At 60.4% G+C, this 50,524-nt stretch carries 23 protein-coding genes and 2 pseudogenes; 14 read left to right on the top strand and 11 right to left on the bottom strand.

Annotation, left to right across the window (positions count from 1 at the left end; all coding sequences use genetic code 11):
- Positions 1-488 (top strand): glycerate kinase (locus RCJ92_RS05560; protein WP_446753978.1); only part of this gene is annotated, 488 nt, incomplete at its 5' end.
- Between the two features lie 54 nt (positions 489-542).
- The gene (allB, locus tag RCJ92_RS05555) at positions 543-1,922 is read left to right on the top strand and encodes an allantoinase AllB (protein WP_446753977.1); all 1,380 of its coding nucleotides are present in this window, start codon (positions 543-545) and stop codon (positions 1,920-1,922) included.
- Positions 1,923-2,223: 301 nt separating this feature from the next.
- Here allB and RCJ92_RS05550 read toward each other — a convergent pair.
- Positions 2,224-2,950, bottom strand: a pseudogene (locus tag RCJ92_RS05550) (transposase); the annotation flags it as partial.
- A gap of 344 nt (positions 2,951-3,294) precedes the next feature.
- Between RCJ92_RS05550 and RCJ92_RS05545 the strand changes: the two are divergent.
- From RCJ92_RS05545 to RCJ92_RS05515, 7 genes are all read left to right on the top strand, one after another.
- On the top strand, positions 3,295-10,053 hold the full coding sequence (locus tag RCJ92_RS05545) for a DUF4011 domain-containing protein (RefSeq protein ID WP_446753976.1): 6,759 nt from the start codon (positions 3,295-3,297) through the stop codon (positions 10,051-10,053).
- A gap of 83 nt (positions 10,054-10,136) precedes the next feature.
- The gene (locus RCJ92_RS05540) at positions 10,137-12,902 is read left to right on the top strand and encodes a helicase-related protein (protein ID WP_446753975.1); all 2,766 of its coding nucleotides are present in this window, start codon (positions 10,137-10,139) and stop codon (positions 12,900-12,902) included.
- A complete protein-coding gene (locus RCJ92_RS05535) occupies positions 12,902-17,590 on the top strand; it encodes a DNA methyltransferase (RefSeq protein ID WP_446753974.1) in 4,689 nt (1,562 codons plus the stop codon). The genes RCJ92_RS05540 and RCJ92_RS05535 overlap by 1 nt, the downstream gene beginning before the upstream one ends.
- The gene (locus tag RCJ92_RS05530) at positions 17,587-24,282 is read left to right on the top strand and encodes a DEAD/DEAH box helicase (RefSeq protein WP_446753973.1); all 6,696 of its coding nucleotides are present in this window, start codon (positions 17,587-17,589) and stop codon (positions 24,280-24,282) included. The genes RCJ92_RS05535 and RCJ92_RS05530 overlap by 4 nt, the downstream gene beginning before the upstream one ends.
- Before the next feature lie 2 nt (positions 24,283-24,284).
- Positions 24,285-26,570: a 3'-5' exonuclease gene (locus RCJ92_RS05525; RefSeq protein WP_446753972.1), complete on the top strand. Its 2,286-nt coding sequence runs from the start codon at positions 24,285-24,287 to the stop codon at positions 26,568-26,570.
- 50 nt (positions 26,571-26,620) lie between these two features.
- Positions 26,621-29,710 carry a hypothetical protein gene (locus tag RCJ92_RS05520; RefSeq protein ID WP_446753971.1) on the top strand — a complete coding sequence of 1,030 codons (3,090 nt, stop codon included), beginning with the start codon at positions 26,621-26,623 and terminating at the stop codon, positions 29,708-29,710.
- The gene (locus tag RCJ92_RS05515; protein WP_446753970.1) at positions 29,707-35,076 is read left to right on the top strand and encodes a DEAD/DEAH box helicase; all 5,370 of its coding nucleotides are present in this window, start codon (positions 29,707-29,709) and stop codon (positions 35,074-35,076) included. The genes RCJ92_RS05520 and RCJ92_RS05515 overlap by 4 nt, the downstream gene beginning before the upstream one ends.
- A gap of 203 nt (positions 35,077-35,279) precedes the next feature.
- Here the strand turns inward: RCJ92_RS05515 and RCJ92_RS05510 are convergent.
- The 3 genes and pseudogenes from RCJ92_RS05510 to RCJ92_RS05500 all read right to left on the bottom strand — a co-directional run.
- Positions 35,280-35,968, bottom strand: a pseudogene (locus RCJ92_RS05510) (IS3 family transposase); the annotation flags it as partial.
- A 200-nt stretch (positions 35,969-36,168) separates the two neighbouring features.
- On the bottom strand, positions 36,169-36,567 hold the full coding sequence (locus RCJ92_RS05505) for a hypothetical protein (RefSeq protein WP_343830272.1): 399 nt from the start codon (positions 36,565-36,567) through the stop codon (positions 36,169-36,171).
- 15 nt (positions 36,568-36,582) lie between these two features.
- Complete coding sequence (locus tag RCJ92_RS05500; RefSeq protein ID WP_446753969.1) at positions 36,583-37,158, bottom strand: CGNR zinc finger domain-containing protein; 576 nt, start codon at positions 37,156-37,158, stop codon at positions 36,583-36,585.
- A 141-nt stretch (positions 37,159-37,299) separates the two neighbouring features.
- Here RCJ92_RS05500 and RCJ92_RS05495 point away from each other — a divergent pair, with 141 nt between their 5' ends.
- Positions 37,300-38,322 carry an LLM class flavin-dependent oxidoreductase gene (locus RCJ92_RS05495; RefSeq protein WP_446753968.1) on the top strand — a complete coding sequence of 341 codons (1,023 nt, stop codon included), beginning with the start codon at positions 37,300-37,302 and terminating at the stop codon, positions 38,320-38,322.
- 28 nt (positions 38,323-38,350) lie between these two features.
- Here RCJ92_RS05495 and RCJ92_RS05490 read toward each other — a convergent pair whose 3' ends face one another.
- On the bottom strand, positions 38,351-40,072 hold the full coding sequence (locus tag RCJ92_RS05490) for a thiamine pyrophosphate-dependent enzyme (RefSeq protein WP_446753967.1): 1,722 nt from the start codon (positions 40,070-40,072) through the stop codon (positions 38,351-38,353).
- Between the two features lie 218 nt (positions 40,073-40,290).
- Here RCJ92_RS05490 and RCJ92_RS05485 point away from each other — a divergent pair, with 218 nt between their 5' ends.
- Together RCJ92_RS05485 and RCJ92_RS05480 are read left to right on the top strand one after the other, a co-directional pair.
- Positions 40,291-40,950 carry a hypothetical protein gene (locus RCJ92_RS05485; protein WP_446753966.1) on the top strand — a complete coding sequence of 220 codons (660 nt, stop codon included), beginning with the start codon at positions 40,291-40,293 and terminating at the stop codon, positions 40,948-40,950.
- Positions 40,937-41,665 (top strand): glycosyltransferase family A protein, encoded by a 729-nt coding sequence (locus tag RCJ92_RS05480; protein ID WP_343830282.1) that lies wholly within the window; start codon positions 40,937-40,939, stop codon positions 41,663-41,665. Before RCJ92_RS05485 ends, RCJ92_RS05480 begins: the two co-directional genes overlap by 14 nt.
- Positions 41,666-42,185: 520 nt before the next feature.
- Here the strand turns inward: RCJ92_RS05480 and RCJ92_RS05475 are convergent.
- Complete coding sequence (locus RCJ92_RS05475; RefSeq protein ID WP_446753965.1) at positions 42,186-43,547, bottom strand: cytochrome P450; 1,362 nt, start codon at positions 43,545-43,547, stop codon at positions 42,186-42,188.
- Between the two features lie 53 nt (positions 43,548-43,600).
- Positions 43,601-44,200, bottom strand: coding sequence for an NADPH-dependent FMN reductase (locus RCJ92_RS05470; RefSeq protein ID WP_446753964.1), 600 nt, complete (start codon positions 44,198-44,200; stop codon positions 43,601-43,603).
- 217 nt (positions 44,201-44,417) lie between these two features.
- Here RCJ92_RS05470 and RCJ92_RS05465 point away from each other — a divergent pair, with 217 nt between their 5' ends.
- On the top strand, positions 44,418-44,846 hold the full coding sequence (locus tag RCJ92_RS05465; RefSeq protein ID WP_343830289.1) for a DUF3817 domain-containing protein: 429 nt from the start codon (positions 44,418-44,420) through the stop codon (positions 44,844-44,846).
- A 104-nt stretch (positions 44,847-44,950) separates the two neighbouring features.
- On the opposite strand, the gene RCJ92_RS05460 is transcribed toward RCJ92_RS05465, so the two are convergent.
- The 3 genes from RCJ92_RS05460 to RCJ92_RS05450 all read right to left on the bottom strand — a co-directional run bounded on the left by RCJ92_RS05460 (position 44,951) and on the right by RCJ92_RS05450 (position 48,686).
- A complete protein-coding gene (locus tag RCJ92_RS05460; protein ID WP_446753963.1) occupies positions 44,951-45,694 on the bottom strand; it encodes an SDR family NAD(P)-dependent oxidoreductase in 744 nt (247 codons plus the stop codon).
- 447 nt (positions 45,695-46,141) lie between these two features.
- A complete protein-coding gene (locus RCJ92_RS05455) occupies positions 46,142-47,566 on the bottom strand; it encodes an LCP family protein (RefSeq protein WP_446753962.1) in 1,425 nt (474 codons plus the stop codon).
- 178 nt (positions 47,567-47,744) lie between these two features.
- Complete coding sequence (locus RCJ92_RS05450) at positions 47,745-48,686, bottom strand: LysR family transcriptional regulator (RefSeq protein WP_446753961.1); 942 nt, start codon at positions 48,684-48,686, stop codon at positions 47,745-47,747.
- Positions 48,687-48,980: 294 nt separating this feature from the next.
- Here RCJ92_RS05450 and ftsW point away from each other — a divergent pair, with 294 nt between their 5' ends.
- Complete coding sequence (ftsW, locus tag RCJ92_RS05445; RefSeq protein ID WP_343830297.1) at positions 48,981-50,150, top strand: putative lipid II flippase FtsW; 1,170 nt, start codon at positions 48,981-48,983, stop codon at positions 50,148-50,150.
- Here the strand turns inward: ftsW and RCJ92_RS05440 are convergent.
- Positions 50,147-50,524, bottom strand: a 378-nt coding sequence (locus RCJ92_RS05440; protein WP_446753960.1) for a helix-turn-helix domain-containing protein, incomplete at its 5' end; no start/stop codon positions are given. The two genes, ftsW and RCJ92_RS05440, sit on opposite strands and share 4 nt — an antisense overlap.

Here is a 50,524-nt window from a genome sequence, read left to right as displayed (position 1 = left end):
CGCTGACCCACTTCGCCGACCTGCTCGAGGCCGAACTGGGCACCACGTACCGCCAGCAGCCCGGCGCCGGGGCGGCCGGGGGCATGGGCTACGCGGCCATCGCGCTGCTGGGGGCCGAACGCCGCCGCGGCATCGACGTGGTGCTTGAGCTGACCGGGCTGGACCAGGCCCTGGCCGGCGCGGACGCGGTCATCACCGGCGAAGGCAGCCTGGACAGCCAGTCCCTGGAGGGCAAGACCCCCATCGGGGTGGCCCAGGCCGCCGCCGCGCACCGCATCCCGGTCTACGCCGTGTGCGGGCGCACCACGCTGGACCCCGAACAGCTGGCCAACGCCGGCATCCGCCACACCGTGGCGCTGGTGGACCTGGTGAAGGATCCGGGCGAGGCCATGACCCGCTCGGCCGAACTGGTCACCGAGGCCGGCACCCGGCTGGCCAAGACCATCGCGCAAGAGCATGCCGCGAGCAGCACCGCGGGCCGCCGGTAGGCAACCGGCACCCACACCCAAGGAATCACACATCAGGAATCAGGAGCACGAACTGTGAGCACCGAAACCACCCAGGCCGCCACCGGCACCGAGACGACCACCGAGTTCGACTTGGTGTTGCGCGGCGAACGCATCCTGACCACGGCCGGAATCACCGCCCGCGAAGTGGGCGTGAAGGACGGGAAGGTCGTGGCCATCGAACCGCTGGGCAACAACCTGCGCGGCGAACGGGTCATCGAGGTCGGCGCCGATGAGGTGCTGCTGCCGGGCCTGGTGGACACCCACGTCCACGTCAACGAGCCGGGCCGCACCGAATGGGAAGGCTTCGAATCGGCCACCAAGGCCGCCGCCGCCGGCGGGGTGACCACCATCGTGGATATGCCGCTGAACTCCATCCCGCCCACCGTGAACCTTCAGGCGCTGGAAATCAAGCGCGAGGCCGCCAGCACCAAGGCGTACGTCAACGTCGGGTTCTGGGGCGGGGCCATCCCGGGGAACAAGAAGGACCTGCGCGAACTGCACGACGCCGGGGTGTTCGGCTTCAAGTGCTTCCTGCTGCACTCCGGCGTGGACGAGTTCCCCTCCCTCACCGTTGAGGAGATGGAGGAGGACATGGAGGAGCTGAAGTCCTTCGACTCGCTGATGATCGTGCACGCCGAGGACTCCCACGCCATCGACCGCGCCCCGGACGCCGAGGGCGACCAGTACGAGCGGTTCCTCAAGTCCCGCCCGCGCGGCGCGGAGAACGTGGCCATCGCCCAGGTGATCGAGCGCGCCCGCTGGACCGGGGCCCGCGCCCACGTGCTGCACCTGTCCAGCTCTGACGCGCTGGCCATGATCAAGAGCGCCAAGGCGGACGGCGTGAAGCTGACCGTGGAAACCTGCCCGCACTACCTGACCCTGCTGGCCGAGGAAATCCCCAACGGAGCCACCGCCTACAAGTGCTGCCCGCCGATCCGTGAGGCCTCCAACCGCGAACTGCTGTGGAAGGGCCTGGAGGAGGGGGTCATCGACTGCATCGTCTCGGACCACTCGCCCTCCACCATCGACCTGAAGGATGTGGAAAACGGGGACTTCGGCGTCGCCTGGGGCGGGGTCGCCTCCCTGCAGCTGGGCCTGCCGCTGATCTGGTCCGAGGCCAAGCAGCGCGGCATCGGCCTGGAACAGGTCATTTCGTGGATGTCCACCAAGCCGGCCGAACTGGCCGGGCTGAAGAACAAGGGCGCCATCGCCCTGGGCAACGACGCCGACTTCGCGCTCTTCGCCCCGGATGAGGCGTTCGTGGTGGACGTGAAGAAGCTGCACCACAAGAACCCGATCTGCCCCTACGAGGGCAAGACCCTGGCCGGGGTCATCCGCTCGGCCATGGTGGGCGGGGTGGACGTGGACTTCCAGACCCCGAAGGGCAAGCTGATCCGACGCGGCGAGGCGTAGGAAGCCTGCCGCAGCAGCCAGCGCCTCCCCTCAGGAGATAACTTCGAAGTGAGGGGAGGCGCTTTTGCTTTTCCCGCGGCAGATCGACCGGTGGGTGCTGGGCTTTACGGCGCCGATTCCCGATTATGTCGGAGTGCGAATCCAGATTGGCTTGATCCTCGAACTGCAATTGGTCGAACCAATGCCGCATAGTGCCTTTGCCAGACGGGCCCGCGAATCCGCCAATTAGAACGTTCGATTAAATGCGGTCTGATACTTTTTCGTGGGCGATTCGATTGTCTCAAATTCTGTCAACGCCGCGATAGGTGATATCGCCGACCAGCTTCGCCCAGGACTCCAAGAACGGAAATCGCGATGGCCGAGCTTGTCTACCATATGGTTCTTGATATGAGCCATGCTGGCTTGGGGGTCATCCACGGTGGTGGTGATAGGCGCTCATTCTTTTGGCTTGGATTCCCAGTTCCTTCATGATCGAAAGTACCGTGGATCTAGAGGCGTATTCCTTATGGTTGTTCCGGTCAGCCCCACTAGCAGGCCGGGTCCAGCGACCTGATTCGACGCCTCGTATTCGATCTAGACCATCGCTGCGGCGTACTTGCAGGGCCTGGGTTTCGCTCAGGCCCTGGGGCGGGTGCAGCCACCGATAATATGAGGCCTTTGAAACCCCCCGTTTTTGGCGCATCCAGTTCACGGGATATTGATGACTCTGGACTTGATGCAGTTTAAGACTGCGCCTATTTCTTGCCCTTCGAGGCGAAATAGGCGCTGACATCATTTAAAAAATCGTTCTCCCGTTTCACCTCTGCCAGTTCCTTACGCAGCTTTTCGTATTGCGCCCATTCCACTGGTCCGCGTTCCTAGGTTTCTGCGTTGGGGTGCTTGGCGCGGAAAGCCCGGACCCAGCTGCCCAAGGTTCCTTCGCTGATCTCCAGGAATTCGGCGACTTCGAAGAGGCTTTGCTGAGTTGAGATTACCAGTCCGACCGCTTCTGCAGGGAATTCCGGGAGGAACTTCTGACGTTTGGACATGCACTCTTTCTCCTGCAAACGCGTGTCTCCCAACATCGTGGCGTCCAAAGTTGCCGTACTAGGCGTTGGACGCGGCTACCAGAACGAGCAGGCACCAAGACCAGAATACCTAAATGCACGTCCGGCAGTTGACTGCCAGGGATCGAGCTACTGGGCGATCACGAGAGGCCTCAAACGCCGAAACGTCGAGGTTGTTTTTCAGCAGTGGTAGGTCTTTATAGGTTGACTGAAAAGTTAGAACGGTCAGCCTGAAGATGGAGCCAGTGAGAACGAAGTTGGCAACGTCAGGTTCGAAACGCGAAGCCGTCCGCTGAATGACATATTCTTCATATAGCTTCGTAGTTATGGGGGAAATCATTTTGGATGCAAAGGTAAACGGCCGAGCAGACTTAGGGGCGGCACTTGACGTTTTGGCGAGTGCATTGGAAGTCTTCATTTCCACCAACCTTAGTGGCCGCATTGCCGTAGAAGACTGGACTGAGCTTCTGGAACTTAAGGACAAGTCGGAAGGACGAACACCTCGTAAGGTTTCCCCCCATGACCTCGTTGCCCAGGTCCGAATGCTTACCACTCGCTTTCCTGAGGCAGGGCATTTGTTCGATCTTAACCGGGCTCAGCTTCGTTACTTAGGCGAGATTCGCGAGCTGCGGAACTCCTGGGCGCATGGCGAAGAATTCTCGCAAGAAGATCTGAACCGTGCCTTAGATACCATTGGCCGATTTCTGCGGTCCATCGGCCTAGTTAACGAAGCACAATCTGTCATATCAGGGTGGTCGCACCGTGACGACGCGAAAAGGGCAGTTCCTGAAACACCGGAGGCCGATAATCAATCAACACATAATGTAGTTGAATCCGACATAGCAGAAAACGCCGTTTACACTACCCCCGTGATTTCCGTTATCCCCCACGCTACGATCGAAGTTCACCACCTTAAGACAGTTAACTTCGCGGCCATCCAGAGCGCCAAGTCCACGAGCGGTGGGCGCAGCATCGTCGAACAAATCGCTATAGCATTGCCGGAAGCTGGCAACGACCTTTACACGGTCTCCGTCCAGCTGTTTTCCGCGAGTGGTCCGCTTTCAGAACCCGCGGACAGGGTCCTCGACCTTTCCTCGAACGAAACCGTCATCTTGGATCTGGATGTATCGCCCGACGCAGCCAAGTTCTTGGCACTCGATACCCGTCAGAGCGGTTACCTGCTGGTGCAGCTCAAGCAGAATGCCGGCGTTATTGCCGAGCACCGCTCTGATATTGCGTTGTTGCCTGCAAACCATTGGCAGGGAGCCGTGCCACAGGTTTCGGCTGAGATGCTGGCTGCATTTGTTCAGCCTCAACACCCGGCTATTGAGGGTTTGCTGCGCCGAGCGCAGGATCTACTCAAGGAGCGCACGGGCTCGTCGGCTATCAATTCCTTTCAAGGTGAAGACCAAGAAGACTCAGCTGCCCGAGTTGATCAGATTGCTGAAGCAATCTTCGATGCGATGGCTGGCTCAGGCATCCGATACAGCAATCCACCGGCAAGTTGGGATGTGGAAGATTCCGGCGGGCAACGAGTGCGGAATCCCCAAGAGGTCCTGGAAGGTAAGATCGGCACCTGCCTAGACACCACTGTCGTACTTGCGGCAGCGCTTGAAGCAGCTGGCATAAACTCGATCATGTGGCTTGTCGATGGCCATGCTTTCCTTACCTACTGCCGCTTCGATGGTTCCATGCGAGTTTCCAGTACCGACGAGTTCGAGGCTGTATCTTCGCTTGTCCACGCCGACATGATTCGCGTTATCGAAACCACGGCTGTCGCTACGGAACGACGAACATCTCTCAAGAAATCGTCGCAAAATACCCGTGCGAACCATGTCTCCGACGAGGAAGCTGAGGCCACGTTCAATTTCGCGGTTGACGTCAAGATGTGTCGTCTAGCGGGGATATATCCGTTGCCCGCAAGGACATTGCATGATGATGGCTCGGTCACCGTAGTTGGTTACAACCCTGCGACCACGGATTCATTGGCTGCGTTCTTCCAGCAAAAAAATGAACAATCCATCGCTCCGAAACCTGGACGCAAGGTGTTCCCGCCCAGGGTTGTCCAGTGGAAAAACCAGCTCCTTGACTTGAGCCTCCGCAACAGGCTACTCAATTTCTCCGAGCGCGCGCGATTCCCGCTTGGCATTTCAGAAGACGCTGTTGAAGTCTTTGAAGATCTCGTCAATGCTGGCCATGTACTGGAGTTGCTTCCAGCAGATCATCTTGGCGCGACTGACAAGGACAATTTTGACAGTGGATTCAATCTACCGTCCGAACGACGCAATGACCTGCTTCTCAAGGACCGAAAAGTCTTCACGATGGCCCCCGAGAAGTCCTATGCAACCGCATTGCGAAAAATGGCGTTCGCGGCAAAAACCGAACTGCAGGAATCCGGTTCCAACAACCTTTACCTGGCGATCGGCTCGTTGGTTTGGTCGTTAGGCAACAAACACCAGCGTTCGCCGCTGATTCTGGTTCCCGTTAACCTCGTGGCGGGAGGAAAAGGTGGAAACTACCGTATCGAGCTCGATTCTGCCGGAAGCTCGACACCCAATTTCTGCCTCCTGGAGAAACTCAGAAAAGAGTTTGAGCTCGAGATCCCGGGGTTGGAAGATCCCGACCTTGACGCCTCCGGCCTTGACGTTGAGAAGGCATTCTCCGCGGTGGGCCGTGCCCTTGCAAAGGCAAACTTGCCCTTCCATGTTGAGAAGACCGTTGACCTTGCTAACCTGCAGTTCGCAAAATTCCGTCTATGGAAAGACCTCGACGAAAACTGGGAGGAATTTGCTAAGAGTTCCTTAGTGAAACACCTAATTGAGTCCCCGGCCGATGTTTTCGTGGACACGAACCCCAACGATTCGGACAGTGGATACGCCGACCTCGACGAACTGGCTTCGCGCTGCCCGGTACCCGCAGATGCTTCCCAGCTTGAGGCTGTGGCGATGGCTGCGTCTGGCCGAACCTTCGTATTGGAAGGCCCTCCCGGGACTGGGAAATCACAGACCATTACAAACCTCCTCGCAACCGCGATGACGCAGGGGAAACGGGTCCTGTTCGTCGCTGAGAAACGGGCGGCCTTGGAAGTCGTGCAGCAGCGTCTGGCTTCAGTCGGGCTTAGACCATTTACCTTGGACCTTCATGATAAGGGCGCCAAGATCAATGACGTTCGACGTCAGATCAGGGAATCCCTTGAATATGAGCTAAGGGCTGACGAACAGGGGCGGTCAATCCTCGATGCGGACCTTCAATCGGCGCGCCGTCGCTTGACGAAGTACGCGGACCGACTTCACGAACCGAACAGCACCGGGTTCTCGGCATACAGCGCCCACACTCAGAGTCTGGCCATAGACTCTGAAATCTTGCCTTTCAAAATCCTTCCCGAATTCGCCGCACAAGCCAGCCTCGAAGAAGTTGACTCCGTTAGGCGTGCGCTCTACAGCGTTGCAGACGCAGCGGACATTGCCAGGCCGACTGCGATTCATCCGTGGGGATTCGTCTCCCGGCCCATCAGTGAAGAGGACGTCGATCTTCTTGCGGAGGCGGCGGATAACTTCACCACGGTTTTGGAACGGACCTTCTCAGAAACCTCCGGCAGCGAACTATCAACGATCCTGGAACACAGTTCAACCCCAGTCATGTTCGAGACTATTGCGGATACCCTGGTTGGCGCGGTGTCAGCAGAAATTCTCGCTGAAGTACACGATGTTGCTTGGCAACAGAACTTCAACAGGATCATCCAGAGGTCTGCAGAACTGGACAAAGCCAACAACTTGGTGGGACGGGTCTTCACAGCGGAAGTCTTCTCCTTGGACCTCGAAGACTTGGCGAGCGCTGCTAAGGAAGCTGCCAGCAGTGGATTCCTAGGACTTGGACGAAAAAAGAAGTTACAGGCCGTTGCGAACCAACTGGGCAACGTTTGGACCGGCACTGAAGAAGACATATTAGAGATTCCTGCGCTCCTGCAGGGCGCTCAAGGTCTGTCCGTGGCTATTGGAGCACTGCGCACCGAGTTTTCGGAGCTTGCCGGAATCGAGGTGCCCAATGGTTGGTTGCCATTCGGTGCGTGTGCGTTGGCCTCGATTACCGAACAGGCCGAACGATTGACGGTGCTTGCCGAGTTGAGAAACCGTGTTAATGCCCAGTGTCCACGGGCTATCAGCGAGGTTGTTGATTGTCTGCTTGGTACCGCTGAGGCGGACCAGGTTGCCGATGCCCTGCGCTTGCTCTCCCGAGCATGGTCATCCGTGATCAGCTTGACTCCAGGCGGTTCTGATTCCTTGAAAATTTGGGCAGCGGGAATTCCTCTGGTTGAACGTTGGAAAACGACTGATTTCCCTCGCGGATTCGGCTGGGACGCACGTCGCGAGCTTGCAGCCTGGAACGAGTTCATCGGGGTTCTCGAACCGCTACGTGAAGCTCTCCTCCTTGAAGCGCGGGATGAACTTCTCCGTGGAGAATACCCCGTTGATTACGCACGCCAGGGCTTCGAAAAAGGCTTGGCTGCTGCGGCAATGAAAGAGCGACTGTCCTCCACGGGCTTGGCCGCCTTTGACGCCAGGGCACATGAGTTGCAGATTTCTTCGTTTACGGACAAGTCGGAGCGCATGCGCGAGCACATGCAGTGGCGTCTGCCGCAGCAAATCTTGGAGCACCGACAGGAATCCCAAATCATGCGTGGCGCGCGATTCGGCTTACTCGGGCGCAAACTGGGGCAGAAGGCCGGTGGCCTGGGCGTGCGTGGACTCATGAAGGACTTCGGGGACATCATCACTACGGCCATGCCGTGCACTCTCGTCAGCCCCGATTCGGTGGCACGTTTCTTCCCTGCAGAATCTGGAATGTTTGACCTGGTCGTCTTCGATGAAGCGTCACAGGTTCGGGTTGCCGACGCAGTCGGTGCAATCGGCCGCGGTCGCGCCGTCATTGTGGTGGGTGACAGCAAACAAATGCCGCCAACGTCGGTTGCTTCGTTCGGAGGAATGGACGAGGAAGACGCTCCTGAAGACTTGGTCGTGGACGAGGAATCGATTCTCAGTGAATGCGTGCAGGCCCGTATTCCTCGGCTTTGGCTTTCGTGGCACTACCGGAGCCAGGATGAATCGCTTATCGCTTTCAGCAATCACCTGTACTATGACAACAAACTGGCTTCGTTCCCGGCGCCCCGTTTTGCTCAGGCGTCCGCCGAGGTTGACGGTTACGGTATATCCCTGGTTCGCGTAAACGGGCATTTCCACCGTTCCGGAGAGGCCGGAGTTGAAGCGAAGCTCAAGCGGACAAACCCGATTGAAGCCCGTGCAATCGTTGACGAAATCAAGCGGCGCTTTGAGCGGAGTCCCGAGTGCGCGCCATCCCTTGGCGTGGTGACGTTCAACTTGCAGCAGCGGACCTTGATTGAGTCCATGATCCGCGATGAAGATGATCCTCGTTTGGCCGGGTCCTTGGACGAAATGGATGGACTCTTCGTCAAGAATCTCGAGAATGTTCAGGGCGATGAACGCGATACGATCCTCTTCTCAACGGCTTTCAGCCCAAATGAAAAAGGAATCTTGCCGCTGAACTTTGGGCCGTTGAATAGCCCAGGTGGTGAACGCCGGCTCAATGTAGCTGTGACACGAGCGCGGCGCCAGGTCGTAGTTTTCTCCAGCTTCAGCCCTGAGCAGTTGCGGGCTGAGGAATCTTCTTCGCTAGGACTAAAGCACTTGCGCTCATATCTGGACTTGGCTTCTAAGGGACCGGAAGCCATCCCTTCCAACAACGGCTCACGGGCGAGAATCGACCGTCACCGTGAAGAAATCGCAGAATCGCTTCGAAACCGTGGCTACGTGGTTCGTACGAACGTGGGACTTTCTGACTTCAAGATTGATCTCGCTGTATCGTCAAAAGAAACGCCCGATATTCCGACGTTAGCCATCTTGCTCGACGGAGAAGAATGGTCCGAACGCAAGACAGTAGGGGACCGCGACGGCCTTCCGCGGCAGGTCCTAGAGAACGTTCTCAAATGGCCGAGGACAATGCGTGTTTGGCTTCCTCAGTGGCTTACTGCGAAGGAAGCCGTGTGCAAGCAAATCGATCAGACGTTCGAGGGCGTCCTTCGTGACTTGGTGAATCGTGAACGTCAGATTGAACTGGAACGTGAGTTGGCTGCGAATCATGTCGAAACTACAGTGCCTGACCCGGTTAAGCTACCTGAAAGCGAACTGATTTCGGTAGGGTCGTCCTCCTATGCTGCGCTGGATGGGGTTTCGGGGGCTTCCGCAATCCAGTCCCTCGAAACACGCGAAGAGCCTGATACACAGCCGCAGCTCGAATCTGGGCGTGACGCTTTTGATGACGGTGTAGAGCTGGCTGGAGGCGAGACAGGCGCCTTTTCCTCCGGCTCGAAAGTAGCGTCCGACCATATTGATTACGCGGTCGAAAAAGACCGGGAAGAAGAGAACGACAGTGAGGAAGCATATGAGGATCGCCTCAAATGGGATCCGCTGACGTTCAACCCAGAGGAATATGACTACGAACTGTTCTCGCCCTGGTATCTCGTCTCACAAGTTGGTGAGCTCGCAGACCTTGACCGTTTGAAAGACGCTGATATTACGAAGAAGATCCGTGATGTTGCACGCGAAATTATCGAAGAAGAATGGCCGGTGAAACAAGACCGCCTGGCACGATTCATTAATAATTCCTTCGGTCTCAAGCGGGTAAGCGCTACTCGTGCCAAGGAAGTGTTAAAGCGATTGGAACGGGGCGCATACAAGACAGATTCAGATGGATTCGTCTGGCCTTCAAACATCGACACTACGACTTGGTATGCGTTCAGACGGTTTGATGAAAGCGACGATATCCCTGTCACGGATATTAGCCCGATAGAGATTTCGAACGCGATGGCTTACTGCCTCAGATACGGTGATGGCCTCACAACAGACCAGCTTAAAGAGAAAATGAAAGATTACTTGGGCTTTTCTCGCATGGGCCCGAAGGTCCGAGCGTGGCTTGATCGAGCCATCGATGTCGGGGTGAAGAGCGAGCGGTTGTCTCACGAATCGGGGAAGATTGTACCCGTAGGAAAATGGGCAGAAGGAACGAATTGAGCACCCTAGAACTAAATGTAGCTCCCGGATCGGTTGTCCGTGTTCGAGATGAAGAATGGATGGTTACTGCCACAGAACCATCCGTGGATGGAACCTTGGTCCGTGTTCAGGGTCTGACCGAGCTTGTCCGTGATACAACGGCTACGTTCTATTCGGCGCTGGACAAGATTGATGTAGTGGATCCGCGGAATGCGATGGTCGTAGCGGACGACAGCCCACGTTATCGGAAATCCCGTCTCTTCTTGGAAACGACCCTGCGGAAAACACCGACTCCTCAGTTCGACGAACATCTCACGGTGTCCACCGGGATGCTGGCCAACACGCTTAAATACCAGCAACTAGCGGTCCAGAAGGCCCTTGACCCGCGTAATATACGCCCGAGGATCCTGATCGCTGACGCAGTAGGGCTTGGTAAGACGCTGGAGATCGGAATGATCTTGAGTGAACTGGTGAAACGTGGACGTGGGGATCGAATCCTGATCGTGACTCCACGCCATGTGCTGGAGCAGATGCAGCACGAGATGTGGTGCCGTTTCGCATTGCCGTTCGTTCGTCTTGATTCAGCCGGTATCCAAAAGGTTCGACAGAAGCTTCCCGCGACCCGCAACCCGTTCACGTATTACAAGCGGGCGATCATTTCCATGGATACGCTCAAGAGCGCCCGGTACCGTGCACACTTGAGCAAACTGCGGTGGGACGCGGTTGTCATCGACGAAGCCCATAACGTCACGAACGTGGGCGTGCAGAACAATGAGCTGGCCCGGCTGCTCGCTCCTAATACTGAAGCGCTGATCTTGGCCTCGGCTACCCCGCACAACGGTAAGAATGAATCGTTTGCGGAACTCTTGCGACTACTGGATCCGACGGTGGTCCGCCCGGATGGCTCCTTTGACGTGAAGGATGTCGAGCGGCTGATCATCCGCCGCCACCGGCACAGCCCCGAGGTCGCCCAGGAAGTTGGGTCTGATTGGGCTGAACGTGCCGAACCGGATAACCGGTTGATCCAAGCCTCTGTGGCTGAGGATACAGTCGCGAATGAACTGTCTGAAGTGTGGCTCTACCCGCAAAGCGGCAGTTCACCATACTCGGGGAACACCTCCGCGCTGTTCGGATGGACCTTGGCCAAGGCGTTCCTATCCAGCCCGGCCGCGTTGTTGGAGACCGTCACCGAACGACTGAAGAAGCTGAACAGTGCCCTGCCCTCCGAGGCCCGGGAAGTCGAAGCGCTGACGCGGTTGCGTGCTTTGGCGGAAGCCTCGAACACCGGGAATTCTGCCAAGTACGACGAACTGGTCTCGTATCTGAAGGGGATCGGTGTCGGCAAGTCCTCGCCGATGCGTGCGGTGGTATTTGCGGAGCGCGTGGCCTCGCTCAAATGGCTGAAGGAGAAGCTGCCCAAGGCGTTGGGACTCAAGCCGGAGAACGTGGGCATGCTCCACGGCGGGCTCAGCGATGTGGAGCAACAAGAGATCGTCGACCAGTTCAAGCGCGGCAACTCACCGCTGCGTGTCCTGGTGACCGGGGACGTGGCCTCGGAAGGCGTGAACCTTCACGCGCAGTGCCATCATCTGATCCACTTCGATATCCCGTGGAGCCTGATCCGCATTGAGCAACGCAACGGCCGTATCGACCGCTACGGGCAGAAGCACAATCCGCAGATCACCACGCTGCTGCTGGACCCGAACGATGAGCGCTTCTCCGGCGACTTGAAAGTCATCAGCCGGTTGATGGAACGCGAAAACGAAGCCCACACGGTGCTGCAGGATGTCGCCTCGTTGATGGGTAAGCATTCGGTCTCGCAGGAAGAAGACGCCATCCGCGAGGTCCTGTCGGGGAAGAAGGCCTTCGAAGAGGTCGTGCATGCTCCGGAAGACGCCGACGGGCTGGATGCGTGGTTCGCGGAATTCGACGTTGCCACCGAAACCGAAGGTTCCGTGGCACCCGAGGTGCCTGTGGCGACCGCGTTGGGGCTCTACCGGTCAGATCTGGACTTCCTGGATGAGGCGTTGACCCAGGCGTTTGTGGAACCGCAGAAGAAAGTCGGCTGGCAGGTGCATGCGGCGCACGGCATTGCCGAACTGGCACCTCCTGCGGATTTGCAGCACCGGTTGGGACACCTGCCGCAGGACTACTTAAGCGAACGCAAGATTGACAAGACCCTGAAGATCGCGACCACCCTGGAGGCGGGGCAGCGGGAGCTGGATCGGGCCCGTGAATCGCAGGACAACATGTGGCCGGAGGCGCACTACCTGGGCCCGCTGCATCCGGTGCTTGACTGGGCCAGCGACCGGGCCTTGGCCGAGCTGTCGCGCAGCGAGGTGCTGGCGGTGCGCGGTGATGTGGATGCTGCGCAGGTGCTGCTGATGGGCACGTTGATGAACCGGCGTGGTCAGGTGGTGTCGAAGATGTTCTATGCCGTGCAGTTCCCCCACCCGGAGAACCCGAAGTTCCAAACCGTGCACCCCCTGCCTGACCTGGGCGATTATTTGGCGGAGATCGGGTTGAGCAGCAGTGCAGCGAACCCTGGCCCGGTCGCCGGAATCGAGCATCTGCAAACTCTGATCCCGTTGGCGGTGGATAGCGCGGGTTCTGCCATGGAGATGACGTTCAGCGCCTCCGCAGCCCAAGCAACCTCCAGGCTCGAGGAATGGACGCAGCGGGCTGCGCAGTGGCGGCAGCAGGCTGAAACCTTGGCTGAAACGACGAATGTGAAGAAGCAGCGCCAACGCGTGGAAGGTGAGCAGCGGATCGCCGAATCCCTGGCTCCGGCGCAACGCCTGATCCGGCCTTTGCTGGTTGTGGTGCCGCGTGACACTCCTCGTGCTGATTCTTTGGAAGGAACGAACTAATGCCGTCATTTGACTCAATGATCGTCGGTGAAGACTGGATCAGTGAACACTACTTCACCACTGACTCCACTAAGGAATCCTTCCACGGCGAGGTGCTCAAATTGCGCAAGGCCTGGGACGAAGACGCCAAGGCTGGGCATCCCACGGCATTGACCCGGTTTACCCAGGCACGCGGCGAGTTGCAGGTCCGCCTGGCCGAACTGATGGAAGCCCCGGCAGGTGCGGCGCATGCGTATGCGCTGCTGCGCAGCGCTCTGGGGTTCAACGGCCCAACCACGCAGTTTGTGTCGCGGCGCAGCGGCACCGAGACCGCCCTTGATCAGGTCTGGGCCAGCCCCACCGGCGAGGTGGTGTTCATCGAGGCGGACCCGGCGGATTCGCTGGAGGATTTCCTCGCGCAAAGCAGGCCGTTGGGTCTGGTGAGCGTGGACGGCAAGCCCGATGCGCGCCCTGTGGCCAAGCATGTCTCGGAAATCTACCTGGGCGATCAGGCCCCGAATTTTGTGGTCGTGATGGCCGGCAAGTGGTTGATCCTCACCGAACCGGAACGCTGGGCCGAAGGCCGCTACCTGGCCGTGGACGTGCTGCTGGTCGCGGACCGCAACGACACCAAGCGCGGCCAGGAAGTGGACCGGTTCCTGGCCATCTTCGGTCGGGAATCGCTTTTGCCCTCGCCCGAAGGGGACATCTGGTGGACCGGGATCCTGGAAAGCTCGGTCAAGCACACAGTCGGGGTGTCCCAGGACCTGCGCGAAGGGATCCGCCGGTCGATTGAAATCATCGCCAACGACGTGCTCACCCGCCGCACCGCCCAAGGCCTGCCCCTGGACGAGGTAGATGGGCAGGAACTGGCGAAGCAATCGCTGCGTTTCCTCTACCGGATCTTGTTCCTGCTGTATGCCGAGGCGTCCCCGGAACTCGGGGTCCTGCCTGTCGGCGTCGGTGAATACAACGAAGGCTACGGTCTGGATCGGCTGCGCGAACTGACCCTGGTGGAGATCCATGAGGACAGGTCACGGCGGGGCACCCATATCTATCAGTCCCTGAACGGGCTATTCAAGCTCGTAGATAAAGGACACACTCCGAAGGCCCATGGGAATAAGAGCGCTGAAAACGAGGGGCTGCGGTTTGACGCTTTGAAGGCGGACCTTTTCGCCGAAACCGCGACGTCCTTCATCAACGAGGTGAAGCTGTCGAACAGCGCTTTGCAGCGGGTGCTGCAGCATCTGCTGTTGAGTAAGGAATCCAAGGGCAAGGACCGCGGGTTCATCTCGTACGCGGAGCTGGGCATCAACCAGCTCGGCGCCGTGTATGAGGGTTTGATGTCCTACACCGGATTCATCGCCGAAACGGACCTGCACGAGGTCGCGAAGAACGGGGACGCGACCAAGGGCTCGTGGGTGGTGCCCACCGACCGGTCGGCCTCGATTGACTCGAAGCATTTCATCAAGATCCGCAACGAGCGCACCGGCGAACCGGAAACCGTGGTGCACCCCAGAGGCTCCTTCGTGTTCCGCCTGGCTGGGCGTGAACGCCAGCAGTCTGCTTCCTACTACACGCCGGAAGTGCTGACGAAGTTCGTTGTCTCACAGGCGCTGGAAGAACTCCTGGACCAAGACGGGGAAATGACCGCTGCCGATGACATCCTGGCGTTGACGGTGTGCGAGCCGGCGCTGGGTTCTGGCGCGTTCGCGATCGAGGCGGTCCGCCAGCTGGCTGCCGAATATCTGAAGCGCAAGCAGGTGGAGCTTGACCGGAAGATCCCGGCGGACCAGTACCCACAGGAGTTGCAGAAGGTCAAGGCCCATATCGCGTTGCACCAGGTGCACGGGGTGGACTTGAACTCCACCGCGGTGGAACTGGCCGAAGTGTCTCTGTGGCTGGACACCATGACCAGCGACCTGCAGGCCCCGTGGTTCGGCATGCGGTTGAAGCAGGGAAACTCGCTGGTCGGCGCCCGGCGGGCGACGTATTCGGTGCAGGCAGTGAAGGCGAAGGCGTACCTGTCGGAGGAGCCGCAGGCGAACCCGCTGACCGGGCTGGTGGCTGCGCTGGACGCTGAGACGACCGATCCGGCGGTGGATGGGCGAATCCACCACTTCCTGCTGCCCGGGGAAGGGTGGGGTGCTGCGGCGGATGCGAAGGAAGTCAAGGACATTGCTGGCCCGGAGCAAAAAGAGCTGAAGGTGTGGGTGAAGAGCACCCGCTCGACGTTGAAGAAGACGCAGATTGACCGGCTGCTGGCCTTGTCTGAACGGGTCGAGGTGCTGTGGAAGGTGGCCTTGCGGCGGTTGCAGGTTGCCGAGCAGCAGGCTGCCCGATTTGTTGATTACTGGCCGCATGAGCGCCGGCAGCACGCTGCTTCGGTTAGCCGAGCCGAAATCGAGGTCGCGCTGGCTGACCCTAAGGGTGCGTACCAGCGGTTGAAGCGTGTGATGAACGCGTGGAATGCGTTGTGGTTCTGGCCATTGACGGAAACGTCTGTCACCCCACCGAGCATTGATGAGTGGATTGACGGGCTAGAAGGGATTCTTGGCCGACCTTATTCAACGGTATCCAAGATTGCGCCCAAGAAGTTTGGTCACACTGAAGGACAGACCAGCGCACTGTCGTCGGCAAGCTGGGGCGACCTGCAAACCTTCGAAGCGTTCGACTACCCGCTGGCCGGCATGCGCGACGCCCGGGAACTCTCCGCGGAGCATCCATGGTTGGCAGTTTGCGACCGGATAGCTGGAGACGAAATGCCTGCAACGGAGATCGATGCCAAGCGAGGCCAACAGCGGGCGTTCTTCCATTGGGAACTTGAATTCGCTTCCGTGTTCGGCCGCGGTGGTTTCGATCTGCAGGTCGGTAACCCGCCCTGGGTGCGCCCACGCTCAGACGAAGCAGCCCTGTTAGCCGAACATGACGCATGGTGGCAACTGGCAGAGAAGCCTACCCAGGCCTTGGTGCGCCAAAAACGTGAACAAACGCTGGCGTTGCCGCGGGCCCGAGACGCTTTTGTCGACGGTGCGGTGCCGACATCGATACTCGCGACATTCCTTGGAGCCGCGTCGCAATACGCAGTCCTGTCTGGTCTTCAACCGGATCTTTATCGATCGTTCATGGCGCGCACCTGGAGGAGTTCCTCTGCCCGGGGCACGATCGCGCTCATTCATCCGGAGTCGCACTTCACCGAAAAGAAGGCACACCACCTGCGCGCCGAAACCTACCGCCGACTGCGCCGTCACTGGCAGTTCATCAATTCTCTAATGCTCTTTGAAATCAGTGATAAGCATACTTATGGCGTTCATGTATATGGCAGGGCCAAGGAATCACCACGATTCCAGATGGCGGCCTCGCTGTATCACCCGGAAACGGTCACCCGGTCCTTGGGCCATCAGGGTGGTACCGAGGTTCCCGGTTTGAAGACTGCCGATGGCAAGTGGGATACACGGCCTCACCAAGAGCGCATTGTGAATGTTGACGCTGACGTGCTGAAGGTCTGGGCCGACATCCTCGACGAACCCGGCACCCCTGAGTTGCATGCGCGGATGGTGTATCCGGTGAACCGGGCGAGCATGAACGTGCTGGAAAAGCTGAGCAAAGCCCCACGCGTACGCGAACTCGGACTGCAATACTCGTCCGGATGGCATGAAACAGCTGACCGGAAGAAGGGGTATTTCGAGATCGGGTCCAAGGTCAATGACTCGTGGGACGACGTCATCCTTCAGGGCCCCCATTTCACCGTGGCAAACCCCTTCGCTAAACAGCCAAATCCAACTATGAAGCACAATCAAGACACCACCGTCATCGATTTGGAAACGCTAGCGAGTTCATTTATTCCGCGCACGAGCTACCAGCCTGCTGTGGAGAAAGATCTTTATGATGCCGGTGACACAATCTGGGAAGTGGAAGGAAAGCGGGTCCGATCGCGCACTCTGTACCGTTTGGCGGTCAGGAATATGCTTCCTCTCCGGAACGAAAGGACGCTCTTCGCTGCCATTGTTCCTCCGGGTTCAACGCATATAAACGCTGTCAACACGCTATATCCGACTAAGCTCCCAGCCCAAGAGCAGCCATTGTCTTCCAAGAATTATGATTTGGTACTTCTAGCCGGGTATTTTTCTTCATTGGTCTTAGACTTCTGGATCAGAATGGCAGCACCTTCGACCCTAAGTGCTGAAGTGAGAACGTCATTGCCGTTCAGTCCAAACACAAATGCAAAAGTGGACCAAGCGATAGTGGATCGCGTAATGCGGTTAGAGGCCCTCACCTCAGCATACGATGAACTGTGCGTTGATGTACTGAACAAGAATTGGAACATCGATTTCCCTTCGCGTAAAGCACAAGAACGACTTCAGCTGCAATTGGAGATCGACGTCCTTATAGCTATCAGTCTCAGACTCGACATTGATGAACTGTGCCAGATTTACAGGACGCAATTTTCAGTACTTCGCGGCTATGACCTGGAAGTCTTGTATGACCGTAATGGGCGCAAGGTCCCGGGCGAGATGAACAAGCTCTACCGCCAGCGCGGTGAAGACCTATCCGTTGAGGAACGCACGTGGCTTCATCCACAAAGCAATATGGAGTATGTTTTCGAGTTCCCGTTCCAGGGTTTTGATCGTGAAGAAGACATGCGTGCCGCGTACGCGCACTTCGAGAAAATGCTGGCTCAGGCGCCGGCCGTGGAGTTGATTAAGTGAGCGAACTGCTCCCCACCGTACGCGCCCGGGACTTCCAGCGGGGCTTGTCGGATTATTTGGCGACGACGTTCGCGCTGACGGACGGCACTGCGCAGGCCGCGATGAAGGATTTCCTCGGCCACCCAGAGGACGGGGTGTTCAAAGGCCCTTACGTGCGGTTGCGGCTGCCGTTCGAACCGGCGCAGCCGGGCTGGCGCGGCTCCCTGGACTGGTATGAAGGCTTTGACCCATACGGGCACCAGGCCCGCGCGTTTGCCCGATTGACCAGCAAGGCTGCTGGGGGTGGGATGCGCCGTCCGCAACCGACTCTGGTGACCACGGGTACGGGTTCGGGTAAGACTGAGGCGTTCTTGTACCCGATCCTGGACCATGTGCTGCGGGCGAAGAAGAACGGCGTCGCCGGGACCAAGGCCCTGATCCTGTACCCGATGAATGCGTTGGCCAACGACCAGTCCAACCGCCTGGCCAAAATGCTCACCTCGTATCCGGCCTTATCCGGGGTCACCGCGGGCATCTACACAGGGCAGGAGGAAACAGCCCGCACTCGGGTAGCGGCGGAGGGGCTGATCAACGATCGGGACGTGTTCCGTGCCGCCCCGCCGGATATCTTGCTGACCAACTACAAGATGCTGGACATGTTGCTGTTGCGTCCGCAGGACGCACCGATCTGGAAGAAGTCGGCCACCAGCCTGCAGTACGTGGTGCTGGACGAATTCCACACCTATGACGGGGCGCAGGGCACGGATGTGGCCATGCTGCTGCGCCGCCTGGGTCTGACGCTGAAGAGCCATTGGCCCGAGGAGCTTGACGGCCACCCGGTGCTGGGTGAGGAGGATCGGGACCGGCCGTTGGGTCTGGTGACGCCGGTGGCGACCTCGGCCACGCTGGGCAGCAAGGGCGACCCGGACGCGATGCTGCAGTTCGCCGCCACCGTGTTCGGCGAGGAATTCGATGCCTCCGCGGTGATCACCGAAACCCGTCTGTCCGCCGAGACATGGTGCGGCACCGGGGCAGAGGCGAATCATTACACCCTGGAAGATATAGCGGCACTATTGCCCGATTTCGGACCGCGAATCCGCGAGGCCTATGACGCCTCGCCGGTCGACGCCGAAGACGACAACCAGCAGGCCCTGGCACCGGAACTGGTGCAGGTCGTCGCGGACATGCTGTTCCGCGAAACCCCCGCGGATCTCGCTCTGGCGTTGCGGCGCCACCCGTTGACGGCCGTGATCCTGGAACACACCGGCGAAGCGATCTCAGTGGAGGTCCTGGCCGCGCGGATATTCGGCCGGCAGCTCCGGCTGGGCGATGCCACGCTGACGGATGCCACGGACTACCTGACTGCGGTGCTGGCGCTGTTCAGCCACGTGCGGGCCAATGGCGGACGCTCAGAGCTGACTGTGGAGACGCACCTGTGGATCCGGGAAATGTCCCGGGTGGACGCAGCCGTGGACCCAACCCCGCGGTTCCGCTGGTCCGACGACGGAGTGGACCAGTCCGAGGACACATTCTTCCCCGCCCTGTATTGCCGGCATTGCGGCCGAAACGGGTGGGCAGTCCTTCTGGCACCGACGGGCACGGATCTGGAGTTGGACGATTCGAAGATCCGGACCGCACGCCTGGCGAAGAACGGCCGGTTCCGTGCGCTGATTTCTGCTGCCAATGAGGCAGACATGCTCGAATACGACAAGGACGGAGCCTCTGAAGTACAGGGCCTGCACTGGCTTCACACTGTGAACCGGACCCTGTCCAAACAGACCCCGTCCGAGGATGACCCGGATCTGAGCCGTGGGCTAATCATGCCGGTGCTGATGCTCGACGGTCCGGAAGCTGATGACCAGTCGACCAACGACACCTGCCCATCCTGCCTGGCAAAGGAAGGCATCGCGTTCATTGGTAGCGCGGTCGCCACGATGCTGTCGGTGACGATCTCCAACCTGTTCGGGGCCGAAAGCCTGGATACGGGGGAGAAGAAGGCGCTGGTATTTACCGATAGCGTCCAGGATGCGGCGCATCGGGCCGGGTTCGTGCAGTCCCGCTCCCATACGATGCTGTTGCGTACGGCGCTGCGCCGTGCCTTGGATACGGGCCCGGCGACGCTAGCGGAACTGGTGGACACGGTCATTTCCACAGCCGGCACCCCGGAGGAGCGGTTCCAGCTGATCGCCCCGGAATTCGTGGACCGCGACCTGTTCAAGCCGTTCTGGGACCCGCAGGCTGATCCGCAAGCGCAGCTGCGGGCGCGACGGGCGGTGAAGAAGCGGCTGCTATTCGACGCGGCACTGGAATTTGGCCTGCAGTCCCGCACCGGCCGCACCTTGGAGCTGACCGGCAGCGTGGTGGTGGAAACCGATGCGGGCAGCACGGCGAGGACAACTTCGCTGGCGCGCCGCGCGTTCGAGCAGGCCCAGCAGCAGATGACGTTGGAGACTATCGCGCCGTCGGATCGGCAGTTGGCGCAGTGGGTGCGTGGCACGCTGGAACGTGTGCGCACCCGCGGCGGTATCCAGCATCCGTGGTTGGACAAGTACATCCAAACCGATGGCAAGCGCTACCAGATCTGGGGCGGACGCGCGAAGCATGAGGGCATGCCGGCGTTCCCGACCGGCCGGTCCGCCCCGGCCTTCCCGCGTCTGGGGAAGGCTGAGGCCGGGCCCGAGAACCTGGACCCGGTGGCTTCGGCGGGCAGCTGGTACGCCCGCTGGACCGAGCGGACGCTGCAGGTGTCCCGGGCGGAGAGCGGCTACCTGGCCAAGGCGCTGATCCAGGCGCTGGTGAATGATGGGGTGCTGGGCAGTTCCACCACCGGTTCCGGGGCGAACGTGTATTGGCTTGATCCGGAGAAGATCGTGCTTAGCACCCCACAGGTACAGGACGTGGTGTCGGGGCAGCATGTCCTGGCATGCGATACGTGCAAGGCGATCACCCCGGGCAGCAGCATGGTGGTTGACCAGTTGGAGTCCGGGCCGTGCCTGCTGGTGCGCTGCTCCGGCACGCTGAAGCGCCATCGCGGCGAGGACCGCAACTACTACCGTGATCTGTACGCGTCAAAGCAGACTAAGCGCGTAGTGGCCCGCGAGCACACGTCGTTGCTGGATGTGGAGAAGCGTTTGCAGTATGAACGCGAGTTCCGCGACGGGGCGAAGAATCCGGACGCGCCCAACGTGCTGGTGGCGACCCCGACCTTGGAGATGGGTATCGACATCGGGGACCTGTCCTGCGTCATGCTTGCCTCCTTGCCGACTTCGGTGTCCTCGTATTTGCAGCGGGTGGGTCGTGCGGGCCGTTTGACCGGCAACTCGCTGGTGTTGGCGTTTGTGCGTGGCCGTGGTGAGCATTTGCCGAAGCTGCATGATCCGTTGTCGGTGATCAACGGGGAGGTACGGCCTCCGGCGACATTCTTGGATGCGGAGGAGATCTTGCAGCGCCAGTATGTGGCGCACCTGGTGGACCGGTTCGCCCGAGACACGTCCCGCCCGCATCCGAAGGATGCGGTGCAGGCGTTGGGCAAGGTAGAACCGGAGACGTTCATCGGGGATCTGATCCAGGACGCTACCGAGAATTCAGCCGAGTATTTGGAGGGATTCTGCGCCCAGTTCGCCGGGCACCTGTCCGCCGAGAGCTGCGAACGGCTCACCGAATGGGCCAGCGAGGGCCCGGAGGGGGAGCCGAGTGGGTTGGCCCGGCATGTGGTGCGGGCCGCGCAGCTGTGGAACGCGGATGTGGCCGAGCTGTCCGGGCGGCGGCAACAGGTCGAACAAGCCCTGCCGGAGCTGGAGGAAGCGATTGCCCGGACCCAGCAGCTGGGCGATGACGATCGGGACGACCAGCAGGCGTTGCGAACCGCGAAGGCGACGCTGGGGATGTTGCGGGGACAACTGAAGGAACTGCGTGGCGGCTATTGGATTTCGGTGCTGGAAGCCTACGGGATCTTGCCGAATTACACCTTGCTGGATGATTCGGTGACGTTGGACGTGGGGTTGTCGTGGAAGGACGCGGACACCAACGAATTTCAGACCGATGCGCTGAGCTATGAGCGGGGCGCGTCGGTGGCGTTGGCTGAATTGGCGCCGGGAGCCACGTTCTATGCCCAGGGCATGGAAGTGCTTATTGACGCAGTGGATCTAGGCCCGCAGAACAGCCAGGTCCAGCAGTGGCAGCTGTGCCCGCATTGCGGGTGGGCGAAAACCGATCTGGCCACCGGCAGCGCGGTGTCGACCTGCGTACGGTGCGGCAGTGCCGGGATCGCGGACATGAGCCAGGTGCTGGACGTGGTGGTGATGAAGAAGGTCTCTGCCGAGGTGCGCCGGGACGAGGCGTCTATTGGCGACCGCCGGGAGAACCGGGTGCGTGAGCGCTTCAGCATTGTCGCGGCCGCGGATATCGATCCGCAGCATGTGCAGCGATCTTGGTTCTTGGAAGGCTATGACTTCGGCGCCCAGTACCTGAACCGGGTGGAAATCCGCTGGATCAATGTCGGCAAGCAGGCCGCATTCGGCACCACCCGCACGATTGCGGGCGATGAGATCAAGACCCCGTTGTTCCGGGTTTGCGCGCATTGTGGCCAGTTGGACCAGTCCGCGAAGGAGAACAGCCCCACAGAGCACCGGTTCTGGTGCAAATACCGCAAGGCGGAGGAAGAGAACGTCAAGGAAGTCGCGCTAGCCCGCACCCTGAGCACCCAGGGCGTGGTGCTGCATCTGCCGTTGGATGCGACGTTGGGCGATGACTTCTCGGTGCCCAGCTTGCAGGCCGCAATCCTGTTGGGATTGCAGAAGGTCTTGGGTGGGGCACCGGATCATTTGGCGGTGATCCGCATCAGCGATCAGACCATTGACCAGGGCCGGTTGGCGCTGCTGCTGCATGATAAGGTGCCCGGCGGGACAGGCTACTTGGCGCGTTTTGGTGACCCGCAGCGGGTCTGGGAGTTGCTGGAAGCAGCCGGGAGGACGGTGTCTCAATGTTCTTGCCAACATGAAGAACGTCTGGCCTGCCATAATTGTCTGCTTCCCTTTGCTGATCCGTGGACGGTTGATCATACGGCGCGGGCGACCGCCGAACGGTTGCTGGGCAAGATTCTGCGCGCCGGCCGCAGCGACGAGTCCGAGGCCGTGCCGTCTTTCGCAACGAATTGGACGGTGACCCAAGAAGTACCGCGGGCCACAGCCACGGTAGAGTCGTTGCTGGAGCAGCGGTTCCGGCAGGCCTTCGTGACCCGGTTGAAGGATTCAGGGGCGCATTACAAGATTGTTCCGGGCACCGAGGCGGACACCATTAACTTCCGTATCCCGGGTCAGTCTTACACCTGGCAGCTGCTTCCCCAGGTCGATCTGCAGGGCACGCGCCCGGATTTCCTACTCATCGCACCTGACCCAGATATCCCGGATCTGGCCATCTACACGGACGGGTACCAGTTCCACGCGTCGCCAGAGCATAACCGGTTGGCCGATGATGCGGCCAAGCGGGAGTCCTTGCGGGAGCAGGGGATCATCCCGTGGGCAGTAACCTGGCAGGACGTGGAGGCATTCAGCAACCCGGACAGCAGTGGTGAGACACCGATATGGGTTGATGCGCAACTGAATCTCAAATTGCAGGCAAGCTTCTCCCCGTCAGCGTCGCTGATGGCGCTGATTTCCCGGGATGCAATGACCCAGTTATGGCATTGGATCCATGAACCGAATGCGCAGGAGTGGGGCAAGTTCTCGGACTTGGTACCGTTCATGTTACGCACGACAGGGGCGGGGAAGACGGATCCGGACGCGGTGTCTCAGCTGGCTCAGGCTTTGGCCCGCCGTGAGCAGCCTGATCTGCCAGTTGGGGAAGCGATGTATTGGACGCGCAGTTTGGGGTTCTTGGCGTTTGCGTGTGCGGCTCCGGGCAAGTCTCCGGCCACGTTCGCCGTGGGGTTGAGCCTTGATGACCGGGATCTGGCTGTGGCCGATGCTGGATTCGGGGAGTCGTGGCGTGAATGGCTACGGCTGTCGAATCTGATGGCGTTCAAGACGGTGGGTCTTTCCATCACGACAGTGTGCCAGGACATCGTCGGCGGTTCTTCGCTCGAACAGCAGACTGTGCGCAAGGGCCACGTGGCGCTTCCTGTGGGATGGGAAAGTTTGCTGGCCGAAGCATTGGAAGACGAGCGTGTGCTGCTGGTGGAACTGGCTCAGGCCGGGATCGGTACCCCACCGGAGTTGGGTCTGGAATCAGCATCGGGTTATGTCCTGTCCCTGGGGTGGTCCGAGCACCGCATTGGGGTGTTGCTGGAGGCGGATTCCGAGGCGCAGATCGCCTGGGAGGCCGAGGGGTGGCAGATCCTGGGCCCGGATGCCGCAGCGATCACGGCGGCGTTGAACAAGGCCTCACCGGTTGGCGGGCATGAGGGCATGCCGGCGGGAACCTCAAATCTTGATGCCGCGCGGTTGACGCCCGCATGGGCGTCGTTGTTGCAGGACGCGCTGGATGACGAGCGTGCCCTGATCACTGAGCTAGCCGCTGCGGGCGTGCAATCACTGCCTGAGGTCGGTGCAGAGATCGGCGACGGGTATCCGATGATGCTGGTGTGGGAACAGCAGCGTATCGCGGTGCTCTATGACGGTGATGACGCTCCGCAGGATCTGGCAGCGGACGGTTGGACCTTCGTTGGGCCGCAGGCACGACTGATTGTTGAGTCTTTGAACAGAAAGGGGCTGTAGGCATGCCCGGAATTGTTTTCGCGAAAACTAAGGACAAACTGGATAACTCGGTGAAGTCGTTGGTTATGAACTTCTTGGAGAAACTCCAGGAGGATGACACGGCACCCGGTCTGCACATCGAGCCGTTGAAGAACGTGGCCGATCCACGGGTGCGCACGGGACGGGTCAACAACATGTGGCGAGCAGTTCTATTCCGGCTGGAGACCGGATCGACTCCGACGTACGTGTATTACGGCACGTGGGCTCATGATAAGGCGATAGATATCGCTGGCCGCAGCACGCTGCAGATGAATCCGGTGTTCGGCATTCCGGAAATCATCGAGCAGACCAAGCCTGAACCGCAACCGACTGGACTGCAGTACCCGATATCGGGTGGGGCCGCTGAGGGTACCGGGGTAGCCCCTGGCGTTAGACCCGTGGTCGATACGTGGAAGAACGGGCTGATCGAGCACGGGTATACGCATGAGTTCCTCGTTGATGCGGCGGGCCTTGACCCGCAGATTGCGCGCAAGGCACTAGCAGCGCTCACGGCTCCTGCATTCCATAAGGTGACCGACCGGGCCCCCGACTGGCAGGGCTTGCTCGTCCTTGACCTAGCCGCGGGCAAGAGCTTGGAGGCCAGCAAGGAAGATTTGGGGCTTGTGGATCTGCGCGAGACTCCCACGGAGCCAACCGGCCCGCAAACAGATGATGAGAAGATCATCGCCGGGTTCGACAAGGACGCGGCGAAGCTGCAGTTCGCGTTTATAGGCGATGCGCCGGAGGCTTTGCGCGAGGTGATCGAAGGTGGCAGCGCCGATGCGTGGCGGACCTTCTTGCACCCTGAGCAGCGCCGGTACGCTGACGGGTCGTGGAATGGGCCGTTCCGCCTCTCTGGTGGTGCTGGAACGGGGAAGACCGTGGTGATCTTGCACCGTGCTAAGACGCTGGCGCAGCGTGAGCCGGGCGCGCGGATCATCCTGACGACGTTCACCCGTACTCTAGCTTCTTCATTGAGCGAGAGCTTGGTGAAGCTGGATCCGGGGTTGCCGTTGGCGGCTAACGCTGGGGCACCGGGGATCTATGCTAGCGGTATTGACGCGTTGGTGCATCAGGTGTTCAAGTCAGCTAGTGCGGCCGAACGCAAGGAGGCGGTGAAGGCGGTGCTGGGCGATGCCCACGCCTCGGCGAACTTGCATCCCGGCGGGGACGCGCAGAAGACGTGGAAGGACGCCATCGAGAATACCGAGCACGGGCTGGAACTGGAATTAGCTAATCCGACGTTCCTTGAGCAGGAATACGTGTCGGTGGTCCTGGCGAATTTCCTCACGAACCGTGAGGGGTATGTGAAGGTACCGCGAGTGGGCCGGGGGACCGCATTAACGCGTCCAAAGAGGCTGGGTGTTTGGAAGCTCATTGAGGCGTTCCGGCAGTCGCAACGGGTAAATGAGAGCATTTCGTTCCCGGAGCTGGCCGCGGTGGCGGCGCAGTTGTTGCTGCAGCGCGCTGCCAGGGGCCAGGGGGCGTTGGCGGATCATGTGCTGATAGACGAAGCCCAGGATTTGCACGCCGCGCATTGGACTTTCTTACGGGCTTTGGCGGCTGAAGGCCGGGATGATTTGTTCATTGCTGAGGATTCGCATCAGCGGATCTATGGGCAGAAGGTTCCGTTGTCGAGATACGGGATTGCGATTGTGGGCCGGTCGCGGCGGTTGTCGTTGAATTACCGGACGACTGAACAGAATCTGGCGTATGCGGTCAGCGTACTGAACGGTACGCAGATCGAGGACCTTGAGGGTGGGAGCCAAGACTCGCGTGGTTATCATTCGGCGCGCAGCGGGCCAGTGCCGGAGCAATCGGGGGCGACGTCGTTGGCCGATGAGTTGGATGTAGTGGCTCAGCATATTCGGCAGTGGCAGGCCCAGGACGTGCCGGGGAGCATGATCGGAATCATCGCACGCACAAAACGTCAGCTGCAGAAACTGCAGACCGGTCTGGCTGAGCGGAAGGTTGAAGTGCGGGATGTGGACTACCCGGGCGATGGTTCGGCGCCGTTGTATATGACGATGCATCGGGCGAAGGGCATGGAGTTCTTTAAGGTCATTCTTTTCGGGGTGAATGAGTCCACGGTCCCATTGTCAATGGCGACAAATGGGCTGGCCGAGGCGGAACGTCATGACGGGATGATGCGTGAGCGGTCGTTGTTGTATGTGGCAGCTACCCGCGCACGCGATGAGCTTGTCGTCAGCTGGAACGGCACTCCTTCGGAGCTCCTGCCAAATACAAACCCTAAAGTGTCCGCACGCTGAGCTAGCCTGGCCACACACTCGCATTATTGGTCCAAATAGGGGAATGAACAATGTCGTTAGATAGTCAGCAGTCGGCGCAGTCGGCGGCTGTTTTGAGCCCGACCGATTACGAAGCTTGGAATTATGCTTTAGCCACCGCATTTTTCAATTCGGAACGCGCGGGACAGATGGTTTATCTCGACAAGGACGATCAGGCATTTGAAGTTGCCTATACGTCCTTAGGACTGTCAACTGCAGACGAAGCCGTCGAGTCACTCGGTCACGCAGTGGCGCGTCGATTGTGCTGGAATTGGTCAGGCCGGGAGACTTTTGCCGAGTTCGATATGCTTACTCGTCGCTGGGTATACAAGCGAAAAATGGATCGTAAGAACAACCGGCCAGTCCAGGCGCCGCCGTTGATTGCCCTTCTGATGGTGCTTTCTATCGCAGCAGAGAAGATGCAAAGCTCTTCACACGGCACATCGACGGGCGAAGGCAGTTTTTACGTGCAGCTCGAGCGCACGCTGGGAATTCCGGAGAATGAATCGAAGCGCCTACGCCATTCCTTCATGATTTCGAGCGAAGCGTACTGGGAAGCGCTCAGCATCTGGCTTGAAGACTTCGCCGGTGAAATCGGGTTGCCTAGTGCCTATGCCTTGATGTATCGATACGTAGGCTTGCCGATTTCACAGGCCCTCATCCGTGACACAGAGCGTCGAAATATCGATCGCTTCTTCGAAGAGCAGGGGTTCATTGCCGGGTCGTCGATGTCGCATGCCGAAATGTTCGCTGCATTGGATGTTTGGCTTACTCTGAGCGGTACCAGTGCGAACCAGAATCTACGGCTGATATGGGCTAAAGCTGGAAATCAAGATCGCGTCACGGAATTGGCTCTGGCGCAATTCGCCGCATGGCAAGGACCAAAAGTCGCAGGGCCGAAAAGCACTGCTGCCCCGCGGGTAACTCGGTGCGTCCTGAGCTGGCGAAACGAACGGAAGCTTCTGTCCACTACAGCTAAGTTTGGCTTGGTCGTCACCCAGGGCGTACCTGAGGATGGGGTTGGCAGAATCCTGGGGGAGGGGGGATCCGAAAGTCCCGTGACATTCAAACCGGCAGGTAATAACACCTACGGTGTCAGTTTCGAGGGCTATCAGGTAAATGCGGCTTCGCTGGTGGGTTCTCCGGTCACAATAAGGACTTCTGAAGACCTGCAGATCAAACGTGTTCCCAAACGTATTGCTATCTTCGTTCGTGACGCCTTGACGGCCTCGTATGTTGAAGTTGACCGCATGGTGGCTGGTGCCGAAGCTCGAATTCTGGTGAGGTCAGACTTACAGTTGGTGGCCAAGGTCGACGAAATCCTGAAAGACACGACTGATCGTTCTTACCGGACGATCCAAGGTGGAGGCAAAGAGGGAATTCCTGAAGGATGGGTTGCATTTGTCGACGTCGTTTCTCTCCGTGCACCTAATCCGAATTTGATCGAACACGCGGACTTTGCTGCATTTCATCCGCGCCTCACGACGCAAATGAGCTTGCAGGGCGGACTCAGGTTGCCTGGCCGTACCCGTCGTTGGAGCGCGATTGCTCCCATGTCCTTGGTTATAACGTCCGAAGACAGCAAGCCAGTTGAACTGTACCGAATTGAACGGGATCCGGAATCGCTCCGCACTAGTGACAAATTGCTGAAAGAGGAAATCACTCCACCAGCAAAGCTAAACGTCCACGCTTTGGCTGGTGGGCGTTCTGATTTCACCCTATCGCTGCGTCGTGGGTCGAAAACTCTTCAGAACATGCAAGTCAAACTTCGTCATGCTGATTCGAGTGATTCCGCAGACCCAGATCAGCTGCGCTCGATTGCTCACGCTGTAGGCACGTCATTGTGGCCGCTGAATGCCGTCGAAGACGCACGGTCAGCTTCTGGATGGGTTATGGGCTCTATGATTGATGCCCCTGAATTTAACGGCGATGTCCTCAACCTGGAAGTCCCGACTAGGGTTTCCTGGTCTGGCCCAAGAAATTTCAGCAGGGGACGTGCAGTGCTTCGCTTGCCGAAGCCCGGAGAAAAAAGCTGCATCGAAACCGGCAGGCATAAGTTCAACCTGCCGGATTTCGACGGCAAGTATCCTAAAACCCAGTGGATGTATGCGCATTGTGAAATGTGCGGACTCAGCAAAAGGCATCCGACACGTCCTAAAGATGCAAAGAAAAAGGAGCACGTAGACAACCTCATTCGTCAGCGGTTGCCACGTATGTCCGCTGTTGCTTCAACGCCGAATTTGAGTGCTTTCCTAGACGCCTTAATGTTCCTCGGCGCAGGTTCTCGTAAAGAATTCTCGGTGCTTTCCCGCCAGTTGGAAGATTCTGCACTTTTTGAGCGGCAGCTATTGATGTCCTTGGAAGCCCTCGCATTCATCGAAGTTGAACGTGACGACTCCATGGAAGCTGTTGCGTGGGAATCGGTGTATCAGGGTATCGCGGGTACTGATAACGGAGACTGGTTGTTGACCGGACCGTGGAGCGAGAATCTGGTCGAGGAAATGACTGAATTTGTAGTCAACGCCGGTGGGGCCTCGTCAAAGATCGAAGCTGGTCGACTTAGCGTGGTTCATTTCAGCGGAATGGCTGAGGGCACACTGACTGATGCTCTTGAAGGATACGTCGATACGGATAGCGTGACGCCATACAGTGGGCGCAAGCTGGCAGAAACGCTCCCTCCGTTGTCCTCTATTGTTGGAAATCTTCCGCGTACGGTATTCCCTTTCGCGCAGAAGTACGAATATTTCCTGGTCGAGAACGCCCAATGGGTTGAATCTGAAGCTGCAGAGATTCCAGGTTTATATAGACTTCCGCGAATCCAAGGATCCGGTTACTACCTCAGAACCCAAAACGATATTGAGAGTGGGACTGCGGCTAGGGTTTGGGCAGAACTTGGTAAGCACTCGGCAGCCAACATTTTGCGTCGCCCGCTTCTCTCCTACAATGCTAGTAAACGGCAACTTCAGGTTCCTTTGGGAGCAGAATTACCAGGCCTGTACGGAAGAGCAGCCGTCTTGGCTTCAGGAAAACTTCCTGACTCAGAAACCCGTATTAATTCAATAACTTATAGCGGAATTTCCCCTGAAACCGCGACTGTGATCAGTCGAAAGGTAATGTCATGACTGCAAAGCCTAACCCTATAAGTGTATCTCAGGATCTAAAAGAGGCATTTCTTCGTTATTTCAACACGAACTACCGTTTGCGCTCGAAAGGCCTAACTGCTGACCGTGAAGATCTTATCGCCAAGGAAGGACAGATTTTCCGGGAGCCTCTAATAGAACCAGTCCTTCCGTATCCAGCGACGGATGATTTGCTGGAAACAACTACAGCGGCAGGTTACTCGGAAAACGTGGCTCGTATCGTTGGCTCCGCGTTCTTCGGCGATTATGTTGACCGCGAAAAAGGTGAACGGCTGAAACTGCGCAAGCACCAAGCAGAGGCAATTTTAACCAACCGTGACAGTGCGAATACAGGCAAACACAACGTCGTCGTGACTTCAGGAACCGGCTCGGGCAAGACCGAAGCCATGCTGCTTCCTATCTTGCTGCGCTTGGTTGAAGAATCAGAACGATGGGAGAAGCCAGGACCGGTTGAGTGCTGGTGGCGTGGCACCAACGCACGATATCAGCGAATGCGTGCAGGCGAAAGACGCCCAGCAGCAGTACGGGCCATGATCTTGTACCCAACCAACGCTCTGGTCGAAGACCAGCTGACGCGCTTGCGACTGGCATTCCGTCGTATCGCGGAAGATTTGCCGCAGGCGAGGTTATGGTTTGGCCGTTATACTGGCGCCACTCTCGGCAACAACCATTTGCCCACATCACATGACAAGGGAAAAGTCGCGGCAATCAGCAAAGAGATTCAAGAGCTTGAGCAGGAATTTTCCAGCTTGCGAGATTCGGGTGACGTGGCTGAATCCGATCTGGCTCTTTTTACGGACCCATCACGTAATGAAATGGTTACTCGTTGGGACATCGTTCAAGATCCCCCAGATATCTTCGTCTCGAACTTCTCTATGATTAACGCGTTGTTGATGCGTGAATTTGAGAGTCAGTTATTCGCCAAGACCAAGGCTTGGCTAGCGTCTGATCCTGATCATGTCTTTACACTGGCTGTTGACGAACTGCACTCTTATCGTGGCGCATCCGGTAGTGAAGTCGCGCTTCTTCTGCGCCGCGTTTTGGACAAACTGGGTCTAGAACCAGATAGCCCGCAGCTGCGTATCGTTGCAGCGTCTGCTTCCTTGGAAGGAGACGCTGCCGGTCTTGAATTCCTGCAGGAATTTTTTGGCGTCGATGCCTCGACCTTTGCGGTTACTGCAGGTCAACCATTAGAGCTGGATGCACTGAAATCAATCGACCGTGATGAAGTGCTTGCAGCAGCACAAGCTGGTTCATTAACTGAGCAAGCTGAGGAACTTTCAAGGATTGTCGCGCGTGCTTGTTTTGATCCTGTCGAAAAACGCTATCGGGCCCAATTCCTTTCGACAATTTCTGAACGTATCTTTGGCGGAAATGATCCGGGGTTAGAGGGCTTAGAAGCCATCTTAGAAACGATTGCCAAGAAGGAAAAAACGCCCGTGCCGCTACGTGGGCATATCTTTGCCCGAGTGCTCTCGGGGCTCTGGGCCTGCACTAACGCTGAATGTAGCGGCGTCGCCCCGGAACGGAAGGATGAAGAGCGAACCGTCGGGAAAATTTTTGGACAGCCGTTATCCGTTTGTGACGACTGTGGTGCCAGAGTGCTGGAATTAATCCTTTGTGGTGAGTGTGGAGATTCGAGCCTGGGCGGGTACGTTTTACCTTTGGGCGAAGACTTTGAAGCCCTGAGTGCAACTCCTAATGGTGTTCTTGGTGATGCTCCTGGACTTGCGACCAGCCGTGTGCGTAAGGACTACCGGTGGTACTGGCCGGCGGTAGGTCGGGAGCCTGTCGGAGTAAATAAGCAATGGTCTGTCTCTGGTTTTAGGGCCGGTTGGCAGCGGGCAACTCTAGACAAGGCTGGGACGTTAGAACTCGGTGCCTTTGATAATAGCGGCTGGGTACTGAGTATTGGCGGCAAGGGCGCGGAGGCTACTCCAGCAATTCCTTCGCGTTGTCCGCATTGTGGCCAATCGGCTACCCAGTCGGACGACTTCAAACAAGGACGCGTTGTTTCACCTTTGCAGGGACATGCAACGTCGCCCGCTCAAGCAACATCGATTTATCTTCGTCAGTTGCCTCGCACTCTAGGTTCCAAGCCGGAAGAGTATCGAACGATTGTTTTCACGGATAATCGTGATTCGGCTGCAAGAACAGCAGCTTCTTTGGCTACTCGCCAATACGGTGACATCTTGGTCCAGATGCTACGCAAAGGACTTAGCGAAGCCTCACAGGCTAGCATCGTAGACCTGCTGATGCGCAAGGCTACTACGCCTGCAACCCTTTCGTTGCAAGAGCAAGCACAGGCTGACCATATCGTCACGACCAACACCCCGCTGTTTATGGCTGTGATTGCGAAGATGACGGGGCAAGTTTCTCCGGATCAGCAAGCACTGCTTGATTCTGCTGAGACCGACCATGAAACAGGCATTAGCTGGGGAGACCTACGTTCTCGGGTGGAATCTGAGATGGTTAGTGTTGGGCTAAGCCCGGCTGGTAGCTCTGCGAGAGCACAGGAATCAAATGGAGAACCTTGGTACAAGTACTATGCTCCTCCGCAGGAAGGGCTTTGGATCCAGAGCGATCCTTCATCCTCCATTCAGTCCCAGAGCTCCTTCAACAAGATGCTCGACGGTGAACTGGCAACTCAGATATTTGACTCTGGCCGGCGCGATGTTGAATCTACGCGCCTCGCTTGGTTCCCTGTTGCAATTCCCGAAGGTATGGGCGGACCGCTGGATGGCGAAGCTGGGGCAGAAGTACTTTCTAGTTGCGTACGTATCCTGGGACTTTCAAGAAAATACGAAGGGTATTGGGCGTTGGGACCGGATAAATCCAAATCTCCCACAGCCATAAGGGGGTATCTAAAGAAAGTCGCTGCCAAGCAGGGGGTCGAATATGAAGCACTCGAAGCTTGGGTGTATTCGATCTTTGAACGCTCGGGCACCGCGTCTGGCTGGGTTCTGAAGCTGCATGGCAATTCAAGCAAATTGCGCTTTGCGATGGCTGAAGAAAATGCCTGGGTCTGCGCAAAATGCGCTTTCGTGCATCTCCATGGCTCAGCGGGGGTTTGCGCCAATAAAGGTTGTGAATCGAGTGTATTGATCAAGCAACCGATTGATGCTGATGCTCAGGATTACTACGGCTGGCTAGCTGAGCAGCCTGTACGCAGAATTGCCGTTGCGGAACTTACCGCACAGACCAAGCCCGCCGCAGAGCAGCGTCGGCGTCAGCGTTGGTTCAAGGGGGTTCAGCTTCCTGCGCCAGCAGAGAACCCGCTGACCTGTGAGCTTGATGTCCTCAGCGTTACCACCACGATGGAAGTCGGAGTTGACATTGGTTCGTTGAATGCGACGTTAATGGCGAATATGCCTCCGCAACGGTTCAACTACCAACAGCGTGTTGGTCGTGCTGGTCGCGCCGGGCAGGCCTTCTCTTTCGCGATTACTTCATGCCGAGACTCTGCGCACGACGAATACTACTTTAATCATGTCTATAGAATGACTGGAGACTTACCTCCGCAACCATTCCTGGATTTGGGTCGGGCCCGCATCGTCCAACGTATCGTGGCAGCCGAAGCCTTGAAGCGTGCCTTCGCGGCGCTTCCGTTCCCTCCAGAATGGGGCCCGGAAAGCCTGCACGGCACCTTTGGAGTGGTCGATGACTGGCATAGATACAAGGACGGAGTCGGGAAGTGGCTGGAGTCGAGTGATGAGGTCGATGGAATCGTTAGTCGACTTACTTCTTATACTCGCCTCAGCGAAGATGAAATTAAAGATGTAGTTCGATGGGCGCGCAGTGAGATCGTCGGCGAAATCGACAAGATCATTGCTCAGCCAGATATCTCCGAAAGAGAGCTCAGCAAGGCACTTGCTCTTGGCGGGCTATTGCCGATGTTTGGTTTCCCAACTCGCGTGCGTCAACTGTTCAGCGATAAGCAACCGACGCTGAAGTCTTTGGAAGACAAAATTGTGTCGGACCGTCCGTTGGGCATGGCGATTACTAACTACGCGCCAGGTGCTGAAGTTGTTCGTGATCGGATTGTCCACGTTGCTGCCGGTTTCGTGAATTACGAACAACGTGAAGGAAAGGTCTTCCCGACCAATCCGTTGGGTAAGGAACACCAAGTTTGTAGTTGTCCAAAATGTTCGACAACGGTTATTGATAAGCCAACCGTCAGGGTATGCCCGAGTTGCAATGCTGCGATGAATGTATTCAAGCTCTACGAACCTTTGGGCTTCCGTACAACCTACATGCCACGGCCATACCGTATTGATCAGTCTCGGTCGCAATCGAAGAGTTTGCCTTCATTCGTCTCGACCGGTCCGGAACCGCAGGGAGAAGCCGTCGGCGCTGTTGACGTTCGCTTGTACGAGCAAGGAAAGCTTCTGCAGTATAACGACAACCGTGGTCGCTATTTTGAACTGGTAAAAACCGACGACGATGAATCGGTGGTAGCGATTAACAAAGAGCTATATCGCAGCGGCTGGAAGGCTATGCCCTCGAACGGAATAGAAATCGGAAAGAGTGCCATCGGGGAAATCCGAACTACCGATGCTTTGACCGTCGACTTCTCCCGCTTGTTTACCAGCGGCGGATTCATACCGACAGCCCCGCATGTGGTGCCGGCAGGAGAGTCTGCACTGTGGTCCATGGCCGAGGTACTACGCACAGCTGCGAAGCAACAACTGGATATTGACCCCCAAGAGATGCAGGCAGGTCTGCAGCACCGCATGGCCAACGGAGTTTCTTCCGCTCGGGTATTCCTGGCCGACACTCTTGAAAATGGTGCTGGCTATGCCGCGCAAATAGCAAAGTCTGAAGTCTTCAGAGAGCTTCTTGAAGAGACACGTACGCATCTTCAGGAGGAATTCGAAAGCATCGAGCATAAAAAGTGCTCAACATCTTGCCCTGACTGCCTGCGTTCTTGGGACAACCAGCGACTCCACGGCGTACTGGACTGGCGTCTGGCGTTGGATGTTCTTGACCTGTCATCTGGCCTCGAATTGAACTTGCCACGTTGGTTTAGCCGCGTTGAAGAAGTGCGGGCTACAGCAGGAAGCTTGCACTCGAACATTCGTGTAGATCAGGTCGGCCCCGAAGGCGCACCAATGCTGTTGCTTGATGAGGAAAAGGTTGGCGTGCTGATCGGACATCCTCTGTGGTTCCGAGACCGTGACAACCCACTGAAGCAACAACAAGCTGCAGAACAAGCTGCGCTTAATCATGCACGAGGATACCGGGTTTACTTGAGCGACTTTGTCGAGTTCGGCCGTCGCGCTCTTCCTGTACTCGACGCCGCAGTTAACGGTAAAGCTGTAGCGATCAAGCCATACCTAAAAGCCTAAAAAGGCTATCCATTTAGATCCCTAAGCAACTGAAAACGTAGGAGAAATATGCTAACTGGCACGTAGAAAGCTCCCGCGCTGCGTCAACAGCCCGGAGCACGGACTAACATCGGAAAGCGTGTTTGTCAGATGCCCGTATCGGAACCTGCCACGTAACAAAGCAATGACATTGGGTCTGCTGACGGTTCGGCTGACACCGTGGTTCATGCCGCCAGAGCGACGGACTCGAGCATCCTAGCTTCAAACTGGACAGGGGTCAGTTTCTCCAACCTGCGTCGCTTGCGCTTGCGGTGATACGTCCCTTCCAGTCAGCCCACGATCGCTAAGCGTAGCTGTTGGCGGTGGTTCACTAGGCTCGGTCCAGCACTTTCGTCTGCAACAGGCTGACGAACGATTCCATGGCCGCATTGTCACCGGCCGCCCCGACCCGACTCATCGACCCGACCAGCCCATGGGATTCCAGGGCATTGGTGGATTTCCTGGAGCGGAATTGGCTACTGTAGTCGCTGCGCACCCGAACGTCACGTTGGTGTTCCCGGTGCGCGATCGCCATGTCCAGGGCGTCGACCGCCAGTTGGGCCTTCATCCGTGAGTCCATCGAGTAGCCCACGATTCGGTTGCTAAACACGTCATTGATCGCACACAGATACAGCCTGCCCTCCCCGGCGTGGTGCTTGGTGATATCCGTCAACCACAACTGGTTGGGCTGCTCGGACATGAAATTCCGCTGCACCGGGTCATCATGCACCGGCGGACCAGCCGGGGTAGGATTCCGCCGGCGTTTGCTGATCATCGAGTGGATTCCCGCTTTGTTGCATAGCCGCCATACCCGGCGTTCTGATATCTGCTACCCCAGGTCATCAGCTCGTACACGGTACCCGCCTTCCGGGTCGGTGGACGAGGTCATTCCATGCGTGTGAAACCGGGTATCACGGGACGGGGACGGCCGCAGGCTCACGGTTCCATGCCCCGTGGCGGACTTGATCTCTGGCGGACTTGGAAGCGACACCTGTTCCTGCCAGTCAAAAGCGGCCAATCTCTAATGCCGGCGTCCCGTCGGGTGAAGGAGAAACGCGCGGGGGTGCGAACCAGCTAGCGTCGGCGCTTCCGCTCTGAACCCAGCAGCGGCCGGTCTGCCGCCACCGGCTGGCGTCCGCCGGCGGACCGGTCATCCGACCCCTGGTCTTCCAGGCTGCGGTCCCGTCGCTTGCCGGCGATGGCGAGGGCGCGCCGGATCCCGTCGAAGAGCACCATGAAGGACATCGCCGTCCAAAAGGCGAGCCAGAGCCACTGCTCCAGGGTGGAGAAGGCCGTGAAATGCCACGGCCGCCGCACGCTGGGAAGCTCCTTGGGCGGCGGGAGCACGCCGCTGACCCACAGCAGCGCCAGGCCCGCGATCCCCAGGCAGACCAGCCCGACCAGCAGCTCGGTCAGCGCCGGACCCCACGACGGCCCATTCCGTGGGTGCCGTTTCTTGCCATGGTGCGCCACTGTTCTCCCGCTTCCCTACTTCTGCCGCCGCGCGTAGGCCCGGGCCGCCCGGATGCGGTCCCCGCAGCGGGTCGAGCACCAGCGCCGGCGCGCGTGGGAGCGGATCAGGAAGCGGTCGCAGGGGGCGGCCTCGCATTGGGCCAGGGTGGCACTGTGGTCGCTGGTCAGCAGCGCGGCGGTGTCTTCGGCAATCTGCGCCATGGCGTGTTCCACCAGCTGGGTGACCGGGTGCTCCGCGGCCCGGAAGAGGCCGCGGTCCTCGGAGTAGTGCAGCAGCGGGGCGCTGGCGATGCCGGACAGCGCCCGGTTGACCGCCTCCAGCGCGCTTTGCTTCGGGGGCCGTCCGGCAACCTGCGCCGCCAGCAGGGAGCGGACATTGGCGCGCAGTGTGGTCAGCTGGTTCTGGCAGTAGGGCAGCAGGGCCGTGTCCCGCGGGGCCAGCTCATTCTCGACCAGCCAGTGCGTCGCCTCTTCCGGGGTTCCCAGCTCGTCGGCCAGCTCCTGGCCAGGCAGGGTGACCAGGCTGTTTGCCAGGGCCAGGCCCAGGTGCTCGGCGGCCCCGGGGGCGGGAGGAAGCGGAATCTTCGACATATCTCTCATGGTACAGGTTGTTCCTATCCGTGAGATTGCTGTTAGGATCGTTATCACGCCAAAACCATTATTTTGCCGTGATAACTCAGGAGGCCCATGTCCCAGCTGCTGCCGTCGTGAACGGCGCCCTTCACCCTGTCCGTGCTCGACAACGTCCACACCTCCGTCGGCCAGAGCGCCAGTGACGCCCTGCAAGAGGTCATCAACCTCGCCCAACTGGCCGAGCGCCGGGGCTACCACCGCTTCTGGATGTCCGAGCATCACGCGATGCAGGCCGCCGTCACCTCCTCGCCCCAGCTGATGGCGGCCCGGCTGACCGTAGAGACCAGCCGCATCCGCCTGGGCGCCGGAGGGATCATGCTGCCCAACCACGCACCCCTGGTGATCGCCGAACAGTTCGGGATGCTGGAGGCGCTGGCGCCGGGAAGAATTGACCTGGGCGTGGGCCGGGCTCCGGGAACCGACCTGCCCACCGCCGCGGCGCTGCGCCGGCACCACGATGCGAACGACGGATTTGGGCAGCAGTTCGGGGAGCTGCTGGGATTACAGCACGACGACTTTGGGCAGGGGCACCCCTACCGGAACGTGCACGCCGTACCCGGGCCCTGGCAGGCCGCAGAAAACCGGGTGCCGGACTCCGCGGGCGTTCCCGCGCTGTGGATGCTGGGCTCCTCGCCCTTCTCGGCCAGGATTGCCGGCGAGCTGGGAGTGCCCTACGCCTTCGCTCTGCAGTTCGGGGACGCGGACGCCGGCACCGCCATGGACCTGTACCGAAGAAGCTTCCGCCCCTCCCGGTTCCTGGCCACACCGCAGACCCTGATCAGCGTCGGGGTGGTGACCGACCAGGACCTGGACCAGGCGCGCCGCGAGACCGCGTCCTCGGCCATGGCCATGCTGCGCATGCTCAAACGCCAGACCTACGCCCTGCTGCCCCCGCATGAGGTCCAGGCCTACCAGGCCAGCCCCAACGAACAGGCCATCCTGGACTCCTACGACCGCCGCTTCATCAACGGCACCCCCGCGCACGTCGCATCCCAGCTGGAGCGCCTGCACGAACAAACCGGCGTGGATGAGATCATGCTGGTCGTCATGGGGTACTCACGCCAGGCGCAGGCCCGCACCGTTGAGCTGCTGGCCGACCACTACAATCTGCCCAACCAGTAGCGGCGCCCGGCCCGGGCGCCTTCTGCGGCTAGGCGCTTTCCAGGGCCTCCTTGGACTTGGCGATCGCAAAGCCCCACGCGTCCGAGACGGTGGCCTTGGGCGGCAGCGAAATCTCCTGCGGGTTGGTCTGGATGTCCAACAGGTAGGGGCCATCGCTGGCCAGGGCGGCGGCGACGGCGGCATCCAGCTGCTGGGGGTCGGTGACCCGCTGCACCTTCAGGCCCATGGCCTGGGCCACCGCGGAAATGTCGGGGTTGTCCAGCTCGGTGCCGAATTCCTGCAGCCCGCCCTGCTCCTGCTCCAGCTTCACCATGCCCAGCCGCCCGTTGTTGTACACCACGAACTTCACCGGCAGGTTGTAGGTCACTGCGGTGCGCAAATCCCCGAGCAGCATCATCAGCCCGCCGTCCCCGCAGTTGGCGATCACCTGGCGGGTGCGGTCCAGGGCCTGGGCGCCCAGCGCCTGGGGTATGGCGTTGGCCATGGAGCCCAGGTTGTAGGAGCCCAGCAGCCGCCGGGTCCCGCTCATCGTGATGAACCGGGAAAGCCAGACGGTGGACATGCCGGTGTCGCTGGTGAAGATCGCGTCCTGGTCCGCCTGGGCGTCCAGGGCGGCGGCCACCGCCTCCGGGCGGATCAGCTCATCAGGGTTTTCCACCAGGCTGCGCACCTTGCCGATCAGACCCCGGTCCCGCTGCGGGTCGGTGATCTTCATTTGACGCTGCATCCAGTGCTCGTAGTCCTTGCGCATGGCGCCCAGGTGCTTGCCCTCGCGCGAGGTGTTCAGCAGCGGCAGCAGCTCGGTGAGGGTGGGCTGCACGTGCCCGACCAGGGAATGGGCCACCTGGGTGCGCCGGCCAATGTGCTCGGCGCGCATGTCCAGCTGGATCACCGTCTTGCCGGTGGGGTACCAGTCCCGGTAGGGGAAGTCGGTGCCCACCAGGAACAGCACCTCGGCCTCATCCAGCGCCTTGGCCGCCGCCGGGTTGCCGATCAGCCCGGTCTGCCCCACCTGGTAGGGGTTCTGCTCTTCCAGGCCTTCCTTGGCCTTGAGGGTCAGCACCATCGGGGCCTGCAGCCGCTCGGCCAGCTCGAGTACCTCGGGACGTGCTTCCCGGGCGCCCACGCCCACCAGCAGGGTGACCTTCGCGGCGTCCTGCAGCACCTTGGCCGCCGCCTCGATCTGCGCCCGCGGGGCGGCGGACTGCGCGGCCTCGGGCACGAACTGGGCGCGGCGCACGTTCTTCTCCAGCTCCATGCCGCCCACGTCCCCGGGCACGGTCAGCACGGCAACCCCCTTGCGGGAGACGGCCGCGTTCACCGCCTGCTCCAGCAGCTGCGGCATCTGGTCGGCGGAGGTGACGGTGTGCGCGAACACGGCCACGTCGCTGAACAGCACATCGTTGTTGACTTCCTGGAAGAAGCTGCTGCCGATCTCCGAGGAGGGCACCTGGCCGCAGATGGCCAGCACCGGGGCGTGGGACTTCTTCGCGTCATACAGCCCGTTGAGCAGGTGAATCGAGCCCGGGCCCACCGTTCCCATGCACAATCCCAGCTTCCCCGTCAGCTGCGCCTGGGCGCCGGCGGCGAACGCGGCGACCTCCTCGTGGCGCACCCCGATCCATTCCATGCCCGGCTCCTGCCGGATCGCATCCGTAATGGGGTTCAGGGCGTCTCCCACCACGCCCCAGGCGTGGGTGACCCCGTACTCGGCCAGGGATTCGACGATCAGCTTGCTGACGGTTTTCATGCGGGACTCCTCTCGACGGCGCCACGGCCCGGAGCGTCGCTGCCGAACCACCTGGCGTGCTTGTCCTTCAGGTCTGTGCCCATGATGGCACGCCGCCGGGGCGAAATCCGGGCCCTTCAGCCAGCGCTCAGGTGCCGGGAATTGAAGGCGGACGGACCTAGGCGGCCCACCGGAGACGGGCATGGGGGAGCGTCGGCGTGCTTGATCCTGTGCGGAGAATGACCGCGGCCGTGGAATGCGGGTTTGGCGCTGTATCCTCTAGCGAAAAGGAGGTCACGATCGAACGTCAACCCAGGGCCGCCTATGAGGACTCCTTTGTTCCCCACGCCACCGACCTGCTGCGCGGGATCGGCCTGCTGCTGTTGCCCTGGACCTATGCCGTGGCCGGGCCGGCCGCCTTCCTGGCGGCCGCGTTGTCCTGGGGCGGGCAATGGGCGCTTCGCTACTTCGCGTCCACCCGCTGGCGCGATGCGCTGGGCCAGCTCGTCCTGCTGGGCGCCACCGTTTTCAGTGCCCTGGGGGCCTACGCGCTCATCGAGTGGCTCGACCTTGCGGTTCATGGGCTGCTGATGGGCGTTGTGGTCGGCCTGCTCCACGGCACACTGGGCATAACGGGCCTGATGAATGGGACAAGTCCCGGGGGAGCGTGGTGGCGCTTTGTAATCCTCGTGGCGCTCGGTGCCCTGCTGGCGGTGCTGTGGGAAATCGGCGAGTGGGCGGGTTATCGGCTGCTGGACCCACGCATCGGGGTGGGCTACGACGACACCATGGGAGACCTGCTGGCCGGGCTCGCCGGCTCCGCGCTGGCAGCCTCCGGCGTCTTCCGAACCGATCGCGCTTTGCGCGGCGCAGGGCGAGGTGAGAATGAACCGGGTTAGCGTTGTCGTGCCGGTCCTGAACGATGAGCAGCACCTGGCGGTGCTGCTTGACCTGCTCAAGAAGCAACGGGATGAGCCCTTTGAAATCATCATCGTGGACAACGGGTCCACGGACAACAGCCGGCAGCTCGCCCAGGCCGCCGGGGTGCGGGTCATCAGCGAGCCGCGCCGCGGGATTCCCGCCGCAGCGGCCGCCGGCTACGACGCCGCCGAAGGGGAAATCATTGCCCGCTGCGACGCGGACAGCCGGCCCGACGCCCGGTGGGTGTCGCGCATCCTTGAAAACTTCTCCCGCAACCCGGACCTGGACGCAGTCACCGGGCTGGGCGTCTTCTATGACCTGCCGCAGTGGGTACGGACCGTGGCCGCCGCGTACTATTTCGGGGCCTACTACGCGGCCATCGGCGCTGCGCTGGCCAGGGTGCCGCTGTGGGGCTCGAACATGGCGATGCGCCAGCGCGTTTGGCAGTACGCCTCAACCCGGGTGCACCGCCAAGCCCCCGAACTGCACGATGACATGGATCTTTCCTGTGTGCTGCCGTCAAAAGCAAAAGTCCGGCTGGATTTGGGGCTGGTCGTGGGAGTGGCGGGCCGCAGCCTGACCAGCCCGCGCAGCCACCTGCGGGTAGTGCGCATGGCGTGGCGGACCTTCGCCGCCCATGGTGGGCGGCGGGCCATCTACCGCCGGTGGAAGGAGCGCCTGAACCTGCGGTAGGAACGGGCGCCAAAAAACTTCTAGGAAATCTTTCGACAACCGCGTCACGATTCACCGCCCGCCCACTCCTAACCGGTGACAGCGAAGATGATGCCCCTCGCAGTTGGCCACCGACCCCGCCCCGGAGCCCAGCGATCCGGAACCTGGTACTACCGAACCGCAGGTAGAGGTCAGCCTGCATAGTGTGACTCACTGACTGACTTCGACCTACGAATTCGCGCTCACGACCTCAAACCTCCCAGTTGGCCAGGCCTTCGAGGTCACGCTCGCCACCGACAGCCTGTTGTGGGGTTGGGCCGATGCCGGGGACGGATGCCGCAAGAGCAACAGCTGGCTGGGTCCGGACCGTTTCATTTGTACCGCGTCCGGAACGTCGAGCCCCCGGATTATGGTGACGGTGCTGCCCGGTTTCGGGTCGCTGAACGTTCACTTCACCGGGCCCGGGTCCTCCCGGCCAACGGCCAGCTTCACGCTGTCGCGTTAGCCGGGATCAGGCGAGACAGGCCCTCACGCTGCTGGCTCAACGAGAGGTAACCCGGAATTCGGCGCCATAGGTATTGAACGTGCTGGGTACATTCCGGGGGTCCAGGCTCGGCTGGAGCAGCCGCACCTCGTGCGCGCGGATGAGCTCGGCGATGAAATTACTGGTCAGCATCAGGACCAGGTGTCGTCCGGGGCAAATCCCTGAGCCGTCACTGAAGGGCACCAGCGGCCAGTCGGTGTTGGTGCGTTCAGCATCCCAGATGTGCGGGCTGAACGTGTTGGCGTAATCCAGGTGCCTGTCGTCCCGGTGGAAGTAGGGCGCAAAAATCAGCGCCGAGGTGCCCTCGGGCATGATGCCCGGCGTGAATTCCACCGAGCGGGTGGCCTGTCGCAGGATGAAGGGCGTGGTGGGCCACAGGCGCAGGGTATCGAGCACGGCATGGCGCAACTTTGGCAACAGCGGGACCGGGTCCGAAGCCTGAACCAATGCCTCCTCACGGGCTTCGTCCATCTTCGGCTCATCGCTGGAGAGCAGTGCCATGGCAGCCCATGCGGCGGTTCCGGCGGGATCAAAGGCAAAGAGCCACTGTGGAACCTGATCCGCCGGCTCAGTCTCGGAAGACCCCATATTCTGCATGAACGCCGCCAGGCTCCCTGGCTCCGCGCGGTCGAGGATCTCCTTGAGTGTGTCGTGGAAGTCGTCACGGGTGACCCGGTCCAGCGGCCGAAGAAAAGCGAGGTTTCCCCTGGACCGCAGCGACTCGATCAGCTCGATCAGCCGATCATCATTTCTGGCCGAATCCCCGAGCACGACCCTGCGAACCATGCGGAACCAGGCGCGGTTGAAGTCATCCCAACGCAGGGTGCCACTCTCGGCCCCGACCTCGTCCAAGAGGATCTTGGCTTCCTCTCGCACCGCTGGCAGCAGCGTACTGGCCATCTTGTGTATCGGATGATCCGAGCCGAGCGCCTTTTCGTTGAATCCCCTGCGTCCGGCCCGTTGCGGTCCGCGGGTGATCAGTGAAGAACGCGGTTCGAAGTGTTCCAGGGCCTTGCGCTTGAGTAGTTCGGCGGGGGTGAAGGGTTCAGGTGTCTGGTCCAGGACACGGTGCACGTCCTGTGGATCCAGGATCAGCGAGAATTCCCGGCCGAACAGCTTCAGCTGCAGGGGACCTGGGCCGTACTTGTCGGCCAGGGCCTGCATCCGCTTCACCCCGCGACGCTCAATGTCCAGGCGCTCGGCGACCGCCATGACCTTCGGCCGCCGGCGAATTGGTCCCTTGGCCAACACCGGTGCAAAGATGTCCGCCACAATCTGGGCTGTTTCGGGCCAGGTGGGACGCGGCAGTGGATTTTGTGTGGCATTGAGTGAAGACTGGGTCAGCTCCGGCTCGGTCAACGACATCTCCTGGGTTGGTGAAGTGAGGTGGATAATCGGATAGCGGGTGGACGCTACTTTTGCGGCGACCCCGGTTCTCCGATGTGGCCTTCGGCGCTTGCATCCAGCACGCGCTGGATGAAAGCGGTGTACTCATCCACGTAGTGCTGGAGGAACTTGCGGGTGGACTCGTCGGTGACGGTTCCGTCCTCCTCGTAGGCCTCGGGCTTAAAGCTGATGTAGGCCTCTGGGGCATTGAGCTGCGGCGCGTCCAGGAACCCAAGGACCGTGCGCATTGAGGACTGCATCAGGGCGGTGCCAATGGCGCCGGTGGAGGCTCCAATGACGGCTGCGGGCTTGCGTGCGAAGGAGTTGGTGCCCCAGGGGCGGGACCCCCAATCCAAGGCGTTCTTCAGCGCGCCTGGGATGGAGCGGTTGTATTCCGGGGAAACGATCAGCAGACCATCGGAAGCTTCGATTTGCTTCTTGAACTTGGTGGCGGCCTCCGGATAGTTCTCGTCCAGGTCGCGGTTGTACAACGGCAGATCCCCGATGGGGATCTCGGTGAATTCCAGGCAGTCCGGTGCCAGCTTGATCAGGGCTTTGGCAAGAATCCGGTTGATGGACTTGCTGGAGAGCGAACCAACGATGTACCCGATGTTGTAAGTAGCCATGGCGCTAGTCCATCACTCGGGCTCCCCGGAATCGAGTGGTTGGCGGGGATTATGAGCAAATGCGCAGTGGAACTGGACGAAGAAAAAGGTTTCCGGTGATGCCGGGCAAGGGTTGATGAACCAGTAAACATTTCGCACTTGCACGCAGATCCGCTTTTTAAGACGCTCCAGTGGTGTTGCTAACGAAGTCAGGTTTTGGTTCGGGGTGACGGATAGGGTGGGTGGGATTGCCATTTTTGAATCATCGAATGCAGGAGCCGCCGTGTCCGTCATTGAGTCATCGACCCACCCTGTTGCCGTCGAACAAAAGCGGCCGTTGGGAACGGCTGCCTGGCAAACGGCGATCCGCCGGTTCTTCCAGGTGGTTTCGATTGTCGAGTGCTTCACCTGGGTGGGGATGCTGACCGGCATGGCCTTTAAGTACCTGATCAACGGCAACGGCATGGGCGTGACGATCTTCGGATGGGCGCACGGCGTGACCTGGCTGTGCTATCTGGCTGCTGCGGTGGTGACTGCGGTGACGTTCCGCTGGAAGATCTGGGTGCTGGTTGTTGGCGCGGCGGCCTCCACCCTACCGTTCCTGACCCTGCCTTTTGAGCGGTGGATGGCGAAGTCCGGGCGGCTCGTGGTCAACGCGGACGCCTGACCTCCCAACGGGCATAACCAAGACAACGGCGGGCGACGGGAAGATCCTTCCTGCCGTCCGCCGTTGCTTTCACCCGGCGCCATGCTTGGCAGCTGCTGCCGGGTTTAGGCTTCGGTGCCGCCGTCCACGCGCAGCACCACACCGGTGATGAAGTTGGCTTCCGGGGAAAGCAGGAACGCGGTGGCGTTGGCGATGTCCTCCGGCTGACCCAGCCGCTTCATGGGGATCTCTGCTGCATACCCGGACTTCGCGTCCTCCGGCAGGGATGCCAGGGCCGCGGTTTCAATGGCGCCGGGGGCCACCGCATTGACGCGGATGCCTGCTTCAGCGTTTTCCTTCGCGGCACTGCGGGTCAGGGAAACGACCCCGTGCTTCGCCGCACCATATGGGGTCAGCTGCGGGGTGGCGCTAATTCCCGCCAGGGAAGCGATGTTCACAATGGAACCCTGCCCCTGTTCGGTAAAGTGCCGGATCTGGCTTTGCATGGCCAGGAACGTGCCGGTCAGGGTGATGTTGATGGAACGCTCCCAGTCAGCGCTGGTGACATCCTGAATGGGTTTGGGCATGGCGCCCACCCCGGCGTTGTTCACCGCCATGTCCAAGCGGCCAAAGACCTCCAGGGCGCGGGGAACCAGCGCATTGACCTCCTCGGGAACCGAGACGTCCGCGTGCAGGTAGGAGGCACGTCCTCCGGCGTTCTCGATCAGTTCCACGGTTTCTGCGCCGGCCGCGTCATTGACATCTGAAACCAGGACGGCGGCCCCGTCCTTGGCCAGGCGCAGCGCGATGGCGCGGCCGATGCCTGCACCGGCTGCGGTGACGAGGGCTACTTGGTTGCTGAACTGCATATGGACTGCTCCCTTGATGCTGATGGATGGCGGGATGCCCGGTGGTGGACGGTGAGGTGGCACAGCGTGCTGGAAAGGGAAGCGGCAGCGTCGGGAAACCCTTGCCAAACGGCCCACGGGTTAGAGGCGCGAGCGTGCCTGCTGCTGGTGCCCTGCCGCATGCCAAGCAGTCGTACTGCGGCCGGGAACCCATGACGGCATGGCCGCCGCACATCGCGGCGAATGCGGATGAACTTCACCATGGCACCTACTTCGGGCAACAGGAACTTTCAACCTTCCCGGAACGTCAGATCCCGGGTGTCCCTGTACTGCCCACAGTACCCACCGCATCTTGTCTACGGGTCGATTCTGGACCGGGTTATTCTCACTGCGTGAAGCCTTCCGCAAACCCCGAAACCCTGCTATTCCTGCCTCCCGGGGTGCCTACCGCCGGTGGTCATTGACCTGCTAACCGGAACACAATCCGGCGTCGGCCGAGCGTGGGGTGGGCCCTTCCTTTGCTTCGGGGGTCCTCTGCGGTGCGGCGGTCTCTTGATCCAGTTGGTCAATGTCCTGGCCCAGGACCAGCTGCACTCCTGATGCCGCGCCCACCTGGGGCGTGAGGTCCAGGTGCAGGTCACTGGCCAGGGTCTTCGCCGTCACCAAGGCCGCGTCGCTGCCGTCAACCAGCAGGACCGTGGACGCCTGCAGCTGCCGTGCGGTGTCGATCCCACTGACGGTGTGGCCCAGGGCGCTGACCTCGGCGGAATACTCTGCGGCCAGCCCACTGAGCCCGGCACCGTTCGTGATCCTCACCGGCGCCGACCGCACCGGCTTGGATTTCTGCTTCTTCTTCGCCTTCTTCTCCTCGCCGGACAGTGGACGGTCAGCGCGCAGCGACGCAAAGACCGTCTGGGCTTCAGCGGAAGGGACAACCCGGTTCGGGTTCTGCGGTGCCGGGCTCCACGGCATGGTCAAGAACGAGATCTGCGAGGTGGGAACGTCGGCCAGCTGCCGGGCCAGGGAAACCAGACTGCTCAGTGATTCCAGGCCGGGGTCTACGGTCATCGCGGAAGTGGCGGCATCCAGGAAGGAGTACAGCCGGTCGGGGCGCGTGAGTACCTCCCGGCTGGTCACATGCTGCACGATGGCGGACATGACCATCTGCTGGTGATCCATGCGGGCGATATCGCTGCCATCCCCGACGGCGTGGCGGGTCCGGGCCAGGGCCAGCGCATCTTTGCCGTTGACGGTCTGCTGGCCTGCGGGAAGATCCAGTTTCGCCTTCGGGTCCTTCAGCGCCTCGGGCAGGCACACCGGCAGGCCATCCAAGGCGTCAACGACGGTAATGAATGCCTCGAAATCCAGCTCGATGAAGTTATCGATCCTGACCCCGCTGAGCTCTTCGACCGCGGTCACCGAACAGGCCGGGCCATAGTTCAACGCCGAGTTGATCATCCCATAGCCGCCCGGATAGGCCCCGTGCCCGTGATCCTCACAGGCCGGCAACTGCATGAGCGTGTCCCGCGGCAGCTGCACCGCATCGATGCGCTCGTTCTCGGCCGCGAAATGCACCAGCACCATGGCGTCACTGCGCCGCGACCCGTGATCAGAGCCGTAGGCCGTGGAGGACTCGTCGCGGGCGTCCGACCCGAGCAGCAGGATATTGCGCTCACCGTCCGGAACAGGGTCCTCGGCCGGGAAGCGGGACCCCAGGGGAGCGGTGGTGATGTTGCGCTGCAGGTGCAGCACCGCCATCGCGGTGGTGCCGACCAGGCCGCAGAACAGCACCGCAACAATGATGCTGATCAACGCGCGCCGCCGGCGCGGAGCGTGAACCCGGTTCCGTCCTCCTGCTGCTCTTCCGCGCTTCATGCCTTGCGGGTTGTTCACGCTCGCCGGATCCTTCCGTCCACACACTTCTGGTCAAAGTCAGAATTTCCATGGCATCACGGGTGGACGGGGCGGCACCAATAGCCGGAGGGGCAGCTTCCATGCGTGCCGCGCATGAGTGGAAATCCCATCCCATCCAGCGTGGCGCGGGGTGCAGATCAACGCCGGAAACAAGCAGTCAGTCGCGCAGCAGCTGCAGGAAATTCGTCAGCGCCGGGCCATGGTGGCGCTCATCGCGGTAGACCACGCTGATGGACCGCCGGGCAGGGGTACGCAGCCGGGCCACCCGGCCGCCCAGGAAGGAGGCGGAATGAGCCAACACCTCGGGCACAATCGTGATGCCGCCGGCGGCGATGCTCAGCTGAACCAGCGCGTCACGTTGGGTGGTGGTGATGACCTGTTCCGGTTGCACGCCGTAGTCGGCATAGACGCCTTCGGTCACCGTGCGGATGGAGGTGCCTTCTGGCAGGGTCACCAGGGTGCGTCCGTGCAGGTCCGCCGCGTCAAGGACTTCGGCAGAACCGTTGGTCGCCGCCTCGGGCAGCACGGCGGCGAAGTTCTGGTCCTTCAGCGGCAGGGCGGCCAGCTGCTCCGGGACGGTTTCATTGACCCCAAACCCCAAATCGGCCCGGCCGAGCCGCACGGCCTCGGCCAGCTCCTCCGAATCCTCAACCGTGAAGGTTTCCACCCGCACCTCGGGGAACTGATGGTGGAAGCGGCCCAGGTAGGGTGGCAGCACCGTGGAGATCAGCGAGGGCAGCCCGGCCACCTTGAGTGTTCCGGCCAGAAGGTTGCGGTGGGCGTGGATGGTGGAGTCAATCGAGGCGATTTCCGCAAGAATCCGCCGCCCGGCCGGCACCAGGTCCCGGCCCAGTTCGGTGAGCACCATGTTCCGGCCCGATGCAATGAACACCGCCATCCCCAGGACATCCTCCAGCGCACGGATTCGACGGGACAACGAAGGCTGGGAGATGCCCAGTATGTCGGCCGCCGCGGTGAATGAGCCGTAATCCACGACCGCGATCATCGCATCCAGCTGGGCGATGGTGATGCCGGAGGACAGGCGTGGGCCCGTCAACGGTCCGGGCGGGAGCAGCAGCGGCTCATGGTCGGGGGTCAAGGATGGCACCTCTACAAGGCAGTGGGGGCGAGCAAGGCCTCACCGTATCATGCAGGCGCCGAACGCTGCCCGGTCCTGAGCGCCTGCTCCGCGTGGATAATTTTCTGATCCATGTGGGAAGTGCATGCGTCATACCGTTGGGGCTATTAGTGGCTTAACCCGTGGCTCAGTAGGGTGAATGGTTATGCGTACTTCACCTTGGCGGCTGGTTGCGGCAGTGTTTGGCAGTGTCCCGAAGATCCCTCTGAGCGGCAGGGCGAGCCGCTGGCACCGTGCCCGGGAAGAGGTGCGCCAATGAGTAGGCAGGCCGCCGCTTCCCCGGCCCGGACCTCACGGGCCAGCCGCCACGATGCCCAAATCATCATCGGGATGACCTTGCTGCTCACGGTCATGGGCCTGGTCATGGTGCTATCCGCGTCCGGGGTGAGCACCCGGTCCTCGCCATACCGCCTGCTGACCACACAGGCGGTGGCCGCGGGCTTGGGGGTTGCGGCCATGCTCGTGTTGTCGCGCTTCCCGGTGCCGGTGCTGCGCAAGCTGAGCTGGCCGGCCTTCCTGCTGACCCTGGTGCTTCTGGTGCTGGTGCTGACACCGCTGGGGGTGGAGGTCAACGGGGCGCGGCGCTGGCTGGGTTTGGGGCCGGTGACCTTCCAGCCCTCGGAGCTGGCCAAGTTCACCAGCGTGCTGTGGTCCGCCCACATTGTGGATGCCAAGCGGAGGCTGCTGCACGACTGGAAGCACCTGGCCATCCCTTATCTGGTCGGCAATGGGCTGTTTATCGCCCTGGTGTTGCTGGAGAAGGACTTGGGCACCGCCGCCGTGCTGATGCTGATCACCCTGGCCACGCTCTTCATTGCCGGGGTGGAGCTGCGCAAACTGCTGGTGGTGCTCGGCGGGGTCAGCGTTGTGGTGATCATTGCGGCGCTGATCAGCCCGAACCGCATGGTGCGCCTGATGAGTTGGGCGAACCGGGCCTGCGATGACGGGATGGATCTGTGCCACCAGAACCTACAGGGCCAGTACGCATTGGCCTCCGGTGGGCTGTGGGGCGTGGGCATGGGACAGAGCCGGCAGAAATGGCACTGGATCCCAGAAGCCCACACCGACTTCATTTTCGCCGTCATCGGCGAGGAGATGGGGCTGATCGGCTCGCTGTTCTTCTTGCTGATCTTCGCCTTCCTGGCCGTGTCCATCCACCGGATTGCGCAGCGTTCAACCTCCGTCTTTGCCCGCTGCTTCTGTACGGTCACCTTGATATGGCTGATCGCCCAGGCGGTGCTGAATATCGCCATGGTGGCCGGCCTGGTCCCGGTCACCGGAGTGCCGCTCACCTTCATTTCGTTTGGTGGGTCCTCCCTGGCCACCTCCCTCGCGGCGATCGGGGTGGTGTTGGCGGTGGCCCGGGACAACGGCCGCCAGCCAGACCCGCAACTCCAGGTGTCCAAGGAAACAGGTGCGGCTTAAGGGTGTGGTGGCATACCGGATCGCTGGCTCTGCCGGTGCACCGCCAACGCCAGGGAGAGCACCGTCAGCAGCCTCGGGTCATCAAGGCTGATGCCCAGCAGCTCCTCCAGCCGTGACAGGCGCTGGTAGAACACCGAGCGGGAGAGCAGGCTGTGCCTGGCGGCCAGTGACCGGTTCGCCGGATGGGCCACGCAGGCTTCAAGGATCCGCAGGAATTCCGCGCGCTGCGCCTGCGGCAGGTCGAGGACTGGGGCCAGCACCTGCCGGGGCAGACGCTGCAGGGACGGTTCATGGCGCAGCTCGTGGGCGAGCAGGGCCAATGGTTCGGCGGCCGTGTGCACCACGTTGCCGCCGTCCGCTCCCAGATGCAGTTC

It is taken from the genome of Glutamicibacter sp. BSL13 (assembly GCF_052928425.1).
This window is presented reverse-complemented; position numbering and strand designations above follow the sequence as displayed.

Excerpts from the sequence above, each read along its gene's own strand:
- RCJ92_RS05485 (WP_446753966.1), top strand. The coding sequence starts at position 40,291 with ATGACCGCGGCCGTGGAATGCGGGTTTGGCGCTGTATCCTCTAGCGAA.
- RCJ92_RS05535 (WP_446753974.1), top strand. The coding sequence starts at position 12,902 with ATGCCGTCATTTGACTCAATGATCGTCGGTGAAGACTGGATCAGTGAA.
- RCJ92_RS05545 (WP_446753976.1), top strand. The coding sequence starts at position 3,295 with ATGGGGGAAATCATTTTGGATGCAAAGGTAAACGGCCGAGCAGACTTA.
- RCJ92_RS05500 (WP_446753969.1), bottom strand. The coding sequence starts at position 37,158 with ATGTCGAAGATTCCGCTTCCTCCCGCCCCCGGGGCCGCCGAGCACCTG.
- RCJ92_RS05480 (WP_343830282.1), top strand. The coding sequence starts at position 40,937 with ATGAACCGGGTTAGCGTTGTCGTGCCGGTCCTGAACGATGAGCAGCAC.
- RCJ92_RS05470 (WP_446753964.1), bottom strand. The coding sequence starts at position 44,200 with ATGGCTACTTACAACATCGGGTACATCGTTGGTTCGCTCTCCAGCAAG.
- RCJ92_RS05515 (WP_446753970.1), top strand. The coding sequence starts at position 29,707 with ATGACTGCAAAGCCTAACCCTATAAGTGTATCTCAGGATCTAAAAGAG.
- RCJ92_RS05490 (WP_446753967.1), bottom strand. The coding sequence starts at position 40,072 with ATGAAAACCGTCAGCAAGCTGATCGTCGAATCCCTGGCCGAGTACGGG.
- RCJ92_RS05525 (WP_446753972.1), top strand. The coding sequence starts at position 24,285 with ATGCCCGGAATTGTTTTCGCGAAAACTAAGGACAAACTGGATAACTCG.
- RCJ92_RS05460 (WP_446753963.1), bottom strand. The coding sequence starts at position 45,694 with ATGCAGTTCAGCAACCAAGTAGCCCTCGTCACCGCAGCCGGTGCAGGC.
- RCJ92_RS05520 (WP_446753971.1), top strand. The coding sequence starts at position 26,621 with ATGTCGTTAGATAGTCAGCAGTCGGCGCAGTCGGCGGCTGTTTTGAGC.
- ftsW (WP_343830297.1), top strand. The coding sequence starts at position 48,981 with ATGAGTAGGCAGGCCGCCGCTTCCCCGGCCCGGACCTCACGGGCCAGC.